This window comes from Campylobacter sp. 2014D-0258 (genome assembly GCF_008000495.1).
GTDB classification, from domain to species: domain Bacteria; phylum Campylobacterota; class Campylobacteria; order Campylobacterales; family Campylobacteraceae; genus Campylobacter_D; species Campylobacter_D jejuni.
Genome location: NZ_VOAR01000011.1, coordinates 1 through 57,671, shown reverse-complemented (window position 1 = coordinate 57,671; position 57,671 = coordinate 1). Strand labels below are relative to the sequence as shown.

Sequence of the window (57,671 nt, the reverse complement as noted above, 5' to 3'; positions counted from 1 at the left end):
ACGACGAGTTTTCGCACCTTTGGTTGGTTTACCCCATGGAGTTACTGGATGACGGCCTGAATTTTTCTTACCTTCACCCCCACCGTGCGGGTGATCTACTGGGTTCATTGCAGAACCACGAGTTTGCGGGCGGATACCTCTATGGCGATTTCTACCTGCTTTACCGATAGTTACATTAGCCCATTCTTCATTTCCAACTTCACCGATACTTGCCATACATTCAGCTAAAACTTGTCTCATTTCGCCACTTGCAAGTCTTAAAATAACATATTTTTCTTCTTTACCCATAAGTTGTGCGTAAGCACCTGCAGAACGGATCATTTGACCGCCTTTACCTGGTTTTAACTCAACATTATGAACAATAGTACCCACAGGAATGTTTTTAAGTTTCATTGCATTACCTGGTTTAATATCAAGTCCGCTTTCAGCAGCTGCAACGATATCGCCAACACTTAATCCACGTGGTTGAAGAATATATCTTTTTTCCCCATCTTTATAAGCAATCAAAGCAATTCTACAATTTCTGTATGGATCATACTCGATCGCTTCTACTTTACCTTCTATACCGAATTTACGACGTTTAAAATCAATAATTCTGTAAAGTTTTTTAGCACCCGCTTCTTTATGACGACTTGTAATTCTTCCATAGCTGTTACGACCCGCGTGTGCTGGAAGTTTAACAAGTAGTGAGCGTACACTTGGTTTAGCTGTAATATCTTCAGAACTTAAACCTGTGATATATCTTCTACTTGGAGTATATGGTTTATAAGTTTTAATTGCCATCTTAAGCCTCCGTATTTTCTAAGCTAACACCTTCAGGTAGCTTAACATAGAATTTTTTGTAATCGTTTCTTTGACCTAAACGACCTCTAAAACGCTTAACTTTTCCATCCATTCTTAAAGAATTGATGCTTTTTGGAGTTACACCAAAATACTCTTTTAAAACCGCTTTTAAGCCTGTTTTAGTCATCTTTGGTGAAGTTTGAATAACTACGACACCTTGCTCTTGCAAATTCAAACTTTTTTCTGTGTAAAGTATAGTCTTTATATCAGTAATATCTGCCATAATTATCCCTCTTTTGTAATAGATTCTAACGCTGATTTTTCTATGATAACAGCATTAAATACAGATACTAAATAAGCATTTACTTCAGTTACATCAACTACATAGCAATTTGCTAAATTTCTGTAAGCTAAAAGTGTTTTTTCATCTAGTAAATCTTTAACGATTAAAGCATCTTTGACGCCAAGTTTTTTAATCACAGCGTTTGCATCTTTTGTTTTGCCACTTTCAATAGCCAAAGAATCAGCAGTAAATAACGCACCTTTAGCTGCTTTATCTGCTAAAGCTCTTTCAAGCGCCAATCTTTTTTGTTTTTTATTTACTTTTTGGAAGTAGTTTCTTTCATTTGTTGGACCAAAAGCAACCGCACCGCCTACCCAAACGTTAGTTCTTGTTGAACCCGCTCTAGCACCGCCACGACCTTTTTGTCTCCAAGGTTTTTTACCACCACCACTTACATCACTTCTACCTTTAGTATGAGCTGTATTTGCTCTTAAACTTGCAAGGTAAGATTTTACATATAAGTAAAGATTGTGTGGATTTACTTCCGCATATTTTGAAGGTAAATCAAGTTCACCTGCTTTTTCTAATTTATCATTTAAAACAACTACTTTACTCATTTTGCAATCCTTATTTTACCCATAGCACCATTATAACCTGGTACTGCACCTTTAACTACTAAAATTTTGTTTTCAGCATCATAAGATACAACTTCGTTTTTAACGGTCACTTTAGTATTTCCATAATGTCCTGCCATTTTCATACCTGGTTGAACACGACCTGGCCATTCTCTATTACCAATAGATCCGTGGCGTCTGTGAAATCTAGAACCGTGACTTGCTGGACCCCCTGCAAAGTTATGTCTTTTCATAACACCGCTATAACCTCTACCTTTAGTGTTAAAGCTTACTTTTAAAATTTTTGCTTCATTTAATGGAGTTTCATCTAAATCTCCTGCTTCAGTGTTTGCTACTTCTAAAGTCGCAAATCTATTGTATTCTGCAGAAAGATTATACTTTTTTTGTTGTCCTGCGACACATTTATTACTTGCTTTACCTTTTGGATATGCTACTAAAGCCTTTCCGCCTTCAACTTCACATACTTTTGCATTCACAACTCTTAGTAAAGTTACAGCGATACTTGGATTAGTAATTGTTCTGCTCATTCCGATTTTTTCTACAATATATTCCATATCTTATCCTTACTTACCCATAGCTCTTACTTCAACGCTTACTTCTGGCGCTAAATCAAGCTTAGTTAAAGAATCAACTGTATCTGGAGTCGCTGCTACTATATCTAGCATACGCGCGTGAATTCTTATTTCAAACTGCTCACGAGAATCTTTGTTAATGTGTGGAGATTTTAAAACTGTATAGCGTTTGATTTTAGTAGGCATTGGTATCGGACCTCTGATATCCGCACCTGTTCTTTTAACAGCTTCTACGATTGCTGCAACTGTTCTGTCTAGTACTCGATGGTCATAAGCTTTTAGCTTAAGCCTAATTCTTTCCATAATATTTCCTTTAAAAAGAACTCGTTAGTTAAAAACTAACCAATTTATAAAAATTGAAATGAGAGTATATAAAATCTTGTTTTCAAAGTCAAGGAATTTGATGAAATTTTTCTATTATTTTCCTTTTAAAAAGGATAAAAATAGAATTTTTAGAATTTAAAAATTATCATTATTTTTTAAATTTTTGTATATAATGGTCAATATCTTATTTCATTAAATTTTAAAAAATCTCTTAATTTTTCATATTCGCCATTTTCTAAATAACGATGTTTTCCCGCCTTCAACATACCAAGATCTAAAGCCCCAAAAGCAACACGCTTAAGATCCATGACTTCAAGATCAAAATGTCCAAAAAAGCGTCTAAGCTCTCTATTTTTACCTTCATTTATAACCACTCTAAGCTTAGTATAACCTCCACTTGATCCAAAAATTTCAAAGTCTATAAAAGGAGCAAAACTCATAGAGGTAATTTTAGTTTTTGCATGTGCGCCTTTTTTTTCATTTTTAATCTCAAGTCCATTTTGCATCGCTTCAATGACTTGTTTGCTCACCGTGCCTTTAACTTTAAGGTAGTATTCTCTTTCTAAATCGCTATGCATTAAAGCATCGGCAATCACAGGAGAATCTGTAAGCAAAAGCAAGCCCTCGCTTGCATAATCCAATCTACCTACGCTAAGCCAAGTACTAAATTGTCTTGGCAAGGTATCGTATATAGTTTTTCTTCCACGATCGTCTTTTTTACTGACAATTTCACCTTTTTGTTTATGGTAGATTATCACGCTAAATTGCGTTCTTTTTTGCACTCTTTTACCTTTAACAAAAACTTTATCATCAAATTTAACTTCATCGCTTAAAAGGGCAATTTTGTTGTTTATTTTTACTAAGCCTTGTTTGATAAGTTCATCAGCTTCACGGCGTGAATAACGGGTGTTATGGGATATAAATTTATTAATTCTCATTTGATCTTCCTTAAAAAGGGCGTTTTTGCCCTTTTTTACATTACAAAAATAGTTGGAACTATGGTTGGGTATTTTTTAATCTTTCTAAAGATATGCTTTCTTAAAACTTGGCGGATTTGATTTTCTAAAAATCTTGGATCATTGAGTACTTCATCTTTAACATTGATGAAAAATTGTCCTAAAACTTCAGCCATATCTTTGCTAAAAGCATGATCGTGTTTGTCAGCTACTAGCCCATAGCTAAATACTCTTGGTTTGTTGATCAGTGTTTTTGTAGCTTTGTCAATTTGTGCGATAATAACTACTATACCACTATCTGCAAGTTTTTGGCGATCTATAACTACATCATCGGCGATTTGTTTGTTGATTTGATTATCTACAAAAACTTTACCTGTTTTTACGGTTTTTATGCGTTTGACATATTTTTGGCAAAGTTCTACTTGATCGCCATCACTCATAAGATAAATATTTCTTTCAGGGATACCGCACTTCATTGCTGTTTCTTTGTGTTTGGTGATATGGTTGTATTCCCCATGAACCGGTAAGAAAAATTTAGGTTTAGTAAGAGTTAGCATAAGCTTTTGCTCTTCTATACTAGCGTGTCCGCTTACATGAATTTCACTAAATTCTTGATACGCTACTTTAGCTCCTGCTTTTAAAAGATAGTCAAGTACTGCAGAAACGCTTGCTTCATTTCCTGGTATAGCTTTAGCTGAAATGATTACTTGATCTGTAGGCTTAATCTTTATAAATTTATGCTCATCAGTTGCCATTCTATAAAGCGCACTCATGGTTTCGCCTTGACTTCCTGTAGTTACAATAAGCACTTCATTGTCTTTGTATTTGCTTACTTCATCAGCATCGATGAAAATTTTTCTATCAAGTTTAATATAGCCTAATTCCATAGTGGTATAAAGATTTCTTTCCATAGAACGACCGATAACACAAACTTTTCTGCCGTATTTTAAACCATAAGTGATAGCTTGATAAACACGGTGGATATTAGAGCTAAAAGTACTCATGATCACCCTACCCTTAGTACGTGCAAAGATTTGATCAAAAGTTGGCCCTACGGAGCTTTCACTTTTTGTATAACCTTCTTTGTACGAATTTGTACTATCACTTAAAAGACATAAAACTCCTTCTTCTCCATAATGCGCCAAACGTCCTAAGTCTGTTGGATAGCCATCGATTGGGGTTTGATCGATTTTAAAATCACCTGTGTGGATAATCGTTCCTGCTTTTGTTTTGATCGCAAGTGCTGAAGCATCAATGATAGAATGCGTGATGTGGATCCACTCTATATCAAATTCACCTATTTCATAAACTTTGCGTTTTTCTACAGGACGAAACCATTTGCGTTCTGCTTTTAAGCCATGTTCTTCAAATTTGTTTGAAATCATTCCTAAAGCTAAAGGTGTAGCGTAGATAGGAAATTGGAATTCTTTAAAGAAATAAGGCACTGCACCGATATGATCTTCGTGTGCATGAGTGATCACTATACCACGAATTTTATCTTTAATTTTTCTTACATAGTCAAAATCAGGGATGATAATATCTACCCCATGCATAGTTCCATCAGGAAAACTCATACCTATATCTACTATAATTGCATCTTTATTGGTTTCAAAAACACTGATATTTCCACCAATTTCTCCTAAACCTCCTAAAGGAGTGATGCGGATTTTATGCTCGCTAGAATTATTATATTTTAAAGGGTGTAAGCGGTTTTCATGTGAAATACGGTTAGCTTCTATGCATTCTGCAAGAGCGATTTGCCAATCTTCATTACCTGTGAGTTTTGAAGGAAGATTGCGATTTTTCTTCTTTTTTTTCTCAGTTTTATTTTCTGAGTTTTCAGAATTTTCCTTGTTGGAATTTTGATCAATTTTTGGAGTATCATTTTCATTTTGCAAAGAATCAGCTAATTTTTTTCTACGATTTTTATATTTATAGCGTTTATTGTTTTTTGAATTTGAGTTCGGATTTTGTTCGTTTTTATTTATCTCTTTGTTTTCGTCCATATTCATCCTTTAATTTGTCATAAATTTTAAGGTATAAATCAACGCAAATTTCATGTGGTCTGATGTTTTCTTTTAAGCCAAGAGTGCTTAAAACTTCTAAAACTTTTGCTTTATATGTTTTTAAATTTCCTAAGAGTTGTTTTCTAGGAGCTTTAAAACAATCTTTTAGAAAATTTTTGAAATTTTCTATTTCGCAAAGTTCATCAAAATCTTTAGTTTTAATCAAACTCATCACCGCTGACATAACTTTTGGTGGAGGATTAAAACATTGTGGATCAACATCAAAAAGTATTTTTCTTTCGCAAATCATTGCACTTAAAACACCTAAGGAAGAAAACTCACTATTTCCTTCTTTAGCGCAGAATTTTTCAGCCATTTCCCTTTGTACCATTACAATAAGCCCTAGACAATTTTTATCTTCTAAAGCTTTTAATATAATGTGACTTGCAACATAATAAGGCAAATTTGCAACCAAAAAATATGGTTTTTCATCAAGACTAGGATTAAAAGCTTCGCTTGCGTCTTGATGGATCAAGTTAAATTTTCCACATTCAAGTTCTTTTTGAAATTTCTTTTTTAAAATAGGTATGAGATCATTATCGATTTCATAAGCTTTTACTTGAGAAATTTTTAAAAGTTCTTGCGTTAAATCACCTAAGCCAGGCCCAATCTCAATGATATTGTTCATCTCTTTGGGTATGGCTTGGATGATTTTTGCTAATACGCTTTTATCGATTAAAAAATTTTGTCCGTATTGTTTTTTTGCTTTAACCATAAGAAATAATTTTATCTAAAAATTCTTAATTAAGTCTTTTTAGGTAGAATTATTTTTTGTAAAATTTCTAAGGATCAAAATGATTGTTTGTGCGGGTGGAAATGAAAATTTTTCTTTTGCAAAAGCTATAGGCATAGGTTTGGTTGAATCAGCTTTTCATTTGAGTCAACTTTGCTTCAAAGAAAAACCATCAAAACTTATATTTATAGGAACTTGTGGGCTTTATGATAAGGGAGAGATTTTAGAAATTTATAGAAGTTCGCACGCTTTTAATGTAGAATTTTCTAAAATTTCACATGCATTTTATACTCCTGCAAAATATGAAATTTGCTTAGAAAAAGAAAATGTTTCTCGTGAAACAATCAAGATCAATTCTTCAAATTATATTTGTCAAAATTCAAAAGCAGCAAAAGAATTTTCAAAATTAGGTTTTTTTGCAGAAAATATGGAAGCCTTTTCTGTTTTGAGCGTAGCTAAAAATTTAAATATTGATGCAGAGTGTATTTTGTGTGCAACAAATTTTTGCAATGAAAACGCTCACGAAGATTTTATAAAAAATCATCAAAAGGCAAAAGAAAAATTAGAAGAATACTTAAAAAAATATCATTATATTTAAAAATTCAAAAAAGGAAAATAATTTTGAAAGAGCTTGTTAATATTTTAGATTTTTTACCTGAAGAATTAGGAGAAAAAATCAAACCGATGTTTCGCGTGAAACAAATTTATCAATGGATTTATCAAAAATACGCCAATAATTTTTCCGATATGTCAAGTTTACCAAAAGATCTACGTTTAGAACTTGCGCAAAATTTTCATTTCTCTCCTGTAAAATGTGTTAAAAATGAGCAAAGTAAAGATGGAAGTATAAAATATCTTTTTGAACTCGTTGATGGTTTAAGGGTAGAAAGTGTGCTTTTGCCTATGAAAGAAGAAAAAATAGACGCAGAAGGCAAAAGAATTTCTCATGCAAGATACACTATCTGTGTTTCTTCTCAAGTAGGTTGTAAAAGTGGATGTAGTTTTTGTCTTACTGCCAAGGGTGGTTTGAAAAGAAATTTAAGTGCAGGGGAGATAGTCGGACAAATTTTATGGATCAAAAAACAAAACAATATCCCTTATGAACGCCGTGTAAATATAGTATATATGGGTATGGGCGAGCCTTTGGATAATCTTAAAAATGTTTCTAAAGCGGTAAAAATTTTAGCGCAAAATGAGGGACTTGCTATAAGTCCTCGCCGTCAAACCATCAGTACTAGCGGTTTGGCAAAACAAATCAAAGAATTAGGTCAAATGAATTTAGGTGTTTTACTTGCTATATCATTGCATGCGGTTAATGATGAGCTTCGAACCGAACTTATGCCTATCAATAAAGCTTATAATATCGCTGCGATTATGGATGCGGTGCGTGAATTTCCTATAGATCAAAGAAAAAGAGTGATGTTTGAATATCTTTTAATTGATGGTATCAATGATAAGCTTGAACACGCTAAAGAATTAGTCAAGCTTTTAAATGGCATTAAAGCTAAAGTGAATTTAATACTCTTTAATCCACATGAAGGAAGTTTATATAAACGCCCTAGTTTAGAAAATGCGATTAAATTCCAAGATTTACTAAGTAATAAAGGTGTAACTTGCACTATAAGAGAAAGTAAAGGACTTGATATCTCAGCTGCTTGTGGACAGCTTAAAGAAAGGGCAAAAGAACAATGACGATGTTAGATATTTTCGAAATCATTTTTATAACAACTGTTGTAATTATAGGTTTTGGTGGAATTGTTTTTGTAGTAACAAAAGAAAAAAAATAATTATTACACTTAATGGTGTCAAGGGGGAGACTTGAACTCCCGACCTCCGGCTTATGAGACCAGCGCTCTAACCAGCTGAGCTACCCTGACTAAAAATAAAAATATAATTATACTACTTTTTACTAAAAATTTTCTGATTTTTAAAAAAAAATAATTTTATTTTCAATATTTAAAAAATTTCTTTATTTTTAAAGCTTTTATAGATATAATAAACGCTTTATTTCATAGACAGGTGTCCGAGCGGTTGAAGGAGCACGCCTGGAACGCGTGTAAAGTGCAAGCTTTCGAGGGTTCAAATCCCTTCCTGTCTGCCATTCTTATTTTTAATATTTAAAATACTATTGTTTTGTCAAAAGTTATTTTATTGTTTATAAATTCTTAAATTTTTGATAAAATATTAAAAATTTTATTTATTAGGTTTTTTATAATGCTACAATCAAGACTTTTGATGAATTTAAGAGGAATAGGAATATCTTTTATACCAAGATATTTTTTCAAATAAATTTGATAAAATTTTTAATGATATTTTAAAATACAATATTAAAGACTTAGAAGAAATACAAACTCGAGTTAAATATTATAATCAAATAAATGAATTTTTTACACCTACAGCAAAGGAAAAAATAGGAAAATTTCCTTTTAAAAGCACCTCTTATGCTTTTGATGCTTATGAAGTCAGTAAATACTTCAAAGATGAATTTTTATGGAATAAAGAATTTGGCGATGTAAGACATACTTTTAAAGAAGCAACTATTTGCAAATCGAGATCTTTGGAAAATAATATAAATAATATTTTATTAAAACTTGATAAAAATAGGCACTTTTGCTTTTTAAAAGATAACATAAACTATGAAAATAAAAAGGATATAGCAATATTTAGAGGAGCAGTATATCAAAATCATCGAAAAGAATTTTTTGATTCTTATTTTGGTAGAACTTTTTGCGATATAGGAGATACTTCAAAACAACCTAGCCAATGGAAAAAAAACTTTTTAAACAAAAAAGAACAAATGAAATATAAATTTATAATTTCTTTAGAGGGTAACGATGTAGCAAGCAACTTAAAATGGGCTATGAATTCTAATTCTTTAGTTTTAGCTCCAAAAATAACTTGCGAAACTTGGTTTATGGAAGGAACTTTAAAACCAAATTATCACTTTGCTTTGATTGATAATGAGAATTTGCCAGCAGTAATTGAATATTTTAAAAGTCGCCCAAAAGATGCATTGGAAATTATTAATAATGCTCATCAATATATTAAGAAATTTTTAGATAAGAAAAAAGAATTCCATATAGGAATTTTGGTTTTGACCAAATATTTTTATTATTCTAGACAACTTGAGCTTAACAAAAAAAAGAGATATTTTAGAATTAATCAAATAGTAAAATTACTCTCATTAATTCTCTAATTTTTCATAAAAAATAAATCTTTTTATACATATATTACATCATAAATTAAAAATTTGATTTTAGTTTTCAGCCAAAAACAAGTAATATTGCGATAAAATCTCAGACTTATAAAGGGGCATTAGCTCAGCTGGGAGAGCACAACGCTGGCAGCGTTGGGGTCAGCGGTTCGAACCCGCTATGCTCCACCATATGGTTCCGTAGCTCAGCTGGTAGAGCACTACCTTGACATGGTAGTGGCCGTTGGTTCAAGTCCAATCGGAGCCACCATCACCCTTCCTTATACAAAGGATTATCATGCAAAACACTATCATACAAAAAGCCGTCAATAAAGATTTAAATTCTATACTTGAAATCACAAAAGATGCTTTAAATGCTATGAAAACTATGAATTTTCACCAATGGGATGAGAATTATCCCAATGAAATAGTTTTTCAAGAAGATATACAAGCGCAAGAACTTTATGTGTTTAAAGAAAATGATGAAATTTTAGGCTTTATCTGTATCAATGAAAAATTTGAACCTGAATTTTACAAACAAGTTATTTTTAACAAAAATTATGATGATAAAGCCTTTTATCTACACCGTTTAGCTGTCAAACAAAATGCAAAAGGCAAAGGCGTGGCACAAAAACTTTTAAATTTTTGCGAAAATTTTGCCTTGGAAAATCACAAGGCAAGTTTAAGAGCAGATACTCATAGTAAAAATTTTCCTATGAATTCGCTTTTTAAAAAGCTTGATTTTAATTTTTGTGGAAACTTCGACATACCTAATTACCAAGATCCTTTTTTAGCTTATGAAAAAATTCTAAACCAAAAAGCTTTTTGAGTTTTTTTCATAGGCTTTGATTTGTGCTTCATGTTTTAAAGTTAAAGCTATATTATCAAGTCCTTCCAAAAGACAAATTCTGTGAAAATCATCTAAATCAAAAGAAAAAATCCTATCTTTAAAAAATACTCTTTTTTCCAACAAAGAAATTTCTATATTTTTATCTTGGGATTTTTTTAACTCATCAACTATTTCCAAAACCTCATCTTTAGCAAGTTCTATAGTGAGCAAACCGTTTCCTAAGGCATTGTTTTTAAAAATATCCGCAAAAGAAGGTGCAATAATAGCTCTAATACCATAATCAACCAAAGCCCAAGGCGCATGCTCTCTTGAAGAGCCACTACCAAAATTTTCAAAACTCACCAAAATAGAGCTATTTTGATATTCTTTTTTATTGAGATTAAAATCCATATTTAAAACACTTTCTTTATCATCTAAATAACGCAAATCATGAAACAAATGCTTGCCAAAACCTTGCTTAGACACTGCAAGTAAAAATTGCTTAGGTATAATTTGATCTGTGTCTATATTGGCATATTCTAAAGGACAAGCTATACCTTTGTGTATAATAAATTTTTGCATATTAAACTCCTAAATACTTTCTATTATCACAAATAACACCTTCTATGGCACAAGCTGCTGCACTTGCAGGACTCATCAAATGAGTGATAGAACCTTTGCCTTGTCTGCCTACAAAGTTACGATTTGAAGTTGAAGCAACTCTTTGACCTGAATTTGCTTTGTCATCATTCATACCAAGACACATAGAACACCCTGCATATCTCCACTCACACCCTGCCTCGATAAAAATCTTATCAAGTCCTAAATTTTCAGCTTCTTTTCTTACTTGCATTGAACCAGGCACAATTAAAGCTTTAACATTTTTATGAATTTTGCGCCCTTTTAAGATATCAGCGGCTATTTTAAGATCTTCTAAACGCCCATTTGTGCAAGATCCTATAAATACAATGTCGATTTTTACCCCTTCTATAACTTGATCTTGCTCTAAATTTACATAAGATAAAGCATCAAGCAAAGATTTTTGCTCACTTTGATTTTTAAAATCACTTATTTTTGGAATTTTTTCATCTATGCCAATCACTTGCGAAGGATTTGTTCCATAGCTAATTTGTGGTTTTATCTTGCTTACATCTAGAGTAATACTCTCATCATATTTTGCTCCTTCATCACTTCTTAAACTCTTCCAATACTCACAATACTTTTGAAATTCTTCTCCTTTAGGTGCAAATTCCTTTCCCTTAATATACTCAAAAGTGATCTCATCAGGAGCTATCATACCTACTTTCGCTCCAAATTCTATAGCCATATTACAAAGAGTCATTCTAGCTTCCATGCTTAAATTTCTTATAAGTTCTCCGCAAAATTCTATAGCATAGCCTGTGCCTTTTGCTGTGCCATATTGTGCAATCAAATACAAAATCAAATCCTTAGCATAAACGCCTTTTTGAAACTGCCCTTTACATTCGATTTTCATGGTTTTAAGTTTGGCTTGTTTTAAAGTTTGCGTTGCCATAACATGCTCTACTTCACTCGTGCCTATACCAAAGGCTAAAGCTCCAAAAGCCCCATGTGTTGCCGTATGAGAATCCCCACAAACTAAAGTAACCCCAGGTAAAGTAAAGCCAAGCTCAGGACCTACTATATGAACTATGCCTTGATTTTTATCTCCAAGTCCTAAAAGCCTTACTCCAAATTCCTTAGTATTTTGCATCAAAGTTGTAATTTGCTCTTTTGCCATATCAGAACAAGCATTTAAATCCACACTTTTAGTTGAAACATCATGATCTATGGTAGCCAAAGTTAAATCCGCTCTTGCCATTCTACGCTTAGCCATTTTAAGCCCTGAAAATGCTTGAGGGCTTGTTACTTCATGGATTAAATGTCTATCGATATAAAGTATAGGAAGTTCGTTTTTGCCTTCATAAACCACATGAGCATCAAAGACTTTCTCATATAAAGTTTTAGCCATTATTATTCTCCTTTAAAATTTCTAAAATACAATCCCCCATTTCATCGGTATTTAAATACGACTTAGTATTTAAATCCTTGGTCATTTTTCCTTGCGCCAATGCCAAAGATATAGCATTTTCTATATCCTGTGCGGCTTGTTCTTCTTTGAAACTATACTTTAACATCAAAGCCGCACTTAAAATTTGAGCTATGGGATTGGCTATATTTAAATGAGCTATATCAGGCGCACTTCCACCTGCTGGCTCATAAAGTCCAAAACCTTTATCGTTTAAACTTGCTGAACTTAACAAACCCAAAGATCCATTAATGGCAGCTAACTCATCACTCAAAATATCACCAAAAAGATTTGAACAAAGCATAACATCAAAAATGCTAGGATTTTTTACAATCTGCATCGCAGTATTATCCACATACATGTACTCTAAGTTTATATCTTGATAATCTTTTGCAACATTTGCCACCACTTCTCGCCACAAAATAGAACTTGCTAAAACATTCGCCTTGTCGATTAAATGCACTTTTTTCTTTCTTATTCTTGCACTTTCAAAAGCGATATGAGCTATCCTTTCTATCTCTTTTTTAGTGTAAATTTCAGTATCATACGCACTTTCTTTACCTAAATCTTGCTTACCAAAATAAATCCCACCTGTAAGCTCTCTAACACATAAAATATCCACTCCTTTTTGGATAATCTCATTTTTTAAAGGTGAAGTATGAGTTAAACTTTCATAAATTTTACAAGGACGCAAATTTGCAAACAAATTAAAATGCTTTCTTAAAGGCAAAAGCGAGGCTCTTTCAGGTCTTTGATCTATGGGCAAATTATCCCACTTAGGCCCTCCAACAGAGCCAAATAAAATCGCATCACTTTGCTCACAAAGCTTTAAAGTTTCATCACTTAAAGCCACTCCATAAGCATCTATACTTGCACCGCCTATTTTAGCTTCATTAAATTCAAAACTAAAATTGTATTTTTGCGCGATAAAAGTTAAAATTTTTAAAGCCTCTTTCATTACCAAAGGCCCTATACCATCTCCTGCTAAGACAGCTACTTTATAAGTTTTCATGCCATTTTCCTTTCTTCTACTTTTAAAGAGCGATAAATCGCATTGTAAGCACTCACAAAAGCTTGTGCTGAAGCTTCTATAACATCTGTTGAAATTCCTTTTCCATGGAATTTTCTCCCTTTAAATTCCAAATCCACATCCACTTGTCCTTGAGCATCTACCCCTGAACTTTTTGCATTGATACTATAAGCTTTTAGCGCAGGCTTTAAATTCGTTATCCTAGCAATGCAGTTAAAAACTGCTTCAACAGGACCATTTCCTGTGCAAGCTTCAGTTTTTAACTCTTCTTTAATACGCATACAAACACAAGCAGTTGGGATATTGCCACTAATCACGCTTAATTTTTCAAGTATAAATTTATTTTCTTCTTCATTTTCATAGCTTAAAAACATCAAAGCTTCCAAATCATAATCATACACTTGACCCTTTTTATCCGCAAGGCGTAAAAAACGCTCATAAACATCATCTAAATTATAAGTATTTTCATCATAGCCTAAATTTTCAAGGCAAGTTTTTATCATAGCCCTTCCACTTCTTGCCGTCATTAACATACGATTTTCATGAATTCCTATGGCACTAGGGCTTATGATCTCGTAAGTTTGCCTATTTTTAAGCACTCCATCTTGATGAATGCCTGAACTATGAGAAAACGCATTGCTACCCACTATAGCTTTATGCGAAGGTATGCTTTCATTAGTGATAGCTGAAACTAATTTTGAAGTTTTAAAGATATTTTCACATTTAATATCAGTATAAAAACCTTTTAAATAATCTTTCCTAGTTTTTATCGCCATAACCACTTCTTCTAAAGCACAATTACCCGCCCTTTCGCCAAGTCCATTTATAGTGCATTCTATCTGTCTTGCACCTTGTAAAATAGCACTTAAACTATTGCCCGTTGCCATACCTAAGTCATTGTGACAATGCACAGAAATGATAGCTTTGTCTATATTTGGCACTTTGTTAAATAAAATTTTGATGATATTAGCAAATTCACTTGGCAAGGTATAGCCTACGGTATCTGGGATATTTATAGTTTTAGCGCCTGCTTTTATCGCATTTTCCACCATAAAACAAAGATTATCTATCGGAGTTCTTCCTGCATCTTCGCATGAGAATTCTACATCATCAGTATAAGATCTTGCTCTTATAATCGCTCTTTTTGCCATAGACAAAATTTCATCAAAATCTTTTTTTAATTTATCTTGCATATGCAAAGTCGAAGTGGCTATAAAAGTATGAATTCTAAAATGCTTTGCCACTTTTAAAGCTTCATAAGCCATATCTATATCTTTATCCAATGCCCTAGAAAGTGCACAAATGGTTGAGTTTTTAACCTTAGAAGCGATCTTTTGCACCGCTTTAAAATCCCCTTGTGAAGATACCGGAAAACCTGCTTCTATAACATCTACGCCTAAATTTTCAAGCGCTAAAGCGATTTGTAATTTTTGATTGATACTCAAAGAACTGCCTAAAGCTTGTTCTCCATCACGCAAAGTGGTATCAAAGATTATGATTTTATTATCTTTCATGATTTAATCCTTTAAAACCAAACAGACTAAATGAATTAAAAAATTCAAAAACTTAACAACAATGATAAAAAATTAAAAATGTAAAAAATGATTAAAAATAAAATTGAGTTTTAGAGTGAGAGTTGCAGTAGCAAATTAAAAGTATTGTCTTTATTTTTTTGTTGGACTGAATTTGAAATTTCAAAAATTTGTTTCATCTTTTCCTCCTTTGTTCAAATTAATACTTAATGTATCATATTTTTAGTAAATGTGTTTGTAAAATTCTTAAATTAAGAAAATTATTGATATAATTGTAATTTTAAGTAACAAAAAGGAAGTTGATGTTAAAAGAACTCTTAGAGATTAAAAAAGAAATGGAACCTGTTATCCACGAAGCCAATGTGAAATTAAATGTCCTAGCTCGTGAAGTCATAGTCCGAAAAAAAGAATACGAAATTTATGGGCCTATGGTAGATCGTGTTTATCTTGATAATGCCATTTATGTTAAAGTTATGTCAAGTGGACGCGATGTAAAAACAGACAATGTAGCTATAAAAAATGGTTTTTACATGGTTTTTGTCGCCCCTGAAAAAGAAAGTACAAAAGATATCAAAAACAAACTCAAAGTAGCTTATGAAGGACTTGATAACAAATTTATCGCTACACTTATACGCTCTTGCCAACGCTTTAAAGAGATCATAAACAAAACCCAAGCTACACTTGCTAAAGCTTCTAAAATGAATGTGGTAGTAAAAACGAATTTAGGTGAAGCAAGTGCTGCTCTAAAATTTAACATCACTATAGAATATACTAAAGAGAATCAAAAACTCACTCGTGAAAATTCAAAATCAGCAGGAAGTTTCAGAGATACTAAAACTTATATCAATCTTGTAGTAGAAAAAAATACAGAATCTCAAATTTGTGAAAAACTACTTGATGATGTTGAAAAATACTTTATCGGTGGAGGTTGATTTCATTAATGCAAGTTATAAAAACTTGCATTAGATTAAAATTTATAATTATATCCTAAATATACACCATAATTTGTTTGTTTAGGATCGTAAAAGTTTGAACCCACTTTATTTTGATAAAAATTTCTAGAATTATAATGAATTTGCTCTGCTTTAAAGCCTAATTCTATTTCATTATGTGGTGTTAAATCATATAAAGCACCTATTTTCGCTCCATAAAAATAACCGTCAAAATTTTGCGACAAAGATAAAAAGCTTGTTTTTAAGGTAAGATCTGTTCTTGCATATCCTCCATACACACCTAAAACAGCTCTGGTTTTTTCAAAAAGCTTAGGAGTAAAATCATAACCTGTGAAAAATTTATGTGTAGTAAAATCACCTTCGATTTGAATTTTAGGAGTTTTGATAAAATCACTAAATTCATCAGAATAATTATAACCAGCATAAATTCTATGATTTTCATTTAAACGATATCCAAGTTTTAGACCAAACGATGGTATATTACCTGAAATATCTCCATTAAAATTTCGCTTTGTATTCTTATGTTTTAACTCACTTTTTACTTGAGCATGCATCCAAGCTGCATCAGTACCTATAAAAAAACCAGAATTCTCATCTGCTAAAGCCAAATTTGAAAACAAAGTAGTACTTGCGATAATGCTTAATAATTTTTTATTCATAACCTAACTCCTTATAATAAAATTCGATCTAAAAAATTTAGATCTTTTTATATTATATATTCTTCAAAGATTAAATAAGAATTTTTTATAAAATACTTAATCTTTGCATAAAAATATGTTAATATTTTACTCAAATATTATTTTGGCACTACCATATCGCTACGACATTCTATCACCGTATGTACATTTCCACGCGGGTTAAAATCCCCCACAACTTTAATCCATTTTGGTTTTAATTTATCTTTTAAAGTATTATAAATTTCATTGATACTTGCTTCATGTGAAACATTTCTATACATAAAAGTATTGATATAAAGTTTTATCGCCTTAAGCTCAACCACAAATTTATCAGGCATATACTCAAGATAAATCGTCGCAAAGTCAGGATAACCCGAACGCGGACAACAACACATAAATTCAGGTAAAGTGATTTTAATGATATAGTCATTTTTAGCATCATTTGGCCAAATTTCCATATTTTCTACATCAAATTCTTTGATTTCCTTTTCACCATAACGCATAAATTTCCTTAAATTTAAATTCGAGCAAAAATTATAACAAAATAAGTTTTTAAAACGATTATGATACAGATAAGAAAATGCAATTTTATTGCAACTCACCCCTAGCAAGAGTGAGTTAGCAATAAATTGAAGGCAGTTCAAGCCTAAGCCTAGTATTACAAGACTACCAAGATAGGCTTGTAAAGCAAGGCTTGCTCCCTTAAGGGAGCAAAAAACAATATTTTATAGAATACTAAGCTTAAATTATTGTTTAAGCTGGATTAGAGTTTGAAGCATTTGATCACTCGTTGAAATGGTTTTTGAATTTGCTTGATAACCTCTTTGAATGATAATAAGCTCTGTTAAAGAACGACTTAAATCCACATTTGACATTTCAAGAGCTGAGGTTTTCATCTCACCACGACCTCCTGTTCCTGCTTCACCTACCACGATATTACCACTATTTGCAGTAACTTTAAAAAGATTTCCACCAATTTCCTCAAGACCTGAGTTATTTGCCACTGAAGCCATTGCTATTTTTGCTACAGCAAAGGTTTTGCCATTAGTAAATTCACCTAAGATATTACCTTTATCATCCACACGGATAGCATCAGGTTTTAAGTTACCTGAAGTATAACCATCAGTTGCCTGTCCTGTTAGAGTTGAAGCAGAATTTGAACTTACAAGGCCATCATTGCTTCCACTTGTTCCAAAGGAAAGTTTGATTTGTTGATTTGGTGCGGCACCATTGTTTGGTGAGAAATTTATAGTTTTTGGTGTATAGTTTGATAAAGAACCATCGTTGTTAAATCTTGCTGTTCCTACGATGATATTGTTTGGTCCTTCGCCTGTAGTGTTAATCTCTGCAGGTTCTGGTACACGGATGATCATTTGCCATTCATTACCCCCATCTTGAGTGGTACTTTGCTTAACAAACTGTACTTCTAAAGTATGTTTTGAACCTAAGGAATCATAAATTTCAAGTCCAGCTGAAAAAGCACTTAAGAAAAGTTGTTCGCTTTGGCGATTAGAATTTCCCACGGTTAAAACTCCATCAAAACCTTTAAAAATAGTTGTAAAAGCATCATTTTTACTAATTTTACCTTGAGTATCAGTATAAGCTGTTACATTAAAACTTATATTATGAGGTTTTCTATTATCTTGTCCACCTGGAGGTGTTACACCTGGCCTAGCTGGAATTTCATTTGGATTTGATATTATAAATTCGCCTGTTGCACCCACTGTAACTTTTACTCCTTCATTAACATCTCTACCATCAGCTTCAAATCCGCCACTTCCATCATAATCCACCCCATATCTAGCATCTCTTTGTAAAAGTTCTCTTAAATCCTCTGTGGTTCTAAAAGTTCTTGGAGTTGTATTTAACAAAGAACCTTGAATGGCATTCATATAATTATTTTCAGCAGTACCAGCAGTATTTTGATTTGCAGGATTAAAAACAGGTCCACCATCTGGATTATACATAGGATCTAATTCAACTGGAGTTGAACTATAAATATATTTATGTGCTGTTACTATTTGTATTCTATTTTGATTTTGAGCAGCATTTCCTGCTATCCAAGCACTACCAGCACCATTCACTATAGGATTACCAGCAGGTCTAAGTTGAGTATTTTGCCAATCAAAATCAGGAGGATTGGTGTTAGTAACTCTTACTCTTACTAATTCTCCAGCTGAATTTTGAGGATTTACTTGTAAATCTATATTTTTCATGTTATCTGTAGTGCCATCAGCATTATCATTGATAAAATCAATCCCACTACCATCTGCTTTTTTTACCGCTTTTACTCCTGTTCCATCCCTTGTATCCGTTGGTGCAGTAAAGGTATTGATATAAGCTATAGCTTCATCTAAACTTTTTATAGAATTATTCTGTATATGAACTCCATTTAAAGTAATATCCAAAGTTGTAGGTTTTTGCTCATGTCCCCAAAATATAACTCTATCTTGCAGAACTTTTTGATTAGGATCAAAAACACCATTATTACCTTGATTTGCTTGAACTCCTTCTCCAGCTGTACTAAACTTAGCATCTGCATAAGATACCCAAATCCCTTGTCCATCTCTAAGATTTAATCCTGTGCCATTAGCATTAAAAAGTGATCCCGCATCCACACCCTTTTCCGTCACTTCTATAGAATTTTTGGAAGTCGTGTAAAACTGAGTGATTCCTGTATCATTTTCATTTTTTGCTGTTCCATCTTTTTTGTTATATCCATGAACAGAATCAAGTCCATATATAGGAGTTTTAGCTGTTCCTATATTTAAACCACTATTTAAATTCGCTTTGATGGCTACTTCTGTGGATTGCGCTGCAGGGATATGCATACCTGGATCGATAAAAATATTTTGCGGAGTTCTTGAGCTATCTATACTTTGAGTATCCCAGTTGATATTCCACCCTTGGACAACAAAACCTGCATTATTAACAAAATTTCCATAAGCATCAAGTTTAAAATCCCCGCTCCTTGTAAGATAGTTTGTAAGACCACCATCATCACTCACCATAAAAAAACCATCACCATTTATAGCAACATCAGTGTTTTTATCTGTGGTTTGAACTGAACCTTGAGAATGAATTCTAGTTGTAGAACTTACTGAAACGCCAAGACCGATTTGAAGTGGATTAGATCCGCCTCTTCCATCAGTTGGAGCTGTAGCGATTTTCACAGTTTGGCTAAACATAGTCCCAAAATCTGCACGGGAGTATTTAAAACCAGTGGTATTAACATTTGAAATGTTATTACCTTCAACATCCATCGCAACTTGATGTGCTTGTAGTCCGCTTACGCCAGACCAAAGTGATCTCATCATCTTAAATCCTTTATAAAATATTGCTTTAAAAAATTTAACGCTTTGGCTTTAAAAAACTTTTGCGTTTATGTGAAGTTTACAAGCAAGTTCTGTTCCAACTTTTGAAATTTTTTATGAATTTTTTAAAAATTTATAGAAAAAATTTAAAGGTATTTTGGGAGTTTATGAAGCTTTGGGCTTTTGTGTAATAAAAATTACCAAAATCACACCCTAACTCTTAAATTTGCCGCATGAGTTAAAGCCACTGCGATAGCATCTGTGATGTCTAAAGGCTTGATATCTTTACTAAGTCCTAAAAGCCTTTTTACCATAAAAGCAACTTGTTCTTTAGTTGCTTTGGCTTTTCCTGTAACGGCTTTTTTTACTTGTAAGGGAGTGTATTCTGCAAAATCTCCATGAATTTGAAGAATTTTTAAAGATAGGGCTCCGCGAAATTGTGCGAGTTTTAAAACGGTTTTTGGATTGTAAGCAAAAAAGATATCTTCTATAGCCACCTCATCAAAAGAATGATTTTTAAAAATCAAGTCCAAACCCTCACAAAGCTCTGTGATTTGATACTGTAAGGTGCTTGGCTTTATCTTTATAAGTCCTGCTTCTATGAGAATGTTTTTTCCTTTGTTGGCTTCTATGATAGCATAACCACAATTTCTCGAACCTGGATCTATACCTAAAATTTTCAAATTCATACCTTTTGAAAAATAAAATACGAAAGCGGATTTTAACCTTTTTTTATAAAATTTAAGATAAAATTTATACATTATGCAAAATTTAAAGAGAGATTATGAATCCAAGCCAAATACTTGAAAATTTAAAAAAAGAATTAAACGAAAACGAATACGAAAACTATTTATCAAATTTAAAATTCAACGAAAAACAAAGCAAAGCAGATCTTTTAGTTTTTAACGCTCCAAATGAACTCATGGCTAAATTCATACAAACAAAATACGGTAAAAAAATCGCACATTTTTATGAAGTGCAAAGTGGAAATAAAGCCATCATAAATATACAAGCACAAAGTGCTAAACAAAGTAACAAAAGCACAAAAATCGACATAGCTCATATAAAAGCACAAAGCACAATTTTAAATCCTTCTTTTACTTTTGAAAGTTTTGTTGTAGGGGATTCTAACAAATACGCTTATGGAGCATGTAAAGCCATAGCACATAAAGACAAGCTTGGAAAACTTTATAATCCTATCTTTGTTTATGGGCCTACAGGACTTGGAAAAACACATTTACTTCAAGCAGTTGGAAATGCAAGCTTAGAAATGGGAAAAAAAGTTATTTACGCTACCAGTGAAAATTTTATCAATGATTTTACTTCAAATTTAAAAAATGGCTCTTTAGATAAATTTCATGAAAAATATAGAAACTGCGATGTTTTACTTATAGATGATGTGCAGTTTTTAGGAAAAACCGATAAAATTCAAGAAGAATTTTTCTTTATATTTAATGAAATCAAAAATAACGATGGACAAATCATCATGACTTCAGACAATCCACCCAACATGCTAAAAGGTATAACCGAACGCTTAAAAAGTCGTTTTGCACATGGGATCATAGCTGATATAACTCCACCTCAACTAGATACAAAAATAGCCATCATAAGAAAAAAATGTGAATTTAACGATATCAATCTTTCTAATGATATTATAAACTATATCGCTACTTCTTTAGGGGATAATATAAGAGAAATCGAAGGTATCATCATAAGTTTAAATGCTTATGCAACCATACTAGGACAAGAAATCACACTCGAACTTGCCAAAAGTGTGATGAAAGATCATATCAAAGAAAAGAAAGAAAATATCACTATAGATGACATTTTATCTTTGGTATGTAAAGAATTTAACATCAAACCAAGCGATGTGAAATCCAATAAAAAAACTCAAAATATAGTCACAGCAAGACGCATTGTGATTTACCTAGCTAGGGCACTTACGGCTTTGACTATGCCACAACTTGCGAATTATTTTGAAATGAAAGATCATACAGCTATTTCACATAATGTTAAAAAAATCACAGAAATGATAGAAAATGATGGTTCTTTAAAAGCAAAAATCGAAGAACTTAAAAACAAAATTCTTGTTAAAAGTCAAAGTTAAGTGAAAGGATGTGAAAAATAAATTCTAGAGTGTGAAAAAAAGAAATTAAGCAAAGTATGATAAAATACAAATTTGATTATTTTGCTTTGAAGAATTTCACAATTTCAACAAGCTTATTATTACAACGAATTTAAAATTAAAATAAACCAAGGAGAAAAAATGAAGTTAAGTATCAATAAAAATACTTTAGAATCTGCAGTGATTTTATGTAATGCTTATGTAGAAAAAAAAGACTCAAGCACCATTACTTCTCATCTTTTTTTTCATGCTGATGAAGATAAACTTCTTATTAGAGCTAGTGATTATGAAATAGGTATCAACTATAAAATAAAAAAAATCCGCGTAGAATCAAGTGGTTTTGCTACTGCAAACGCAAAAAGTATTGCAGATGTTATTAAAAGCTTAAACAATGAAGAAGTTGTTTTAGAAACCATTGATAATTTTTTATTTATAAGACAAAAAAGCACAAAATACAAACTTCCTATGTTTAATCATGAAGATTTTCCAAATTTTCCAAATACAGAAGGAAAAAACCAATTTGACATTGATTCAAGTGACTTAAGTCGTTCTCTTAAAAAGATATTACCAAGTATTGATACAAACAACCCAAAATACTCCTTAAATGGTGCATTTTTAGATATAAAAACAGATAAAATTAACTTCGTAGGAACTGATACAAAACGCCTTGCAATCTATACTTTAGAAAAAGCAAATAATCAAGAATTTAGTTTTAGTATCCCTAAAAAAGCTATTATGGAAATGCAAAAACTTTTCTATGAAAAAATAGAAATTTTTTATGATCAAAATATGCTTATCGCTAAAAATGAAAATTTTGAATTCTTTACAAAACTTATCAATGATAAATTTCCAGATTATGAAAAAGTTATACCAAAAACTTTCAAACAAGAACTCAGTTTTTCAACTGAAGATTTTATAGATAGTCTTAAAAAAATCAGCGTTGTAACTGAAAAAATGAAACTTCATTTTAACAAAGATAAAATCATCTTTGAAGGTATAAGTTTAGACAATATGGAAGCAAAAACAGAACTTGAAATTCAAACAGGAGTAAGTGAAGAATTTAATCTTACTATAAAAATCAAATATTTACTTGATTTCTTAACTTCTATAGAAGAAGAAAAATTCACTTTAAGTGTAAATGAACCTAATTCAGCATTTATAGTCAAATCCCAAGGACTATCAATGATTATCATGCCTATGATTTTGTAATAAAACAAGTAAAAGATAAAGGAAAAATATGCAAGAAAATTACGGTGCGAGTAATATTAAAGTCCTAAAAGGCCTAGAAGCTGTTAGAAAACGCCCAGGTATGTATATAGGAGATACAAACATAGGCGGACTTCATCATATGATTTATGAAGTTGTGGATAATTCTATCGATGAAGCTATGGCAGGACATTGTGATATTATAGATGTAGAAATCACTACTGAAGGAAGCTGTATAGTTAGTGATAATGGTCGTGGTATTCCTGTTGATATGCACCCAACTGAAAATATGCCAACTTTAACTGTTGTTTTAACTGTCCTACATGCAGGGGGAAAATTCGATAAAGATACTTATAAAGTTTCAGGCGGTTTGCACGGTGTTGGGGTTTCGGTTGTAAATGCACTCTCTAAAAAACTTGTAGCTACAGTTGAAAGAAATGGAGAAATTTATCGTCAAGAATTTTCAGAAGGTAAAGTTATCAGTGAATTTGGTGTGATAGGAAAAAGTAAAAAAACAGGAACAACTATAGAATTTTGGCCTGATGATCAAATTTTTGAAGTGACTGAATTTGATTATGAAATTTTGGCTAAAAGATTTCGTGAACTTGCATACTTAAATCCAAAAATCACTATAAATTTTAAAGATAACCGCGTAGGCAAACATGAAAGTTTTCACTTTGAAGGTGGAATTTCTCAGTTTGTTACAGACTTAAATAAAAAAGAAGCTTTAACTAAAGCAATTTTCTTTAGTGTAGATGAAGAAGATGTGAATGTTGAAGTAGCTTTGCTTTACAATGATACTTATAGTGAAAATTTACTCTCTTTTGTAAATAATATCAAAACTCCAGATGGTGGAACACACGAAGCTGGTTTTAGAATGGGTTTAACTCGTGTGATAAGTAACTATATAGAAGCAAATGCAAGTGCTAGAGAAAAGGATAATAAAATCACGGGTGATGATGTGCGTGAAGGTTTGATCGCTATTGTGAGTGTAAAGGTGCCTGAACCACAATTTGAAGGACAAACCAAAGGAAAACTTGGTTCAACTTATGTGCGTCCTATAGTTTCAAAAGCAAGTTTTGAGTATTTGACTAAATATTTTGAAGAAAATCCTATCGAAGCTAAAGCTATAATGAATAAAGCTTTAATGGCAGCTAGAGGAAGAGAAGCAGCGAAAAAAGCTAGAGAATTAACGCGCAAAAAAGAAAGTTTAAGCGTAGGAACTTTACCAGGGAAATTGGCTGATTGTCAAAGTAAAGATCCAAGTGAAAGTGAAATTTATCTTGTGGAAGGGGATTCTGCAGGAGGTTCTGCAAAACAAGGTAGAGAAAGATCTTTCCAAGCTATACTGCCTTTGCGTGGTAAAATTTTAAATGTTGAAAAAGCAAGACTAGATAAAATTTTAAAATCTGAGCAAATTCAAAATATGATTACCGCTTTTGGCTGTGGTATAGGTGAAGATTTTGATCTTTCAAAACTTAGATATCATAAAATCATTATCATGACAGATGCGGATGTTGATGGATCACATATACAAACCTTGCTTTTAACTTTCTTCTTCCGTTTTATGAATGAACTTGTAGCAAATGGACATATTTATCTAGCACAACCACCTTTATATCTTTATAAAAAAGCTAAAAAGCAAATTTATTTAAAAGATGAAAAAGCTTTGAGCGAATACCTGATAGAAACAGGAATAGAAGGTTTAAACTATGAAGGTATAGGAATGAATGATTTAAAAGATTATTTAAAAATCGTTGCAGCTTATCGTGCGATTTTAAAAGATCTTGAAAAGCGTTTTAATGTGATTTCTGTGATACGCTATATGATAGAAAATTCAAATTTAGTTAAAGGAAATAATGAAGAATTATTTAGTGTAATCAAACAATTTTTAGAAACACAAGGACACAATATCTTAAATCATTATATCAACGAAAATGAAATTCGAGCTTTCGTTCAAACTCAAAATGGCTTAGAAGAACTTGTGATCAATGAAGAACTTTTCACTCATCCACTATATGAAGAAGCAAGTTATATTTTTGATAAGATTAAAGATAGAGGCTTGGAATTTGATAAAGATATTTTAGAAGTTCTTGAAGATGTTGAAACCAATGCTAAAAAAGGTGCTACTATACAACGCTATAAAGGTTTAGGGGAAATGAATCCTGAGCAACTTTGGGAAACCACAATGGATCCAAGCGTAAGAAGACTTTTAAAAATCACTATTGAAGATGCACAAAGTGCAAATGATACCTTTAATCTCTTTATGGGTGATGAGGTTGAACCAAGACGCGATTATATCCAAGCACACGCTAAAGATGTAAAGCATTTGGATGTGTAAATTTATCATTGAAGAAATCATTTCTTCAATGAGTTTTGTTTTGTAAGAGTATAGCTAGAGGAATTCTTCTTCTTGTATCGTATTTTTCTCCATAATATTTTTCAAGATAATTTAAAATTTTTTCTTCATCTTCAGGTTCTATTTCCCAAAGTCCTTCACTATCTTGCATCCATCTTATAGCTGCTAACCAAGCTTTTCTACTTGCATGCATGTTGGTAATGAGATTGGATCCATGACAAGCTAAACAATTTGCTTCCACTAAAGGTGAATCAGGATCGATAATCAATCCTGTATCAGGGTTAATTTCAAGATTTTGAGCCCAACTTGCACTTAAAAACAATGCTAAGATCAATATAATTTTTTTCATACTTAAACTCCATAAACATTAACTCTATGGCATGCATTATTGATATATCCTCCTGGATTCCACTGTGCTAAAACCATAGGTTGACTGTTACCTTGACTATCGATAGCTCTTGCCCAAATTTCATAATATCCTTTTGTTGGTATTGATATTTGAGCACTCCATTTTTGCCATGCTAATCTATTTAATGGTTTTTCTACCTTTGCTTTAGTCCATGTTACGCCATAATCATTGCTTATATAAACTTCACTAACTTCAAGTTCTCCAGCCCAAGCTTTACCTCTAACTTCAAATTTTTTATTTGCTTTTATTTCAGAACCATTTTTGATATTAGTAATTACAGATCTTATAGGCATTGATTCTATGATTTTCATCTCGCCTTTATAGTTAAAATCTCCTGGTTTTACCGGATTTACAGGAACTTTATAAGAACCTTCCATTTTTTCACCATCATGAATTTTATTTCTTACTGAAATTTTATAAAGCCATTTACCGCTTGTACTTGCAGGGTAACCACCACAAACAAGTCTAAGTGGATAGCCATTGACTAAAGGAATATCTTTGCCTTCATAAGCCCAAGCTATTAGAGTTTCATCTTGTAAAGCTTTAGAAATAGGAACTCCTCTACTAATAGGTGAAGTTTCTTCACCATTTAATTTTGTATCTATGCCATAATATCCGATATAAACCGCATCATTTTTGATGCCACAATCTTTTAAAATATCTTTTAAACGCACTCCTGTCCATCTACCGCAAGCTACTGCACCATAACCCCATTGAGTTCCTTTTGTGCTAGGTATAACTTCGGATCTACCATTTCCACCGCATTCAACTGTTAAGGCATAAGTATAGGTTTTAAATTTCTTTTTTAAATCTTCTATGGTGTAAGATTTTTTATTGATAATGCTTTCTCCATCGATCTCTAAAGTCCAACCTTTGTGAAGTCTTTCTTTTATCGTTTCTAGGCTTGGTGGTAAGCCATTATTTCTAACAAAGAAATTTTCAGGTTTGGTAAAATCAGAATCAAGAGCATAAATTTCAGTTTCTGCTGTTAATGGTTTTTCGCCATGGTAGATAAGATCTTTTTTACCTTCTATTTTAAAATCAGGCAATTCTTTTGCCAAAGCCTTACTTCCTAAAAAATTCTCAAAAGAAAAATTTGACAATACACTGATGCCAAGCAAACCAAATCCTATATTTTTTAAGAAATTTCTGCGATCTTCTTTTTGATTATTTTGTTTCATTGAAATATCCTTATATTTTTATGATTTTTTTATTTTATTATAAATTTTAGGAATTTAAATAATTGATTATATTAATCTTTTTGATTAAAAAAATTAATTATTTTTATAATTTTGCATATTAAAATAAAATCATTATATGTTCGAGTTTTATTACATTTTAACTAAGTTTTTTCTACAATTAAATTTTTAAAATTATTTAAGGAATAATTTTGACTTTACTTACTAATCCTATCATTATCAGTGTTGTTTTGATGACTTTACTTTGTTTGTTTCGTTTTAATGTACTTTTGAGTCTTTTGATCTCAGCTCTTGTTGCAGGTGTATTTTCTCATCTTGAACTCGTAGATACTATGAATATACTTATAAGCGGAATGAAAGAAAATTTAAAAACAGCTCTTAGCTATATACTTTTAGGGGCCATTGCCGCAGCGATTTCAAAGACAAATTTAACTGCATATTTGATTAAGATAGTAAGTCATTTTATATCTCATAAAAAATATTTATTGCTTTTGTCTATAGCTTTGATTTCTTGTTTTTCTCAAAATTTAATTCCTATTCATGTGGCTTTTATACCTTTGTTGATTCCACCTCTTTTAAGTCTTTTTAATAAACTTAAAATCGATCGTAGAGCGGTTGCTTGTGCTTTAACTTTTGGACTTACTACGCCTTATATGGTTTTGCCAGTAGGCTTTGGACTTACTTTTCAAGATCTTTTAAAAGATAATTTAAATGCAAATAATGTAAGTGTATTTTTAAATGATGTTACAAATACTATGTATTTCGCTGCTATTTGTATGATAGCAGGACTTTTTCTAGCGCTTTTTGTGTTTTATCGTAAGTCAAGAGAGTATCAAGAAGTAGAAATTGCTAAAGTGGATTTAGAAAATCTTGAAATGACGCGTAAAGAATGGGGTGTTTTAGCTGGGCTTGTTTTAACTTTAATTTTGCAAATTTTGACTATGAATTTACCTTTATCAGGGCTTTTGGGTTTTGTTTTAATGGTTATTTTGGGTGGAGTTGAATTTTCAAAAGTCAATGAAGTTTTTGATGATGGGCTTAAAATGATGGGTTTTATAGCTTTTGTTATCCTTGTTGCTGCAGGATATGGAGAAGTTTTAAAAGAAAGTGGATCAGTAGTAGATCTTGTAAATTCAGTCGTTCCTTGGATGGAGCAAAGTAAATTTTTAGCAGTATTTTTCATGCTTTTAATAGGACTTATCATCACTATGGGTATAGGTACTTCTTTTGGAACTATACCTATCATAGCTACGCTTTTTTGTCCTATTTGTTTGGAACTTGGTTTTAGTACAGCACTTATTATATTTATCTTAGGAGTAGCAGGAGCTTTAGGAGATGCAGGAAGTCCAGCCAGTGAAACAACCATGGGAACTACTGTAGGATTAAATGCTGATAAACAACACGATCACATTAAAGATACTTGCATACCAACTTTTATTTTTTATAATGGTCCATTATTGATTTTGGGTAGTATTATCGCCATGTTTTTATAATTTTTGCAAATCTATCAAAATATTTTTTAATTTATTTATTTTTAAGATAAAAATTATATCGATTTTAAAAAAATGTATGCTATAATCCTTATAAAGCTAACAAAATTTAAATCAGTCTTATAAGGAGAGCAAAATGGATTTAGAAAATATCCTAGAAAATAATCAAAGCATAGGTTTATATCACCCAAAGAACGAACACGATGCCTGTGGTATCGCTGCAGTTGCTAATATACGCGGTATTGCTTCTTATAAGGTTATTTGTGATGCTTTAGAAATTTTGATGAATCTTGAACACCGAGGTGGTGCAGGAGCTGAAGAAAATTCAGGTGATGGGGCAGGGATTTTAATCCAAATTCCACATGATTTTTTTAAAACTCAAGAATTGGGTTTTGAACTTCCTAAAAAGGGTGATTATGCTGTAGCACAGATGTTTTTATCACCCAATACTGATGCAAAAGAAGAAGCAAAAGAAATATTTTTACAAGGTTTAAAGGATAAAAAACTTGAATTTTTAGGTTTTAGAGAAGTGCCTTTTAATCCTAGTGATATAGGTGCAAGTGCTTTAAAAGCTATGCCTTATTTTTTACAAGCCTTTGTGAAAAAACCAAGTAAAATAAGTGCAGGACTTGAGTTTGAAAGAGTGCTTTATAGTACGCGTCGACTTATAGAAAAAAGAGCTATTAATGTGCCAAAATTTTATTTTTCAAGTTTTTCTTCACGCACCATAGTTTATAAAGGAATGCTTCTTTCAACTCAATTGAGCGATTTTTATCTTGATTTTAAAGATGTCAATATGAAATCAGCCATCGCTTTGGTGCATTCTCGCTTTTCGACTAATACCTTCCCAAGTTGGGAAAGAGCCCATCCAAACCGTTATATGGTGCATAATGGAGAGATTAATACCATACGCGGAAATGTTGATAGCATAAGAGCTAGAGAAGGCTTGATGCAAAGTGAGTATTTTGAAAATTTAGATGAAATTTTTCCTATCATAGCTAAGCCTAGCAGTGATTCTGCAATGTTTGATAATACTTTAGAATTTTTAGCTCTAAATGGTCGTACTTTAGAAGAAGCTTTTATGATGATGGTGCCAGAACCTTGGCACAAAAATGAAAATATGGAAAGCAAAAAGCGTGCTTTTTATGAATATCATTCTTTATTGATGGAGCCTTGGGATGGGCCTGCTGCTATAGTTTTTACTGATGGAGTGATTATGGGGGCGAGTTTGGATAGAAATGGTTTTCGTCCTTCAAGGTATTATCTTACAAAAGATGATATGCTCATACTTTCAAGTGAAACAGGGGCATTAAAACTTGATGAAAAAAATATCAAAGCCAAAAAACGCTTAGAACCTGGAAAACTTTTACTCGTTGATACAGCAAGAGGTAGGGTTATAGCTGATAATGAAATCAAAGAGCATTATGCTAATGCTAAGCCTTATAAAAAATGGCTTAAAAATTTAGTTGAACTTGAAAAACAAAAAAGCGGAGTTTATAAACATCAGTTTTTAAAAGAAGATGAGGTTTTAAAACTCCAAAAAGCTTTTGGTTGGAGTTATGATGAGCTTAAAATGAGTGTGGCTGCTATGGCTCAAAATGGTAAAGAAGCTATAGCAGCTATGGGTGTAGATACTCCTTTGGCTATACTTTCTAAAACTTATCAACCTTTGTATAATTATTTTAAACAACTTTTTGCACAAGTAACTAATCCTCCTCTTGATGCCATAAGAGAAGAGATCGTTACTTCTACAAGGATTTATCTAGGAAGCGAAGGCAATTTATTAAAACCCGATGAAAACAATGCAAAACGCGTAAAAATAGCCTTGCCTGTGATAAGCAATGAAGAACTTTTTGAAGTTAAGGCTTTAAATAAATTTCAAGTTAAAGAATTTTCTATACTTTATGATTATTCTAAAAAAACTTTAGAAAAGGCTTTAGATGAACTTTGCGTTAAGATAGAAGATGAGGTTAAAAAAGGTGTTTCTATTATCATTTTAAGCGATAAAGGAGTGGATGAAAAAAACGCTTATATCCCTGCTTTGCTTGCTGTTTCTGGAGTGCATAATCATCTAGTAAGAAAAAATTTAAGAACACATACAAGTCTTATCATCGAAAGTGGTGAACCTAGAGAAATTCATCATTTTGCATGTCTTTTAGGTTATGGTGCGACTGTTATTAATCCTTATTTGGTTTATGAGAGTATACAAAAACTCATTGCCAATAAAGATTTAAATTTAAGTTATGAAAAGGCGGTAGAAAATTTCATCAAGGCAAGTTCAAGTGGTATAGTCAAAATTGCTTCTAAAATGGGGGTTTCTACCTTGCAAAGTTATAATGGCTCTGCACTTTTTGAATGTCTGGGCTTAAGCTCTAAGGTGATTGATAAATACTTCACTTCTACAACTTCACGCATTGAAGGTATGGATTTAGAAGATTTTGAAAAAGAACTCATTGCTTTACACAAACATGCTTTTAACGATACACATAAGGCTTTAGATTCTAAAGGAATTCATGGTTTTAGAAGTGCTAAAGAAGAACATTTAATCGATCCGCTTGTGATTTTTAATCTTCAGCAAGCCTGTCGCAACAAAGACTATAAAAGCTTTAAAAAATACTCGGCTTTAGTAGATGAAAAACAAGTTAATTTGCGTTCTTTGATGGAATTTGATTTTAGTGAAGCTATCAGTATAGATAAGGTTGAAAGTGTAGAAAGTATAGTTAAACGCTTTAGAACAGGGGCGATGAGTTATGGTTCTATTTCTAAAGAAGCACACGAGTGTTTAGCACAGGCTATGAATAAAATAGGTGCTAAATCAAATTCAGGTGAAGGTGGTGAGGATGAAGAACGCTATGAAATCAAAGAGGGTGTGGATAAAAACTCAGCCATTAAGCAAGTAGCAAGTGGGCGTTTTGGCGTGGATTTAAACTACTTAAGTCATGCAAAAGAAATTCAAATCAAAGTCGCTCAAGGTGCAAAACCAGGTGAGGGCGGACAATTAATGGGCTTTAAAGTCTATCCTTGGATAGCTAAGGCTAGACATTCTACTGCAGGTGTGACGCTTATTTCCCCACCTCCTCATCATGATATTTATTCTATTGAGGATTTGGCCCAACTCATTTATGATTTAAAACATGCGAACAAAGACGCTAAAATTTCAGTAAAACTTGTAAGCGAAAATGGCATAGGAACGGTTGCTGCAGGTGTGGCTAAGGCAGGCGCGAATTTAATCCTTGTTTCAGGTTATGATGGAGGTACGGGTGCAAGTCCTAGAACTTCTATACCGCATGCTGGAATTCCTTGGGAGTTAGGCTTAGCTGAAACGCATCAAACTTTGATCTTAAATAAGCTTAGAGATAGGGTAAGATTAGAAACTGATGGAAAGCTTATGAATGGGCGTGATTTAGCCATAGCAGCACTTTTAGGAGCTGAAGAATTTGGTTTTGCAACCGCGCCTTTGATTGTTTTAGGTTGTACAATGATGAGAGTTTGTCATCTAAATACCTGTCCTTTTGGTATAGCCACTCAAGATACAGAACTTAGAGATCGTTTCAAAGGCAAAGTAGATGATGTGATTAATTTCATGTATTTTATAGCTGAGGAGCTTAGAGAATACATGGCAAGGCTTGGTTTTGAACGCCTAGATGATATGATAGGTCGCGTGGATAAACTCCGCCAAAAAAGTGTGCAAGGTAAAGCAGGAAAGCTAAATTTAGATAAAATTTTAAAATCCTTGCCTACTTATAATAGAACCGCTGTGCATTTTAAAGATTATAAAGACAATAAACTTGAAAAAACGATTGATTATAGAATTTTACTACCACTTTGTAAAAATGCTGTGGAGAAAAAAGAGCCTATCAAACTTTCTTTAGAAGTAGGAAATCAAAGTCGTACTTTTGCAACTATGCTTTCAAGTGAAATTTTAAAAACTTATGGAAAAGATGCTTTAGATGAAGATAGTATCCATATCAAAGCTATAGGCAATGCAGGCAATAGCTTTGGAGCGTTTTTGTTAAAGGGCATTAAACTTGAGATTATAGGCGATAGCAATGATTATTTAGGCAAGGGTTTAAGTGGTGGTAAAATCATAGCAAAAATTTCAAATGAAGCCACTTTTTCACCTGAAGAAAATATCATCGCAGGAAATGCTTGTTTATACGGAGCTACAAAAGGTGAAGTGTATTTAGATGGTATAGCAGGGGAAAGATTTTGTGTAAGAAATTCAGGAGCTTTGGCTGTGGTTTTAGGAACAGGTGTGCATGGTTGTGAATATATGACAGGTGGAAAAGTTGTAGTTCTTGGAGATGTGGGTGCGAATTTCGCTGCTGGTATGAGTGGGGGCGTTGTTTATATCTTTGGAAGACACAATGAAGCTCATGTAAATACCGAGCTTGTGGATATTAAAGATCTTAATGCCAAGGATGAAAAAGAATTAAAAGCCGTGATAGAAAAACATATCGCTTATACAGATTCTAAAAAGGCTAAAGATATCTTAGAAAAATTCGATAAAAAAGACTTTTTTAAAGTCATGCCAAGAGATTATGAAAAGATGTTAAAAATGCTTGATCTTTGTAAAAATGAAAAAGATCCAAATTTAGCAGCATTTTTGAAAATCACACAAAAATAAGGAGTAAAAATGGGAAATGCAAGAGGTTTTTTAGACTTTAAAAGAATGGATTTTAAAAAAATTGCTCCTAAGGAAAGGGTTTTAAATTTCAAAGAATTTACTATACCTTTGGATAAAAAAGAACAAGAAATTCAAGGTGGACGATGTATGGATTGTGGGGTAGCTTTTTGTCATACGGGTGTGATGAGCGAAGGAAAAGATGTGGGCTGTCCTTTAAACAATCTCATTCCTGAATGGAACGATCTTGTTTATCGTTCTTTATGGAAAGAAGCTTATGAAAGACTTGATCTTACCAATCCTTTTCCTGAATTTACCGGTCGTGTTTGCCCTGCTCCTTGTGAGGATTCTTGTGTGTGTGCGATAAATGGTGTTAGTGTGAGCATAAAAAATAATGAATTATCCATTATAGAAAATGCTTTTAAGGAAAATTTAGTAAGAGTAAATAAACCTAAGCAATACAATGGCAAAAAAATCGCTGTCATAGGAAGTGGGCCTGCTGGGCTTGCTTGTGCCAATACTTTAAATTCACTAAGTTATAAAGTAAGTGTTTTTGAAAGAAGCGATAAAATAGGCGGACTTTTGATGTATGGCATCCCTGATATGAAGCTTGATAAAAGTATAGTTCAAAGACGGGTGGATTTGCTTAAAAAAAGTGGGATTGAATTTAAAGTGAATGAAAATATAGACAGCAAAGATAAGGTTTCAAAACTTCTAAAAGAATTTGATGCTTTGGTGCTTTGTACAGGAGCAAGTAAGCCTATAGATCTTGATATAGAAGGTAGAAAGCTAAAAGGGGTTGAATTTGCTCTTGATTTTTTAACGCAAAATACCAAAACCTTGTTAAAAACAGGCAAGGGTGCAGATACGGCCAAAGGTAAAAATGTCTTGGTTATAGGAAGCGGGGATACAAGTGTGGATTGTATTGCTGTGGCGACAAGACAAGGGGCTAAATCTATAGTGCGTTTTGAAAGAAGTCCAAAAAGACCTTTGCAAAGAAGCCAAAACAATCCTTGGCCTTTAAAAGCTGACATTTTTACTACTGATTATGGTTTAGAAGAAGCCATTGCTGTATATGGCAAAGATCCTAGGGAATATCAAAAAATGACAAAGAAATTTTTAGGAAAAACTCGTGTAGAAGGTGTTGAAGCAAATGATTTAAAACGCGAGTTTAAAGAAGGCAAAGCTATAAATGTCGAAATTTCAAATTCTAAAAAAACTTATAAAGCAGATTTAGTGCTTTTAGCTATGGGTTTTAGCGGGTGCGAAGAAGCTATCTCTAAAAATTTTGGAGTGAAATTAGATGAGAAAAACAACATAAGCACAGAAAATTTCCAAACCACTCATAAAAAAATCTTTGCTTGTGGAGATGCTAGAAAAGGACAATCTTTAGTTGTTTGGGCTATAAAAGATGGTATAGAATGTGCTTTGAGTTTGCATCAAAATTTAGCAAAATAATCATAAAAGTTTAAAACTTTTTCGGTGGAGTTTGCAAATTCCAAATTTAGCTATAAATTCTTTATGAGCTTTTGTGCCATAGGCTTTGTTTTTTTCAAATTCATAACAAGGAAAGTCTTTAGCTAAGAAATTCATCACCCTATCTTTACTAACTTTTGCGAGTATGCTAGCTGCACTTACTTGCAAAATGCTAGTGTCGGCTTTGATTTGTGTTTTTATCCCGTTTATACCTAGGTTGGTGTTTCCATCATATAAGAAGTTATTTTCTGTTTTAAAATGCTTTTTTATAAGTTTTAAGCCTTTTTTTAAACAAGTGCTTAAGCCTAGTGCGTCGATTTGTTCTGAAGAAAAAGCAAGTATGAGATAGTTTGAATTTTTGATGATGATTTCATAAAGTTCTTCGCGTTTTTTTTCGCTTAGTTTTTTAGAATCACACAACCCATCAAGTTGTTTGTTCAGTTTGCAAGCTGCCATCATCATAGGACCTGCTAAAGCACCGCGTCCTGCTTCATCAATACCGATTAAATTTATATCAAATTCGTTTAAAAGTTCTTTTGTGTCAAATAAAGTTTTCAAATTTTTCTAAAAAGAAGGGCAAAAATGCCCTTTTATTCTACTGTGATATCATTTTTGATTTTTTCAAAAAGCTTATCACCTATGCCTTTAACTTTTTTAAGATCATCAATACTTGTAAAATTTGCTTCTTTGCGGTATTCTAAAATCGCTTTAGCCTTAGCTTCGCCAATACCATTTAAACTTTTTAATTCTTTTAGTGTTGCAGTGTTGATATTTACAGCACCAAAGAGAAAAGCCGTTAAAGCAAAAAATAAAAATAGTAATTTTTTCATTTTCTTATCCTTTTATTAAAAAATAATTATAATATTATCTTAAAAAGGATAAGAATTTCTTAACTTAACCCAAAAATTCGCGTTTAAAATACTCTTTTGGTGCTTTACATAAAGGACAGGCTGCTGGAGCTTTTTTGCCACGATGTATATGTCCGCATACTTCACAAACCCATAATTCTTCTACTTCACTATTAAAAAATTCTTCTTCTTCGAGCATTTTTTTAAGCGCTAGATATTCTCTTTCGTGTTCGATTTCTACTTTACCAATAGCTGTAAATAATCTTGCTATAGCCTTTTTACCTTCATCTTCAGCAATTTTTGCAAAATTTGGATACATAGTTGTGTGCTCATAGTTTTCACCTTCTGCAGCAGTTACTAGGTTTTTTGTAGTTACTTCTAAAGGTTTGCCATCAACGATTTCATGATAAGCTTTAAATTCTGCTCTTGCATGCCATTTTTCATTTTCAGCCGCTTCTCTAAAATGTCTAGCAACCGCATGCCAACCTTCTTCTTCAGCTACATCAGCAAATAAATCGTATTTGTTTCTCGCCATAGATTCGCCCGCAAAAGCTTTCATCAAATTTACTGCAGTTAAATCTGTAGTGATACATTTCATTTCTTCACCGCAACAACTAAGCTTACCTCCACCTACATTTTGAACTTCTACTTCATTACCACATTTTTGGCATTTATAGGTTTCATATTGTCTCATTTTGACTCCTTTTTTGATTATCAAAAAGCATTGTATTATAAAAAAATATTTTTGTCAATTAATAATTTTTATCATTTATGAAAATGTATATCAAAATAAATTTCACAAAAATTAAGCTTTGCTAAATATAATTTTAAAAAATTATTATCAGGAGTTACAATGAGAAGCGATGCGATAAAAAAAGGACATTTAAAAGCACCTAATCGTTCTTTACTTCGTGCTTGTGGTTTGAAAGATGAAGATTTTGACAAACCTTTTATAGGTGTAGCAAATAGCTATATAGATATAATCCCAGGACATTATTTTTTAAATAATTATGCTAAAATCATTAAAGATGAGATACGCAAAAATGGTTGTGTGCCTTTTGAGTTTAATACCATAGGTGTAGATGATGGTATAGCTATGGGACATGAAGGTATGCTTTATTCTTTACCAAGTCGTGAAATCATCGCAAATTCCATTGAAACAGTGATGAATGCTCATCAACTTGATGCTTTAATCTGTGTTCCAAACTGCGATAAAATCACTCCTGGTATGTTAATGGGAGCTTTAAGAGTAAATGTTCCAACCATTTTTGTAAGTGGTGGGCCTATGGCTTCAGGGGTAACTAAAAAAGGAGAAAAGATTAGTCTTAGCTCTGTTTTTGAAGCTGTAGGGGCTTATGAAGCCAAAAAAATTAGCGAAGAAGAATTTAAAGATATAGAATGTTCAGCCTGTCCAAGTGGTGGATCTTGCTCGGGAATGTTTACAGCAAATTCTATGAATACCTTATGCGAAGCTATGGGTATAGCACTAGAAGGTAATGGAACCATCTTAGCTTTAAGCAAAGAAAGAGAAGAGCTTTTAAGAAAAGCAGCGCGTCGTATTTGTGAAATCGCCTTAGATGAGCGTTTTAAAATTCGCAATATCATCACTCAAAAAGCCGTGCGTAATGCTATGGTAGTAGATATGGCAATGGGTGGAAGTAGCAATACTGTTTTACACATGCTTGCCATTTCGCGTGAAGCAGGGGTGGCACTAGATATTAAAGATTTAAATTTCATCTCAAGCAAAGTTGCACACATAGCAAAAATAGCCCCGTCGCTAAATAGTGTTTATATGGATGATATCCACAAAGCAGGCGGTGTGAGTGCAGTTATGGCTGAAATTTCAAGCAGACAAGGACATATTTTAGAACTTGATGCACTGACCATTACAGGAGAAAGTCTCAAAGAACGCTTAAAAAATGCCAAAATCAAAGATGAAAATATCATTCGTAAAGTAGATAATGCTTACTCAAAAGTAGGTGGGCTTGCCATTTTGTTTGGAAATTTAGCCGAGCAAGGTTGCGTTATAAAAACCGCAGGAATAATCGGAGAAAGAAAATTTAAAGGCAAAGCTGTTTGTTTTAACTCTCAAGATGAAGCTATAAAAGGCATTATCAAAGGCAAGGTGCAAAAAGGAAATGTTTGTGTAATACGCTATGAAGGTCCAAAAGGGGGTCCTGGTATGCAAGAAATGTTAAGTCCTACTTCACTTTTAATGGGTATGGGTTTAGGTGCTGATGTAGCTTTAATCACCGATGGTCGTTTTAGCGGGGCTACAAGGGGTTTAAGCGTTGGTCATATTTCCCCTGAAGCAGCTGAAGGTGGTCTTATAGGACTTTTAAAAGATGGAGATGAAATAGAAATTGATGTAGATGCTTATACTATCCATGCAAATGTAAGTGAAGAAGAAATTGCTAAACGTAAAAAAGAATTTGCATTGCCTCAAAAAGAGGTGTCTTCAAGATGGCTTAGAATGTATCAAAAACTTGTTAGCAATGCTAGTAAAGGTGCGGTTTTAGATATGGAATGAAAGGTTTCCTTTCATTCTTCTATGTCTTTGGTTATACGATTTCTTATATCTCTACGAACTATTTCCATGCCCCACAGCCAAACAATATGGCCAAAAATTTCAGACAGGTGTTCATCAAAAGGAATTTCAGAAAGTGGTGGAACTTCTGCAATTAAAGGCATTACAATAACATGGGCAAAAAGATAAACAAAAAATCCAAAAACTGCACCTTTCAGTAGGTAAGCCTAGTTGTTCTAGAAAAATTTTAGGTGGAGTAACACGTTCTAAAGCATCTGCTGGTCAAAAAACATTGGGATTTCTTGGAGGAAAAGGTACTTCCCAACCCCATTTAACAATAGCTCCGAAAATACCCGCTAATATACCTATAAAAAAGGCTAAAGTATAGCGCTTTTGAAAGTATTTTTTCATAATAACTCCTTTATATTTTATACAAAATAAAATTTGAAATTATAATATTTTTATTTAAAACATATTGAAAATAGTAGTATAAAAATCTTATTTAAATTTTAAAATACTCTCTTAAACTTTCACAAATTTCAAAAAAATTCACCCCATCTATGGTAGGATTTTCTTTAAAAAACTCATACATTCCTAAAAAACCACTTTCAAGTTCTTTAGACTTTACACCATAACTTATACTAAGTCCTGCTTCTATATAAGCAGCAATTTTATCGCAGTATTTAAGCGCCTTACCATCTATAGCACCAAATTCATTTTCATTAAAAGAGCTTAAACTTCCGCTGCAAAGCTCGATTTTAGCATTTTTATAAGTGCGATTTTCAAACTCATTTTTTACAAAATTTGACTCACCGTTTCTACCTTCTCTAATGCCTAAAATATAAGAAAACTCAGCCCTTAAACCCTCAGGTACAAAGGGTAAAATTCTTTCATTAATAAGTTTCATTTCATAATCATTTATGATATCATGAAGTCCATCAATGCCGTATTTTACAGGGCTGATAATATCACGTGTTAAAGACTCTGGCAAATCATGAAACAAAGCACAATAAAAATTATTCTCAAGTCTTTTATCGCAAGCCTTGATTTTTAGTGAGTAAAAATATCCTAAAATCGCCACCACAAGCATATGTCCTAAAACCGCGGTTTCTGGTATGCGTGGAGTTTGAGCCCAACGTTTTTGAAAGCGAAGTCTTCCGCTAAGATCAATAATTTTGGCTATTTTTTGATTTAAAGCAATTTTTCTAGCTCCTATAAGCTCATAGTAATCTTCTAATTCTTCTTCAACTTTGTTTTTAATCTCATCAATATCATTTAAAAAAGCTGAGGTTTGATAAACTATGTTAAATTCCCATCTTGTAGCAAAATATGAAGCTGCTTTTAAGATAAGTCTTTCTTTAGCATAAGCATTACCGTTTAAATACGCTTCAAAACGCTTTAGAAATTCCCCATCTTCTATATCTTCTATCATAGGTTCGATTTTGCTTAAAACCCAAGCATTAACTTCAGCTTTTTTTTGACGCACGATTTCATGATACACATCAGGGCGTATATCAGTTACCACAACACGACTTAAAAACTCAAAAATTCCCCCTTCTATAATCACTCTCATATCCACATCTTTTTCCATTTTAGCGATAAAATATGCGATGATGAATTTATGAGCTTGTTTGTCAAGTTCAACCAAATTTGCCATTCTTGGATAATCATTCCAACGACTGATAGAAGCGGCTTTAAAAATGTGTTCTATGAGTTTTATGTTTATCATGCTTTTGCCTTTTTTTGCAATTTAAATTTAAAAATTTTCGTTAAAATTGTGAAATTATAGCAAATTTAAGGATAAAAATGAGTAAAAAAGCACTTTGTATCATAAGTGGCGGTATGGATAGTACTTTGTGTGCTTATCTGGCCAAAAAAGAAGGTTATGAAATCATCGCTTTGCATTTTGACTATGAACAACGCACTCAAGAAAAAGAAAAAGAATGTTTTAAGCAAATTTGCAAGGCTTTAAAAGTAGAAAAATCTTATATTTTAGATGTGAGTTTTATCAAAGATATAGGGGGCAATGCCTTAACCGATAAAAGTATAGACATCCCTAAAAATGAGCTTTGTACAAGCGATACTCCACCTATCACTTATGTGCCTTTTCGCAATGGAATTTTCTTAAGTATAGCAGGATCTTTGGCTGAAAAGGAAAATTGTGAGAGTATTTTTATAGGGGTGGTAGAAGAAGATGGCAGTGGTTATCCTGACTGTACTGATGAGTTTATACAAAAGGCACAAGAATTTATCAATGAAGGTACGAGTAAGAATTTCAAAGTTTGTATAAAAACTCCGCTTGTTAGACTAAACAAAGCTAAAATTGTAGAACTAGCCTTAAAAGAAAATGTACCTTTAGAACTTACTTGGTCTTGTTATGAGAGTGAAGATGAAGCTTGTGGGGAGTGCGATAGTTGTTTGCTTCGTTTAAGAGGTTTTGAAAAAGCAGGATTTAAAGATAAGATTAAATATAAGTCCTAGTTTTCACTAGGACTTAAAGCTTAGTTTAAAGTATAAAGCTTGTTTGCTCCATCTTGATAAGAAAGAATATTGATTTTTCCATCTTTAAAGAAAATGCTTCTAGCATTAGTGATAGAGCTTGGGAAAGCGATAGTTTTCACTACTTCTTCTTTGACTGGATCAATTACAGCAATGACATTGTGATTTTTGCTAAGTGCATAAATTTCCCCATCTTTAAAAGTCATAGAAGTTACATAAAGATCGCCTAAAGTTTTACCTTCTTTAAGATTTGCTTTTGGAGTAAATTCTCCTGAAAGAACACGATCTTTTAAAGAAACTTTAGAGATTACAAAAGTTTTAGCGTCTTTGTTGTTTGGAACAGTTGCAAGATAAAGATAATTTCCATCTGTAGTCATACTTGCTACATGGTTAAATTTTGCTCTTACGGTATCAAGTCTTCCGCGACCTAAACTTTCGCCTTGACCTTTAAATTTATCATTGCCTTTTACAAAGTCAGCGTATTGTTTAGCGATATCTTCTTCACTTGCATTAGGATTTTTTGCAAATCTTAAGAAAGATTTGTTTGAGCCCATAAGAATGAATTTATCGTTCATATAAGGTATGATACCGATGATTGGATCAATAGTAGCTGAAAAATAAGGATCAAGTTCAAAACCTTCTTTAACGCTAAAATTATTATCTAAGAAAGCTACATCCCATTTAGAACTTGCTACAAATTCGTTATTGATATAATCAAGAGTATTGATGGCTTTGTCAAAATTTATGGTTTGTTCATTTGTGATTTTAAGCTCATCATTGATTTTTGCAAATGGAGCATTGTTGATATCATTATCAAATTTTATGCCAAGTTTTTCACTTGCAGGTGCAAAAGCATAATCAGGAGCTTTAACATCGCGTTTTCCTAAGAAAGAAATATTTTGCCATAAACCATTCCAACCTTCTTTACTCCAAATGATGTATTTTGGATTTAAACTAAATCTTACAGGATCGCCTTGTCCTACATAAGGAGGAATACCTGTGCTAACAAAGGCTTGGAAAACATTTGATGCTACGATGATAGCACTGATTAAAACTGCTGCAAAGCTAAATTTAGTATATTTTCTAAACTTTTCTCCATTTAGTTCAGCTTCAAAAGCATTAAATTTAGGAGCAAAAGCAAAAATCACACCTAAGAGCAATACAACAGCCCAAAATACTACTTCAGCCCAAAAATAAGTATGGATACCAAAAACTGCTAAACCAAAACCTTGATCTAAATCTCTATGAGCGTGATTACCATAGTGAGCAAAAGATTGATAAAGCCCTACTGCTGTCATGATTAAAAGAGCAGCAAGGTATTTACCTTTCATACCATAACGAACAATGAAAAGCGCCATTACACCGATAAAGATCATTGCTTCTCTTTGTCCCCAGCAAAGCGTGCAAGGACTATCGCCCAACATATAACCAAATATCAAATTTGCAATACCTACAGGCAAGAGTATAATCAAAAAGCCTGCTAAACACATTAGTGTGTAGAAATTTTTTGTTTTATTGATTTCGTTCATTTAGCCCTTCCTTACAGATTCATTATTGTTAATAGTGCGCCTGTTTTGTGGCCAACATAGAAAAAAACCATTAAAAGCCAAGCTACCATTACCAAACCAAAAGCCAAATTTTCTTTTTCTGGTTTTTTGATAATCAGTATCAAGGCGATTAAAACTAATAAAAGTTCAAGAAACTCCATAGTATCTCCTTTGAAATAAAAACTGCTAATTTTACTTGAAAAACATAAATTAAAAATAAAATTTTTATTGAAATTTCACGTTAAGTTAAATTAACGTGAAAAAAGTTACTGAAAGCTACTTAATTTTTCGGAGAGTTTAGAGGCACCATTTAGAACATTTTGAGAGATATTATTGATTTCACATGATAAATCTTTAACAGAATTTGCAAGTTCGTTAACTTTATCTATATTTGTTCCTAAGATAAGCATTTTATCTTTTACTTCCATGCTTTTATCTTTCATGGTTTGGGTTGATTCTATAGAGCTTTCCAATTTATGCATAGAATTTACAAGTTCTTGTTGTAAATCATTGGTTTTTGAAGAGGTTTCTTTCATAGAATCATGGATAAGATCCATTAAGGCTTTGTTGTCATTGATTTGTTGGACTATAGTATTAACAGTAGCATTGATGTTTAAAAGAGATTTACTTGTTTTATCAGCAAGCTGTCCAACTTCATCGGCTACAACAGCAAATCCACGCCCATGTTCGCCTGCTCTTGCAGCTTCGATAGCTGCATTTAGGGCAAGTAAATTAGTTTGATCAGCTATGTCTTTAATGGAGTTTGTGATTTCTATAATATTATCCGCACTTTGGGTTAGATTGTCCATATTGGCTACTATATTTTGTTCTTTTTCATTGTTTTCATTTATTAAATTTACAAGTTCAGATAGAGTAAGTTCTACTTTATCCATTAGTATGTGCATATCTTGCATATTTTCTATACTTTCTTGTGCTAAATTTCCCGCAAGATTGATATGATCATCTAAAACATGAGTGATTTCTTTAACTCCTTGAATTTGTTCATGTTGCGAATTAGAGCTGTTTTCAAGCATCATAGAGTTGTTTTTGAGTTTTTGTGAATTTTGATGACTTGATTTAGCATTTTCTATGGCTTCTATGATTGAGTTTTGAACGGTGGAAATAAATGAATTAATATATTGAGCACTTTGTCCAAGCTCACTTTTTGGATCTATATTTAAACGAGAGTGTAGATTGGCTTCTTTGCTAGCTAAATTAGCGCTTAGTTTTTCTAAAGTATGAATTGGCATGATGACTTTTTTTAGTGTTAATAAAATAAAAAATACAAATAATACAAGAGTGATTCCAAATACTGCTAAAGCGATATAAAATTTAAATAAATTAGATTGTTCTATAGTATTTTGGGTAAAAGTGTTAAGTTGTTTTAACTCTTTCATGAGAGAATTATTCTCATAAATAGAAGAATTATCTTGCATAATAGAAATTTGCTTTACAATCATTTTATAGTGTTTTAAAAAAAGTTGTAAATTTTCACTTTTTGTATCATTTTTGATTTCTTTCATAAGATTGTTGAGTTGATTTAGTGTTGTTTTTTGTAAAATATTTTCAGTTGAAAGAACGCTTAACATAGAACTCATTGTTTTATAGTTGTTTTTATTTGTTTCATGGTTTTGTTCCAATTCTTCAAAATAATTTTTAGCTAGTTCAAATAAATAAAGTTTTGAATTTACTGCTATGGAATTTGCGGATTTAAAATAATTAAGCTGGATTAGTTTGGCATTAAAAATTTCTTCTGCTTTGTTTATGTCAATCCCAAAAGTTTTAAGTTTTGTAAAGTTTTCTTGCATTTTTTTTATCGCTTGCACACTTGGATCGTAGTTGATAAAATTAAAACTATTTTGAAAAATAGAATTGATTTTTTCATCTGAAATTTCTAGTTGCTGAACTATGTTTATCAAGTCTTTGTTATTTTTAGATGAAGAATAGTTATTAAAAATAATAGCCAATAAAACAAGAATGAAAGTCAAAACTAGTATAGATAAGATAATAAATTTTATCAAAAATGAACTTTTTTTATTTGTCATGATATTCTCCTGTTAAGCTTTCTAAGAATGCAACTATATTGTCAACTGTTTCTTGATCTAAAAATTTTCCTAGTTGATAGTAAGCCATAAACTGAACACAAGCATCTAAAGTAGGTATAGAACCATCATGAAAATAAGGCGCGGTTTTGGCTATATTTCTAAGACTAGGAACTTTAAATACCATTTTATCAGCTTCTCTTTTTGTGATTTCATAGCGCCCTAAATCTTCTTGGTTTGGGTATTCTTCAAAAATACCGATTTTTTGAAACATATTCCCACCTATATTTTGACCTTGATGACAAGAGATGCAGCCATTAGCTTTAAAATCTTCGTAACCTTTTTTAGCTTGAGTTGAAATAGCATTTTGATCCCCGCTAAGATAGCGATCAAAAGGAGAATTTGGAGTGATCAAGGTTTTTTCAAATTCGGCGATTGCAAGAGCTATGTTTTCTACCGTAACTTCTCCATAAAGTTTTTTAAAAGTTTTTACATAATTTTCATTTGAATTAACTTTTTGTAAAAGAAGTTCAGGACTTAGCCCCATTTCTTTTGGATTGAAAAAAGGTCCCATAGCTTGTTCTGTTAAATCTTTAGCTCTGCCATTCCAAAATTGCACAAAATTAAACACAGAATTAAAGGTTGTAGGAGTGTTAAAGGGTTTATCGAGTTGATTATCAACTCCTATTGAAAATTCAAGCCCATCAACACCGTGTTGATCAAGCCTATGGCAAGTATTGCACGAAACTTTTCCATCTTTGGATAAACTTTTATCCATATAAAGACTTTTTCCAAGTTTAGCTTTTTCTTTATCATAAGAGATGGAATTTGGAATAGGGGTTATCATATCTACTGCAAAGACTATATTTGCATAAGATAAACATAAAATCATTATTATTTTTTTCATGATAAATTTCTGCCTTAATTTAAGTTTTTAAAATGCCATTATAGTATAATTTTAGTAAATTATTTAATAATTGATATTTTTTATTTTATTACAAAGTTCTCCTAAATTTTCTATAACGCAACGTACTTTATCTCCTGATTTTAAAAAAGTAGGTGGATTTAACCCCATACCTACTCCACTAGGAGTTCCCATAGATATAATACTTCCAGCTTTTAAAAGCATGCCTGCACTAAGTTCTTCTAAGACATAAGCAATATCAAAAATAAACAATTGAGTGTTAGAGTTTTGGCGTAGTTCATCATTGACATAGCTTTGAAGTTGGAGTTTAGGAGGATAAGAAATTTCATCTACGCTTGTGATATAAGGTCCCATTATAGTGCTACCTTCAAGACTTTTTGCTCGGTAGAATTGTTTGTGGCGTTTTTGAAGTTCGCGAGCTGAAATTTCATTGATAATAGTATAGCCAAAGATATAATCTTTTGCATCTTTAGCTTTGATTTTATAAGCATCTTTACTTAAAATAAATGCAAGCTCACATTCATAATCAAGCTGAGAAGTTACATCTGCATGTAAAGGTATATCGCCAAAAGGTGGCGTAGCTTGATTGCAACGTTTTCCAAAATATACAGGATATTCTCTTTCTTCAAATTTTTCACCCTTAAATTTGGCAGATTCTTTGGCATGATCTAAAAAATTAATCCCAAGACATATAATATCTTGACGAGGTTCTATAATAGGGGCTAGATAATTTTCTTGAGGAATTTCATAGGCTATTTTAGAATCCAAGTCTGTAAGTTTGTGTTTAAATTTATCAAAATGGATAATAAATTCATTCATATCGTTAGTTTCAATGCCAAGATCATCAAAACTTACAATTTTTCCACTAGAATTTAGTACTCCTAGATTGGGTTTTTGACCCTGTATAAAATTAACAAATTTCATTTGGAAAATCTCGCTTTTTTATTTAATTATACTTAAAGTTTTAGCAAGAATTATTTTTTTGTTTTAAAATTTGGTAAAAAAGTGATTGATTGTAGCGTAGTGAAACATCATTTTATTTTATAGAATTGTTGAAAATTTCTTTTATGTTTATTTTTGAGTTGATATTAAAATTTTGATTTTTATATTGAAATTTCAAACGATAAGAATGCAAACACAAACGCAAGGCACCTGTAAGTTTTAAGCGTTCTTTGGGGGTTAATTTTTCATCTAAAATACTTTCGATTTGTTCTTTGCTAAGCCCATAAAGTGGATCGCCTAAAATGGTATGATTTTTATAGTGTAAATGCACTCTTATTTGGTGTTGTCTGCCTGTTAAGGGTTTGCAGAGTAAAAGAGTAGCGTTGATTTTAGGAAAGTATTCTAAAATTTCAAACTCAGTGATAGCTTGTTTTCCTTCCTTACAAATTTGCATCCTTGTTTTTACATCATCGTAGTTTTTGGCTAAATTTATGGCTTTATCAATTATAAAATTTTCTTCTATTTTTCCGTTAGCTAGAGCAAGGTATTCTTTTTGAACCAGTTTTTTTTCAAACAAAGCTTTAAGATCAATTTGAGCTTTTTTATTTTTGGCTACAAGTATAAGTCCGCTCGTTTCTTTATCAAGTCTGTGTGCTACGCAAGCTTCTTTTCCCCAAAGATGCCAAATTTCATCACTAAGACTGTATTTACAATGTCTACCATTTGGATGACTTAAGATCCCACTTTCTTTTTCAAGTATGGCAAAGTCTTCATTTTCAAAGACAATTTCTACTCCTTTGGGATTGTTTTCATAGACTATAAGCTCTACTAAACCATTTAAAATTTCATTCTTTTCTTCTACTAAAATTCCATCGCAAAAAAGTCTTTTTTTGTCTATGAGTTTTTGTGCTTCATTTATGCTAATTTTTAAATTTTCCATAAGGACTTGAAATGCCTTTTTTCCATTATTTGAGAGTTTTATTTTTATGTAAGCCATTTAATAACTTTCTTAGGATAATTTGATATAATTTCTGTTTTTTAAAATATAAAATTATAGCTAAAAAGGTTTCAAAGATGGTTGAAAGATATAGCAGAGAAATCATGGCTAAAAAATGGGACATGCAAGCAAAATACGATGCGTGGTTAAAAGTAGAATTAGCCGCTGTAAAAGCTTGGAATAAACTCGGTCTCATTAATGACACAGACTGCGAAAAAATTCTTAAAAATGCAAAATTTGATATTGCAAGAATAGACGAAATAGAAAAAACCACAAAACACGATGTTATCGCTTTTCTTACAAGTGTAAGTGAAAGTTTGGGAGAAGAGAGTCGTTTTGTGCATTATGCAATGACAAGTTCTGATTGTATAGATACGGCTGTTGCTTTACAGATAAAAGAGAGTTTGGAGCTTATTTTAGAAGATGTTTCTTTGCTTTTAGAAGTGATCAAAAAGCGTGCTTTGGAGCATAAAAATACCTTAATGGTAGGAAGAAGTCATGGAATTCATGGAGAGCCTATCACTTTTGGTTTAGTGTTAGCTATTTGGTATGATGAAATTTTGCATGCAAAAGAGCTTTTAGAACATGCAAAAGAAGTGATAAGCTATGGAAAAATCAGTGGTGCAATGGGAAATTTTGCTCATGCTCCTTTAGAATTTGAAGAAGAAGTTTGTAAAAATTTAGGTCTTAAAGCTGCCCCTGTTTCAAATCAAGTGATCCAAAGAGATCGTTATGCTCAAGTTATTTCTGCTATTGCAATTTTAGCTTCAAGTTGTGAGCAAATCGCTGTAGCGATAAGACATTTTCAAAGAACTGAAGTTTATGAGGCTGAAGAGTATTTTAGTGTAGGACAAAAAGGAAGTTCAGCTATGCCACATAAAAGAAATCCTGTTTTAAGTGAAAATATCACAGGGCTTTGTCGTGTGCTTAGATCTTTTGTAACTCCAGCTTTAGAAAATGTTGCACTTTGGCATGAAAGAGATATATCTCATTCTAGTGTTGAAAGATTTATTTTGCCTGATGCTTTTATCACGGCTGATTTTATGCTTATGCGTCTTACAAATTTGATTGATAAGCTTTTAGTTTATCCTGAAAATATGATGAAAAATTTAAATCTTACAGGCGGGCTTGTATTTTCAGGGAGGGTGCTTTTAGAGCTTCCATTTAAAGGCATTAGTCGTGAAGAAGCTTATAAAATAGTTCAAAGAAACGCTATGAAAGTTTGGGCAGATTTGCAAAATGGTAAGGCTGCTATCAATGAAAAAAATGAAAGTTTGTTTTTGTTAGCGCTTTTAAGCGATGAAGATTTAAGAAAAAGTTTGAGCGAAGAGGATGTAAGAAAATGTTTCGATTATAACTACTATACAAAAAATGTTGATGTAATTTTTAAAAGAACATTTAAATAAAAAGCAAGGAAGGCAATGAAAGTTATTAAAAGAAATGGTCGTACAGAAGAATTGGATGTTTCTAAGATCAAAAAATGCACCTCTGATGCTGTAAAAGATTTAGAAGGTGTGAATTTAAGCGAACTTGAACTCGATGCAAAGATTCAATTTCGTGATGGAATTTCAACTGAAGAAATTCAAAAAACTTTAATTAAAACTGCAGTAGATAAGATAGATATTGATTGTCCAAATTGGACCTTTGTTGCAGCTAGACTTTTTTTATTTGATTTATATAAAAAAGTTAATGGTATGAATCGCTATAATCATTTGCGTGAGTATTTTGAAAAGGGCGAAAAAGAAGGAAGAATCTTACTTGGTCTTAAAGAAAAATACGATTTAGATGATTTAAATGCTTATATTAAACCTGAACGCGATATGCAATTTACTTATCTTGGTATTAAAACTTTATATGATAGATACTTGATTAAAGATAGTAAAGGTATGCCTATAGAACTTCCTCAACAAATGTTTATGGCCATTGCGATGTTTTTAGCGCAGAATGAATTTAATCCTCAAGAATGGGCGAAGAAATTTTATGATTTAATTTCTAAATTTGAACTCATGCTTGCAACTCCGACTTTATCTAATGCAAGAACAACGCGCCATCAGCTTAGTTCTTGTTATATAGGATCAACCCCTGATAATATTGAAGGTATTTTTGATTCTTACCAAGAAATGGCTTTGCTTTCTAAATTTGGTGGCGGTATAGGTTGGGATTGGTCTAAAGTGCGTGCTATGGGTGGAAGCATAGATGGGCATAAAAATGCCGCAGGAGGGATTATACCTTTCTTGAAAATTACTAATGATATTGCCGTGGCAGTAGATCAGCTAGGAACCAGAAAAGGAGCTATAGCTGTTTATATAGAACCTTGGCACATGGATATAAGTGATTTTATTGATTTGCGTAAAAATTCAGGTGAAGAAAGACGCCGTGCTCATGAACTTTTCCCTGCTTTATGGATCAATGATCTTTTTATGAAGAGAGTAAGAGCTAATGATAAATGGACTCTTTTTGATCCTGCGGATACGGCGGATTTGTGTGATTTATATGGTGAAGCTTTTGAAAAACGCTATGAAGAATATGAAAAAGATGAAAGCATTACCAAAGAAATCGTAGAAGCTAAAGAGCTTTGGAAGAAAATTTTGCTAAATTATTTTGAAACAGGCTTGCCATTTTTATGTTTTAAGGATAGTGCTAACAGAGCAAATCCAAATGCTCATGTAGGAATTATTAGAAGTTCAAATTTATGTACTGAAATTTTTCAAAATACCGAGCCAAATTATTATCAAATCAAAGTAGTTTTTGAAAATGGAGATGAGCTTCATTTTGATGAAGAACAAAAAGTTGTGATCGATGGGGGATATGAAAAACCAGCCAAAAAAATCTCAACTTTAGATAGTATTGATGGTAATAAAGTTTATATAGTGGAAAAATATAAAAATGATGGAAAAACAGCCGTTTGTAATTTAGCAAGTATAAATCTTAGCAAAGTGTATACTAAAGAAGATATAGAGCGTGTTGTGCCAACGGCTATTCGTATGCTTGATAATGTGATAGATTTAAATTTTTATCCTCATAGAAAAGTAAAAGATACAAATTTAAAATCTCGTGCCATAGGTCTTGGAGTCATGGGTGAGGCACAAATGCTTGCTGAGGCTAAGATTTATTGGGGAAGCGATGAGCATTTAAATAAAATCGATGAGATTATGGAACAAATTAGCTTTGAGGCTATTAATGCGAGTTCAAATTTAGCTCTTGAAAAAGGTTCTTATGAAGATTTTGAAGGATCAAATTGGAGCAAGGGGATTTTTCCTATTGATGTAGCAAGTCCTAAGGCTAAAGCTTTAACTTTAAGAGAGGGCTTATTTGATCAAAGTGAATGCGACTGGGTTAAACTTAGAGAAAAAGTTAAAAAAGATGGTATGAGAAATGGTTATTTGATGGCCATTGCACCTACTTCTTCTATTTCTATTTTGGTGGGTACTACGCAGACTATAGAACCTGTTTACAAAAGAAAGTGGTTTGAACAAAATTTAAGTGGCATGATACCTGTTGTTGTGCCAAATTTAAGCCTTGATACTTGGCAATACTATACTCCAGCCTACGAACTTGATCAAAAAATTCTTGTAAAGGCTGCTGCTGTGCGTGGTAAATGGATCGATCAAGGGCAGAGTTTAAATATCTTTTTATCGCTTGATAAAGCAAGTGGGGGATATTTAAATGAAATTTATCAACTCGCTTGGGAGCTCGGAGTAAAATCTACTTATTATCTAAGAAGCGAAAGCCCTGATAGTGAAAAAGTCAATGTTGCAGATCGTAGCATAGAATGTGAAGGTTGCCAATAAATACTAAAACCCAATGAAAAACATTGGGTTTTAAAAGATTAAGAATTGTAAATTTCTTTATCTAGGGCTTTTAGATTTTTTGCAGTACAAAGTGCCGAAGTCATAGCTCCTGAGACATTGCTTGCTGTTCTTGCCATATCTATAATAGGATCTATAGCTAAAATCAAACTTAGCATGACAAAATTATTACCAAATCCAATCCCTGTTAGCATAATAGAAGCTGCCATAGTTGCACTTCCAGGTACTCCAGTTATACCCAAGGATCCAATAACAGCTACCAAAACTATCATTAAAGCAAATGTAAAATCAATATGTGTATGTGTAGCAAAAGCTACAAAAACTGCCGCTAAAGCTGGAAAATATCCCGCACAACCATTAAGTCCTGTTGTTGTACCTATAGATGCTACAAAATTAGCTATAGCTGAATTAACTCCAAATTTATTTTGCAAAGTTGAAGTAGTCATAGGCAAAGTGCCCAAAGAAGATCTTGAGCTAAATGCAAATAACCATACAGGAAATGCTTTTTTTGCATATTTTATAGGGTTTAGCCCTTGTGAAGCAAGAAGTAAAAAATGCACCCCGAACATTATTAACATAGCTATATAAATAAGCATTATAAAAAGTCCAGCTGTTTTGATAGCTTCAAAACCATTGCTTAAAAGCACATTAGCCATCATACAAACTACAGCATAAGGCATAAATCTAATGACTGTAGCAGTCATGTTCATCATAATATTATAAAAGGTTAGGATAAAATTATGAAAACTTTTAAAGGCTTGTTCATACTCTTCTTTTTTAGAAATTTTTTTAGCACTAATTCCTATAAAAAAAGAAAAAATGACAATAGCTATAATATTTTCTTTATTAATAGCTGCAATGATGTTGCTAGGTATTAGCCCTAGTATAATATTTGAAAAAGTTTGAATTTCGCGAATTTGTTTATCTCCTTCATGTATGGCAAAATTACTTCCTAAATCAAAACTATAACCTAAAAATATACCCAAGGTTGCAGCTATGGCTGTGCTAAAGAGTATCCAAAAAAGACTTATTCCAAGCAAGGAGAATATTTTGATATTTTTATCAATTTCTATAATTACTCTTATAATGCAAATGCTTACAAGAGGAACAACTAGCATTTTTATAAAAGCTACAAAAACAGAACTTACAAATGCAAACCAATGTTTTGTTTCACTATACCAAAGAATATTGCTTGCTTCTTCAGCATCTGGAAAATTTGCCAAATATTGCAAAGCAAAACCAAACCCCAAACCCATTAAAAGCGCAAATAGCATGCGAAGAGAAAAATTGATTTTTATATCCCGCATTTTTTTTAATGCGTAAAAAACAACACAAAGTATAGCAAGAGTAGCTATAGTATGAGCTTGTGAAAGCATTAGAAAATCTTGAAAAAATTGTTTATCCATAAAAAGTCCTTATAAGAAACTATAATCAAGCACAAGGTATATGAAAATATACTTGCGTAAAGCTTGATTTTATAAATGGTAGCATAACAATATTTTAAATAAGATAAAGTTAGTATGATTTATTCTATATCTTTATGTAAGCAATGTTCAAATATAAATTTGTGTTCTTGTGGCAAGGCTTCAAATAAAGCATTTGCTAAATTTCTAATCTCCCAAAGAGCTGATTTTGAACTACGCAAAGAAATGAAATTCTGCAAACTTCTTGCATTAATCGTTAGTGTAAGTTCAGTTTTATAGCTTTCTGGTAAGCAGTATTTGGCTATATCTAGACTAATGCTTTTTTGTAAAATAGTGCGTAAATTTTCTAAGGCTTTAATGCTTGCGTTATCAACCTCTTCATTGCCACAAAGCACAAGATAACGGCTTGCATTTTCAAAATCTCCTATTTTAAATTCAGCTTCATTGCGAAGTTCTTTTAAGGTATAACGCGTGCTTTTTACACTAGGACTAGTGTGACGGTGTCTTGCAACTTCTTGTAAGCAAGCTCTTGAAATTCCTTGTATATAAAAAGTATAGTTTAGATGTTCTAAGGTTGAAGCGTGTTTGAATTTGTTGCCCACGCGATCGATAAGTTCTTTATCTTTTTCGCCACCGCAATCGCCTTTTTCAAAGCTTTGCCAACAAGTTCTTGTTGCATGAGAACAAACAGATAATGGAGTGTGAAAAAGTAAAGTGATTTGCATGCTTATTCCTTTTTTGATAAAAATATTTTTTGTAATTCTTGCATTTTTTACTTAAAATTCTAATGAAATAAAAAGTTTTATCAAGCTATAATTAGATAAAAAAATAAGGCTTATTATCAATGAAACAAACAAAATATATTTTTGTAACAGGTGGAGTTTTAAGTTCTTTGGGTAAAGGGATAGCCGCTGCTTCTATCGCAACACTTTTAAAAAATTCAGGGCTTAAAGTGAGTATTTTAAAAGCTGATCCTTATATCAATGTCGATCCAGGCACTATGAGTCCTTTTGAGCATGGAGAGGTTTTTGTAACTGATGATGGAGCAGAAACGGATCTTGATTTGGGGCATTATGAGCGTTTTTTGGATGAGAGTTTATCTCAAGATAATAACTTTACTACAGGACGGGTTTATCAAAGTGTGATTGAAAAAGAAAGGCGTGGAGAATATCTTGGCAAAACCATTCAAGTTATCCCTCATATAGTAGGAGAAATCAAAGATCGCATTAAAAAAGCAGGAGAAGGCAAAGATATACTTATCGTTGAAATAGGCGGAACTGTTGGGGATATAGAAGGCTTGCCTTTTTTAGAAGCTATTCGTGCTTTGCGTTTGGAAGTGGGTAAAAATAATGCTATGAATATTCATCTTACTCTAGTACCTTTTATTAAGGCTGCAGGGGAATTAAAAACAAAGCCAACTCAACATAGTGTAGGCGAGTTAAGGCGCATAGGCATTAGTCCTGATATGATTATTTGTCGTAGTGAAAAAGCTCTTGATAGAGATTTAAAAGATAAAATTGCTATTTCTTGCGGGGTGGAAAAAAATTGCGTGATAGAAAGTGTTGATGCGGCTAGTATTTATCAAATTCCACTTAATTTTTTAAAGCAAGATATTTTAAGCCCTATTGCTGAAATTTTGGATTTGAAAAATTTAAAACCTAATATGGAAAATTGGGACTCTTTGGTAAAAAGAGTTATAGCTCCAAGCAATGAAGTTAAAATCGCTTTTGTAGGCAAATATGTGGATTTAAAAGAAAGTTATAAAAGCCTTACTGAAGCTATTATACACGCAGGTGCAGCCCTAGATACTAAAGTGGAGTTAAAATGGGTAGATAGTGAAAAACTTGAAAATATGGAAAGTTCTGAAGTATTTAAAGATGTGAGTGGAATTTTGGTTGCTGGGGGATTTGGATATCGTGGTGTAGAAGGTAAGATAAAAGCCATTCAATACGCAAGAGAAAATAAAATTCCTTTTTTAGGAATTTGTTTAGGTATGCAGCTTGCTTTGGTGGAATTTGCTAGAAATGTATTAAAACTTAAAGATGCAAATTCAAGTGAATTTAATGAAAAATGCCAAAATCCTGTGGTTTATTTGATTGATGAATTTATGGATACAAATGGAGAAAAACAAATTCGTACTGCAAAAACTCCTTTAGGTGGAACTATGCGTTTAGGGGCTTATAAATGTGATATCAAGGAAAAATCCCTTTTGGCTAAGGTTTATAATGAAGTAAAGAGTGTAAAAGAACGCCATCGTCATCGCTATGAAGCAAATCCAAAATATAGAGCAGATTTTGAAAAACACGGTTTGATTGTAAGTGGTGAAAGCAAAGGATTGATTGAAGCAGTTGAGCTTAACTGTCATCCTTTTTTCTTGGCTGTGCAGTTTCATCCAGAATTTACATCAAGACTTGAGCATGTTAATCCTGTGATTTGCAGTTTTATCAAGGCAGCTATAAACTATGAAGATAATTAATAAAAATGAAATTAAAAAAATTTTGGCTTCACGCTTTGAAAAAGATTTGCATACCAAACTTTGTGATCTGCCTTTGCCATGCTGTTTAAAGGATGCATATAAAGCAGCTAATCGCATCAAAGAAGCTGTAGAAAAAAATGAGAAAGTCGCCATAGTAGGAGATTATGATGTTGATGGAATCATTTCTTGTGTTATTATGGCAGAATTTTTCGATGATATAGGTTTTGATTATATTATAAGAATTCCAAATCGTTTTAAAGATGGATATGGATTAAATGCTGAGATCATCAACGAACTTGATGTAAATTTAATAATAACAGTAGATAATGGAATAGCTGCTCTTGAAGCAGCCAAACTCTGTAAAGAAAAAAATATAGATTTGATTATCACTGATCATCATATGCCTCAAGATGTTTTACCTGATGCTTTTGCCATTATCAATCCAAAGCAAAAAGATTGTGATTTTCCAGAAATTGAAATTTGTGGAGCTCAAGTCGCATGGTATTTGATAGCGGCTTTAAAAGAGGTGTGCAAGCTTAAATATGACATGTGTAAATTTTTAGAACTTTTGGCGATTGCAATTGTTGCAGATATGATGGAACTTAGAGATTTAAATCGTGCTTTAGTAAGGCGTGGCATAGATCATATTAACAAATCTAAAAGGGCTGCTTTTAGAGCTATTAAGCATTATTATCAAAAGGATAAATTTGCTCTTGATAATATAGGATTTTTAATTGCTCCGCTTATAAATAGTGCTGGAAGAATGGATGATGCAAGTATTTCTTATGAATTTTTACACACTAAAGATTTTAATAAAGCTTTAGAATATCTAGAGCAAATTGTTAGTTTTAATGAAAGTCGTAAAGATGAAGAAAAACAGCTTTTTGAAGATAGTTTAAATCAAATCGATGAAAACGATTCTTGTATTGTGGTATCGGGTTTAAATTGGCATGAAGGTGTTTTAGGGATTGTGGCAAGTCGTTTAGCTAAACATTTTAATAAACCTGCTTTTGTATTTTCTCAAAATGAAGAACACTTAAAAGGCAGTGCAAGAAGTGTTGGCAAGATTGATATTTTAGCTTTAATTTCTAAGACAAATTCTATATTAAGCAATTATGGTGGTCATAAAGGTGCTGCTGGAATCAGTTTAAACTCTGAAAATTTTGAACAATTTAAAAATAAAATCAAAAAAGAATGTTCGCAAATTTCTGAAAGTGAATTTTTGGATACAGATGAAATTTTAGGAATCTTAGAACCTAGCGAAATTGATTTTGAAATGCTTGAAATTTTAGAATCTTTTGAACCTTTTGGACATAAAAATCCACGACCTTTTTTTGTTTTAGAAAATCTTTGTGTAAAAAATAAAAAACTTCTAGGTAAAGATGAAAAACACTTAAAGCTTGTTTTAACTAAGGAAAATAAAACCATAGAAGCTTTATTTTTTAATTTTGATAAAGAGCCAGAATTGAATCAAAATATTTCTTTGCTTGGAAGTATTTCTAAGAATGAATTTAGGGGAATGGTAACTCCACAGTTTGTTGTTAAAGAGATTTTATAAAAATTTTTACTTATAATTTGCATTAATAACATTAAAAAATTAATATACAAGAGATTAAAAAATTATTTATATGTTGTCTTTTTATAGGAGTATGTATGAAAAAAGCTAAATCAAGGATTGCTATTTTAGGAACAGGCGGAACGATAGCAGGCTTCATTGATAGCACTATTGCTACAACAGGATATACGGCCGGAGCCATTGATATAGATGTATTAATTAAAGCAGTTCCGCAAATTAGAGATTTAGCAGATATTAGTTGGGAGCAAATAGCAAATATTGATAGTTCAAATATGTGTGATGAAATTTGGTTAAGGCTTGCTAAAAAAATTGCTAAGCTTTTTGCTGAGGGGATAGACGGTGTGGTGATAACTCATGGTACTGATACTATGGAAGAAACTGCTTATTTTTTAAATTTAACCATTAAAAGTGATAAGCCCGTAGTTCTAGTTGGCGCTATGCGTCCATCAACTGCTATAAGTGCGGATGGTCCGAAAAATCTTTATAATGCAGTGGCATTAGTTGCCAATAAAGAAGCTAAGAATAAGGGTGTTATGGTAGCTATAAATGATAAAATTTTAAGCGCTAGAGGCGTAGTAAAAACTCATAGTTTAAATGTTGATGCTTTCTCTTCTCCTGATTTTGGGGATTTGGGTTATATAGTAGATGGTAAAGTCTTTTTCTATAATAATGTTACTAAAGCTCACACAAAAAACGCTCCTTTTGATGTAAGCAAACTCACAAGTTTGCCAAAAGTAGATATTCTTTATAGCTATTCAAATGATGGTAGTGGTGTCGCTGCAAAAGCTTTATTTGAACATGGAACTAAGGGCATAGTTGTTGCAGGAAGTGGAGCAGGAAGTATACACAAAAATCAAAAAGATGTTTTAAAAGAGCTTTTAAAAAAAGGGCTTAAGGTTGTTGTAAGTTCAAGGGTTGTAGCAGGTTGTGTTGCTGTGAGTGATTCAGATGAAAAATTAGGTTTTATTAGTGCTGAAGATTTAAATCCTCAAAAAGCAAGAGTTTTGCTTATATTAGCACTTACAAAAACAAGTGATCCTAAAAAAATTCAAGAGTATTTTTTAAAATATTAAAATTTTTTAAATATTTCTAAACTTAGGGAACTTATCTTCCCTAAGTCAAGCCTTTCAATCCTATTAATAGTATATTATATCTTGTATTTTTTATTATCATTTAACCCCCCTCCCCCCCCCATTTTTCAACCCACCAAATACTTATATAAATACTTACACAAATATTTATAC

General features: G+C 32.2%; 49 protein-coding genes, 4 tRNA genes and 1 pseudogene (1 of these 54 running past the window's edge). 22 read left to right on the top strand and 32 right to left on the bottom strand.

Going from position 1 to position 57,671, the window contains the following annotated elements; genetic code table 11:
• From rplB to rsmA, 8 genes are all read right to left on the bottom strand, one after another.
• A protein-coding gene (gene rplB, locus SR62_RS01220; RefSeq protein WP_002825501.1) for a 50S ribosomal protein L2 crosses the window boundary here: on the bottom strand, positions 1–783 show its 5' portion. 48 nt of this gene lie to the left of the window's left edge; only the first 783 of its 831 coding nucleotides appear in the window; it begins with the start codon at positions 781–783; its stop codon lies beyond the left edge, outside the window.
• 1 nt (position 784) lies between these two features.
• The gene (locus tag SR62_RS01215) at positions 785–1,066 is read right to left on the bottom strand and encodes a 50S ribosomal protein L23 (RefSeq protein WP_002856384.1); all 282 of its coding nucleotides are present in this window, start codon (positions 1,064–1,066) and stop codon (positions 785–787) included.
• A 2-nt stretch (positions 1,067–1,068) separates the two neighbouring features.
• Complete coding sequence (rplD, locus tag SR62_RS01210) at positions 1,069–1,683, bottom strand: 50S ribosomal protein L4 (RefSeq protein ID WP_002791636.1); 615 nt, start codon at positions 1,681–1,683, stop codon at positions 1,069–1,071.
• Positions 1,680–2,255: a 50S ribosomal protein L3 gene (gene rplC / locus SR62_RS01205; protein ID WP_002779987.1), complete on the bottom strand. Its 576-nt coding sequence runs from the start codon at positions 2,253–2,255 to the stop codon at positions 1,680–1,682. Before rplC ends, rplD begins: the two co-directional genes overlap by 4 nt.
• A 9-nt stretch (positions 2,256–2,264) precedes the next feature.
• A complete protein-coding gene (gene rpsJ / locus SR62_RS01200) occupies positions 2,265–2,576 on the bottom strand; it encodes a 30S ribosomal protein S10 (RefSeq protein ID WP_002779353.1) in 312 nt (103 codons plus the stop codon).
• Positions 2,577–2,773: 197 nt separating this feature from the next.
• On the bottom strand, positions 2,774–3,535 hold the full coding sequence (locus SR62_RS01195; protein WP_002853086.1) for a pseudouridine synthase: 762 nt from the start codon (positions 3,533–3,535) through the stop codon (positions 2,774–2,776).
• A 35-nt stretch (positions 3,536–3,570) separates the two neighbouring features.
• Complete coding sequence (locus tag SR62_RS01190) at positions 3,571–5,565, bottom strand: ribonuclease J (protein WP_074484132.1); 1,995 nt, start codon at positions 5,563–5,565, stop codon at positions 3,571–3,573.
• On the bottom strand, positions 5,534–6,334 hold the full coding sequence (rsmA, locus tag SR62_RS01185) for a 16S rRNA (adenine(1518)-N(6)/adenine(1519)-N(6))-dimethyltransferase RsmA (RefSeq protein ID WP_002860133.1): 801 nt from the start codon (positions 6,332–6,334) through the stop codon (positions 5,534–5,536). The genes SR62_RS01190 and rsmA overlap by 32 nt, the downstream gene beginning before the upstream one ends.
• A 79-nt stretch (positions 6,335–6,413) precedes the next feature.
• Between rsmA and SR62_RS01180 the strand changes: the two genes are divergently transcribed.
• From SR62_RS01180 to SR62_RS01170, 3 genes are read left to right on the top strand one after another with little or no spacing between them, the layout of a single operon-like run.
• Entirely contained in the window at positions 6,414–6,950 is a 537-nt protein-coding gene (locus SR62_RS01180; protein ID WP_002859707.1) for a purine-nucleoside phosphorylase, read from the top strand.
• Between the two features lie 23 nt (positions 6,951–6,973).
• Positions 6,974–8,044, top strand: coding sequence for a 23S rRNA (adenine(2503)-C(2))-methyltransferase RlmN (rlmN, locus tag SR62_RS01175; RefSeq protein WP_070308664.1), 1,071 nt, complete (start codon positions 6,974–6,976; stop codon positions 8,042–8,044).
• Entirely contained in the window at positions 8,041–8,139 is a 99-nt protein-coding gene (locus tag SR62_RS01170) for a hypothetical protein (RefSeq protein WP_002860136.1), read from the top strand. Before rlmN ends, SR62_RS01170 begins: the two co-directional genes overlap by 4 nt.
• Before the next feature lie 13 nt (positions 8,140–8,152).
• Here the strand turns inward: SR62_RS01170 and SR62_RS01165 are convergent.
• Positions 8,153–8,229 (bottom strand) — tRNA-Met (locus tag SR62_RS01165).
• Between the two features lie 136 nt (positions 8,230–8,365).
• Between SR62_RS01165 and SR62_RS01160 the strand changes: the two genes are divergently transcribed.
• The 5 genes from SR62_RS01160 to SR62_RS01140 all read left to right on the top strand — a co-directional run bounded on the left by SR62_RS01160 (position 8,366) and on the right by SR62_RS01140 (position 10,374).
• Positions 8,366–8,453 (top strand) — tRNA-Ser (locus tag SR62_RS01160).
• A gap of 456 nt (positions 8,454–8,909) precedes the next feature.
• On the top strand, positions 8,910–9,548 hold the full coding sequence (locus SR62_RS09275; protein ID WP_251817522.1) for a glycosyl transferase family 90: 639 nt from the start codon (positions 8,910–8,912) through the stop codon (positions 9,546–9,548).
• 113 nt (positions 9,549–9,661) lie between these two features.
• A tRNA-Ala gene (locus SR62_RS01150) sits at positions 9,662–9,737 on the top strand.
• A 3-nt stretch (positions 9,738–9,740) separates the two neighbouring features.
• Positions 9,741–9,816, top strand: a tRNA-Val gene (locus tag SR62_RS01145).
• 27 nt (positions 9,817–9,843) lie between these two features.
• The gene (locus SR62_RS01140; protein ID WP_002783539.1) at positions 9,844–10,374 is read left to right on the top strand and encodes a GNAT family N-acetyltransferase; all 531 of its coding nucleotides are present in this window, start codon (positions 9,844–9,846) and stop codon (positions 10,372–10,374) included.
• Here SR62_RS01140 and leuD read toward each other — a convergent pair.
• From leuD to leuA, 4 genes are read right to left on the bottom strand one after another with little or no spacing between them, the layout of a single operon-like run.
• The gene (gene leuD / locus SR62_RS01135) at positions 10,354–10,956 is read right to left on the bottom strand and encodes a 3-isopropylmalate dehydratase small subunit (protein ID WP_002901774.1); all 603 of its coding nucleotides are present in this window, start codon (positions 10,954–10,956) and stop codon (positions 10,354–10,356) included. The two genes, SR62_RS01140 and leuD, sit on opposite strands and share 21 nt — an antisense overlap.
• Before the next feature lies 1 nt (position 10,957).
• Positions 10,958–12,370 carry a 3-isopropylmalate dehydratase large subunit gene (gene leuC, locus SR62_RS01130; RefSeq protein WP_074484131.1) on the bottom strand — a complete coding sequence of 471 codons (1,413 nt, stop codon included), beginning with the start codon at positions 12,368–12,370 and terminating at the stop codon, positions 10,958–10,960.
• On the bottom strand, positions 12,357–13,433 hold the full coding sequence (leuB, locus tag SR62_RS01125) for a 3-isopropylmalate dehydrogenase (RefSeq protein ID WP_052794992.1): 1,077 nt from the start codon (positions 13,431–13,433) through the stop codon (positions 12,357–12,359). The genes leuC and leuB overlap by 14 nt, the downstream gene beginning before the upstream one ends.
• Positions 13,430–14,965 (bottom strand): 2-isopropylmalate synthase, encoded by a 1,536-nt coding sequence (gene leuA / locus SR62_RS01120; protein ID WP_002922281.1) that lies wholly within the window; start codon positions 14,963–14,965, stop codon positions 13,430–13,432. The genes leuB and leuA overlap by 4 nt, the downstream gene beginning before the upstream one ends.
• A 320-nt stretch (positions 14,966–15,285) precedes the next feature.
• On the opposite strand from leuA, the gene SR62_RS01115 reads away from it, so the two are divergent.
• Entirely contained in the window at positions 15,286–15,915 is a 630-nt protein-coding gene (locus SR62_RS01115) for a hypothetical protein (RefSeq protein WP_052794994.1), read from the top strand.
• Positions 15,916–15,950: 35 nt separating this feature from the next.
• Here SR62_RS01115 and SR62_RS01110 read toward each other — a convergent pair whose 3' ends face one another.
• The 4 genes from SR62_RS01110 to ruvC form a co-directional block, all read right to left on the bottom strand.
• Entirely contained in the window at positions 15,951–16,595 is a 645-nt protein-coding gene (locus tag SR62_RS01110) for an outer membrane beta-barrel protein (RefSeq protein WP_002872302.1), read from the bottom strand.
• A 137-nt stretch (positions 16,596–16,732) separates the two neighbouring features.
• Complete coding sequence (gene queF, locus SR62_RS01105; protein WP_002834281.1) at positions 16,733–17,116, bottom strand: preQ(1) synthase; 384 nt, start codon at positions 17,114–17,116, stop codon at positions 16,733–16,735.
• A 243-nt stretch (positions 17,117–17,359) separates the two neighbouring features.
• Positions 17,360–19,930, bottom strand: coding sequence for a flagellar hook protein FlgE (flgE, locus tag SR62_RS01100; RefSeq protein ID WP_147502231.1), 2,571 nt, complete (start codon positions 19,928–19,930; stop codon positions 17,360–17,362).
• A gap of 203 nt (positions 19,931–20,133) precedes the next feature.
• Positions 20,134–20,616 (bottom strand): crossover junction endodeoxyribonuclease RuvC, encoded by a 483-nt coding sequence (gene ruvC, locus SR62_RS01095; RefSeq protein WP_011050020.1) that lies wholly within the window; start codon positions 20,614–20,616, stop codon positions 20,134–20,136.
• Between the two features lie 95 nt (positions 20,617–20,711).
• Here ruvC and dnaA point away from each other — a divergent pair, with 95 nt between their 5' ends.
• The 3 genes from dnaA (at position 20,712) to gyrB (ending at position 25,599) form a co-directional block, all read left to right on the top strand.
• The gene (gene dnaA, locus SR62_RS01090) at positions 20,712–22,034 is read left to right on the top strand and encodes a chromosomal replication initiator protein DnaA (protein ID WP_002869878.1); all 1,323 of its coding nucleotides are present in this window, start codon (positions 20,712–20,714) and stop codon (positions 22,032–22,034) included.
• A gap of 159 nt (positions 22,035–22,193) precedes the next feature.
• Positions 22,194–23,261 carry a DNA polymerase III subunit beta gene (gene dnaN, locus SR62_RS01085; RefSeq protein WP_002855594.1) on the top strand — a complete coding sequence of 356 codons (1,068 nt, stop codon included), beginning with the start codon at positions 22,194–22,196 and terminating at the stop codon, positions 23,259–23,261.
• A 28-nt stretch (positions 23,262–23,289) separates the two neighbouring features.
• Positions 23,290–25,599 (top strand): DNA topoisomerase (ATP-hydrolyzing) subunit B, encoded by a 2,310-nt coding sequence (gene gyrB / locus SR62_RS01080; protein WP_147502230.1) that lies wholly within the window; start codon positions 23,290–23,292, stop codon positions 25,597–25,599.
• Between the two features lie 25 nt (positions 25,600–25,624).
• Here gyrB and SR62_RS01075 read toward each other — a convergent pair whose 3' ends face one another.
• Together SR62_RS01075 and SR62_RS01070 are read right to left on the bottom strand one after the other, a co-directional pair.
• The gene (locus tag SR62_RS01075) at positions 25,625–25,966 is read right to left on the bottom strand and encodes a monoheme cytochrome C (RefSeq protein ID WP_002853099.1); all 342 of its coding nucleotides are present in this window, start codon (positions 25,964–25,966) and stop codon (positions 25,625–25,627) included.
• Positions 25,967–25,968: 2 nt separating this feature from the next.
• Entirely contained in the window at positions 25,969–27,207 is a 1,239-nt protein-coding gene (locus tag SR62_RS01070; protein ID WP_002859724.1) for a sulfite oxidase, read from the bottom strand.
• A gap of 203 nt (positions 27,208–27,410) precedes the next feature.
• Here SR62_RS01070 and SR62_RS01065 point away from each other — a divergent pair, with 203 nt between their 5' ends.
• The 3 genes from SR62_RS01065 (at position 27,411) to SR62_RS01055 (ending at position 34,797) form a co-directional block, all read left to right on the top strand.
• Positions 27,411–28,718, top strand: coding sequence for a Na+/H+ antiporter family protein (locus SR62_RS01065; RefSeq protein WP_147502229.1), 1,308 nt, complete (start codon positions 27,411–27,413; stop codon positions 28,716–28,718).
• Between the two features lie 133 nt (positions 28,719–28,851).
• Positions 28,852–33,342, top strand: a complete 4,491-nt coding sequence (gene gltB / locus SR62_RS01060) for a glutamate synthase large subunit (protein ID WP_011049568.1) — start codon at positions 28,852–28,854, stop codon at positions 33,340–33,342.
• A gap of 9 nt (positions 33,343–33,351) precedes the next feature.
• Entirely contained in the window at positions 33,352–34,797 is a 1,446-nt protein-coding gene (locus tag SR62_RS01055) for a glutamate synthase subunit beta (RefSeq protein WP_147502228.1), read from the top strand.
• Here the strand turns inward: SR62_RS01055 and SR62_RS01050 are convergent, their stop codons facing one another.
• The 3 genes from SR62_RS01050 to SR62_RS01040 form a co-directional block, all read right to left on the bottom strand.
• Positions 34,798–35,373, bottom strand: coding sequence for a ribonuclease HII (locus tag SR62_RS01050; protein ID WP_002853153.1), 576 nt, complete (start codon positions 35,371–35,373; stop codon positions 34,798–34,800).
• Positions 35,374–35,405: 32 nt separating this feature from the next.
• Entirely contained in the window at positions 35,406–35,645 is a 240-nt protein-coding gene (locus SR62_RS01045; RefSeq protein WP_002855574.1) for a ComEA family DNA-binding protein, read from the bottom strand.
• A 64-nt stretch (positions 35,646–35,709) separates the two neighbouring features.
• Entirely contained in the window at positions 35,710–36,357 is a 648-nt protein-coding gene (locus SR62_RS01040) for a ferritin family protein (RefSeq protein ID WP_002853081.1), read from the bottom strand.
• A 159-nt stretch (positions 36,358–36,516) separates the two neighbouring features.
• Between SR62_RS01040 and ilvD the strand changes: the two genes are divergently transcribed.
• On the top strand, positions 36,517–38,193 hold the full coding sequence (ilvD, locus tag SR62_RS01035; RefSeq protein ID WP_002912903.1) for a dihydroxy-acid dehydratase: 1,677 nt from the start codon (positions 36,517–36,519) through the stop codon (positions 38,191–38,193).
• Positions 38,194–38,204: 11 nt separating this feature from the next.
• Here the strand turns inward: ilvD and SR62_RS01030 are convergent.
• Positions 38,205–38,601 (bottom strand): annotated as a pseudogene (locus SR62_RS01030) (DUF1440 domain-containing protein).
• A gap of 91 nt (positions 38,602–38,692) precedes the next feature.
• Positions 38,693–39,919, bottom strand: a complete 1,227-nt coding sequence (locus SR62_RS01025) for an HD domain-containing protein (RefSeq protein WP_002855588.1) — start codon at positions 39,917–39,919, stop codon at positions 38,693–38,695.
• Between the two features lie 77 nt (positions 39,920–39,996).
• Between SR62_RS01025 and queC the strand changes: the two genes are divergently transcribed.
• Positions 39,997–40,671: a 7-cyano-7-deazaguanine synthase QueC gene (gene queC, locus SR62_RS01020; protein WP_002779268.1), complete on the top strand. Its 675-nt coding sequence runs from the start codon at positions 39,997–39,999 to the stop codon at positions 40,669–40,671.
• Positions 40,672–40,691: 20 nt separating this feature from the next.
• On the opposite strand, the gene dsbI is transcribed toward queC, so the two are convergent.
• The 6 genes from dsbI to SR62_RS00990 form a co-directional block, all read right to left on the bottom strand.
• On the bottom strand, positions 40,692–42,218 hold the full coding sequence (gene dsbI / locus SR62_RS01015; protein ID WP_002859731.1) for a disulfide bond formation protein DsbI: 1,527 nt from the start codon (positions 42,216–42,218) through the stop codon (positions 40,692–40,694).
• An 11-nt stretch (positions 42,219–42,229) separates the two neighbouring features.
• Entirely contained in the window at positions 42,230–42,397 is a 168-nt protein-coding gene (gene dba, locus SR62_RS01010; protein ID WP_002779270.1) for a disulfide bond formation protein Dba, read from the bottom strand.
• A gap of 105 nt (positions 42,398–42,502) precedes the next feature.
• Positions 42,503–44,281 carry a methyl-accepting chemotaxis protein gene (locus tag SR62_RS01005; RefSeq protein ID WP_002853148.1) on the bottom strand — a complete coding sequence of 593 codons (1,779 nt, stop codon included), beginning with the start codon at positions 44,279–44,281 and terminating at the stop codon, positions 42,503–42,505.
• A complete protein-coding gene (locus SR62_RS01000) occupies positions 44,271–45,185 on the bottom strand; it encodes a cytochrome-c peroxidase (RefSeq protein WP_002886505.1) in 915 nt (304 codons plus the stop codon). Before SR62_RS01000 ends, SR62_RS01005 begins: the two co-directional genes overlap by 11 nt.
• A 63-nt stretch (positions 45,186–45,248) precedes the next feature.
• Positions 45,249–46,127: a fumarylacetoacetate hydrolase family protein gene (locus SR62_RS00995; RefSeq protein ID WP_002857697.1), complete on the bottom strand. Its 879-nt coding sequence runs from the start codon at positions 46,125–46,127 to the stop codon at positions 45,249–45,251.
• Between the two features lie 112 nt (positions 46,128–46,239).
• On the bottom strand, positions 46,240–47,142 hold the full coding sequence (locus tag SR62_RS00990) for an RluA family pseudouridine synthase (protein WP_002877921.1): 903 nt from the start codon (positions 47,140–47,142) through the stop codon (positions 46,240–46,242).
• 77 nt (positions 47,143–47,219) lie between these two features.
• Here SR62_RS00990 and purB point away from each other — a divergent pair, with 77 nt between their 5' ends.
• The gene (gene purB, locus SR62_RS00985; protein WP_002857713.1) at positions 47,220–48,548 is read left to right on the top strand and encodes an adenylosuccinate lyase; all 1,329 of its coding nucleotides are present in this window, start codon (positions 47,220–47,222) and stop codon (positions 48,546–48,548) included.
• Positions 48,549–48,563: 15 nt separating this feature from the next.
• On the top strand, positions 48,564–50,933 hold the full coding sequence (locus SR62_RS00980; protein WP_002877929.1) for a ribonucleoside-diphosphate reductase subunit alpha: 2,370 nt from the start codon (positions 48,564–48,566) through the stop codon (positions 50,931–50,933).
• Positions 50,934–50,971: 38 nt separating this feature from the next.
• On the opposite strand, the gene SR62_RS00975 is transcribed toward SR62_RS00980, so the two are convergent.
• Both SR62_RS00975 and thyX read right to left on the bottom strand, forming a co-directional pair.
• Positions 50,972–52,357: a cation:dicarboxylate symporter family transporter gene (locus SR62_RS00975; protein WP_147502227.1), complete on the bottom strand. Its 1,386-nt coding sequence runs from the start codon at positions 52,355–52,357 to the stop codon at positions 50,972–50,974.
• A gap of 119 nt (positions 52,358–52,476) precedes the next feature.
• On the bottom strand, positions 52,477–53,100 hold the full coding sequence (gene thyX / locus SR62_RS00970) for an FAD-dependent thymidylate synthase (RefSeq protein ID WP_002853111.1): 624 nt from the start codon (positions 53,098–53,100) through the stop codon (positions 52,477–52,479).
• 119 nt (positions 53,101–53,219) lie between these two features.
• Between thyX and SR62_RS00965 the strand changes: the two genes are divergently transcribed.
• The 3 genes from SR62_RS00965 to SR62_RS00955 all read left to right on the top strand — a co-directional run bounded on the left by SR62_RS00965 (position 53,220) and on the right by SR62_RS00955 (position 57,500).
• Positions 53,220–54,851 (top strand): CTP synthase, encoded by a 1,632-nt coding sequence (locus tag SR62_RS00965; RefSeq protein WP_002855601.1) that lies wholly within the window; start codon positions 53,220–53,222, stop codon positions 54,849–54,851.
• A complete protein-coding gene (recJ, locus tag SR62_RS00960) occupies positions 54,838–56,409 on the top strand; it encodes a single-stranded-DNA-specific exonuclease RecJ (protein WP_002855578.1) in 1,572 nt (523 codons plus the stop codon). Before SR62_RS00965 ends, recJ begins: the two co-directional genes overlap by 14 nt.
• An 83-nt stretch (positions 56,410–56,492) precedes the next feature.
• On the top strand, positions 56,493–57,500 hold the full coding sequence (locus tag SR62_RS00955; RefSeq protein WP_255005614.1) for a type II asparaginase: 1,008 nt from the start codon (positions 56,493–56,495) through the stop codon (positions 57,498–57,500).
• The last annotated feature ends 171 nt before the right edge of the window (positions 57,501–57,671 follow it).

Bases quoted from the DNA above. Each gene is read 5' to 3' on its own strand.
- SR62_RS01215 (WP_002856384.1), bottom strand. From the start codon at position 1,066: ATGGCAGATATTACTGATATAAAGACTATACTTTACACAGAAAAAAGT.
- rplD (WP_002791636.1), bottom strand. From the start codon at position 1,683: ATGAGTAAAGTAGTTGTTTTAAATGATAAATTAGAAAAAGCAGGTGAA.
- rplC (WP_002779987.1), bottom strand. From the start codon at position 2,255: ATGGAATATATTGTAGAAAAAATCGGAATGAGCAGAACAATTACTAAT.
- rpsJ (WP_002779353.1), bottom strand. From the start codon at position 2,576: ATGGAAAGAATTAGGCTTAAGCTAAAAGCTTATGACCATCGAGTACTA.
- SR62_RS01195 (WP_002853086.1), bottom strand. From the start codon at position 3,535: ATGAGAATTAATAAATTTATATCCCATAACACCCGTTATTCACGCCGT.
- SR62_RS01190 (WP_074484132.1), bottom strand. From the start codon at position 5,565: ATGAATATGGACGAAAACAAAGAGATAAATAAAAACGAACAAAATCCG.
- rsmA (WP_002860133.1), bottom strand. From the start codon at position 6,334: ATGGTTAAAGCAAAAAAACAATACGGACAAAATTTTTTAATCGATAAA.
- SR62_RS01180 (WP_002859707.1), top strand. From the start codon at position 6,414: ATGATTGTTTGTGCGGGTGGAAATGAAAATTTTTCTTTTGCAAAAGCT.
- SR62_RS01170 (WP_002860136.1), top strand. From the start codon at position 8,041: ATGACGATGTTAGATATTTTCGAAATCATTTTTATAACAACTGTTGTA.
- SR62_RS01140 (WP_002783539.1), top strand. From the start codon at position 9,844: ATGCAAAACACTATCATACAAAAAGCCGTCAATAAAGATTTAAATTCT.
- leuD (WP_002901774.1), bottom strand. From the start codon at position 10,956: ATGCAAAAATTTATTATACACAAAGGTATAGCTTGTCCTTTAGAATAT.
- leuB (WP_052794992.1), bottom strand. From the start codon at position 13,433: ATGAAAACTTATAAAGTAGCTGTCTTAGCAGGAGATGGTATAGGGCCT.
- leuA (WP_002922281.1), bottom strand. From the start codon at position 14,965: ATGAAAGATAATAAAATCATAATCTTTGATACCACTTTGCGTGATGGA.
- SR62_RS01115 (WP_052794994.1), top strand. From the start codon at position 15,286: ATGTTAAAAGAACTCTTAGAGATTAAAAAAGAAATGGAACCTGTTATC.
- SR62_RS01110 (WP_002872302.1), bottom strand. From the start codon at position 16,595: ATGAATAAAAAATTATTAAGCATTATCGCAAGTACTACTTTGTTTTCA.
- queF (WP_002834281.1), bottom strand. From the start codon at position 17,116: ATGCGTTATGGTGAAAAGGAAATCAAAGAATTTGATGTAGAAAATATG.
- flgE (WP_147502231.1), bottom strand. From the start codon at position 19,930: ATGATGAGATCACTTTGGTCTGGCGTAAGCGGACTACAAGCACATCAA.
- ruvC (WP_011050020.1), bottom strand. From the start codon at position 20,616: ATGAATTTGAAAATTTTAGGTATAGATCCAGGTTCGAGAAATTGTGGT.
- dnaA (WP_002869878.1), top strand. From the start codon at position 20,712: ATGAATCCAAGCCAAATACTTGAAAATTTAAAAAAAGAATTAAACGAA.
- dnaN (WP_002855594.1), top strand. From the start codon at position 22,194: ATGAAGTTAAGTATCAATAAAAATACTTTAGAATCTGCAGTGATTTTA.
- gyrB (WP_147502230.1), top strand. From the start codon at position 23,290: ATGCAAGAAAATTACGGTGCGAGTAATATTAAAGTCCTAAAAGGCCTA.
- SR62_RS01075 (WP_002853099.1), bottom strand. From the start codon at position 25,966: ATGAAAAAAATTATATTGATCTTAGCATTGTTTTTAAGTGCAAGTTGG.
- SR62_RS01070 (WP_002859724.1), bottom strand. From the start codon at position 27,207: ATGAAACAAAATAATCAAAAAGAAGATCGCAGAAATTTCTTAAAAAAT.
- gltB (WP_011049568.1), top strand. From the start codon at position 28,852: ATGGATTTAGAAAATATCCTAGAAAATAATCAAAGCATAGGTTTATAT.
- SR62_RS01055 (WP_147502228.1), top strand. From the start codon at position 33,352: ATGGGAAATGCAAGAGGTTTTTTAGACTTTAAAAGAATGGATTTTAAA.
- SR62_RS01045 (WP_002855574.1), bottom strand. From the start codon at position 35,645: ATGAAAAAATTACTATTTTTATTTTTTGCTTTAACGGCTTTTCTCTTT.
- SR62_RS01040 (WP_002853081.1), bottom strand. From the start codon at position 36,357: ATGAGACAATATGAAACCTATAAATGCCAAAAATGTGGTAATGAAGTA.
- ilvD (WP_002912903.1), top strand. From the start codon at position 36,517: ATGAGAAGCGATGCGATAAAAAAAGGACATTTAAAAGCACCTAATCGT.
- SR62_RS01025 (WP_002855588.1), bottom strand. From the start codon at position 39,919: ATGATAAACATAAAACTCATAGAACACATTTTTAAAGCCGCTTCTATC.
- queC (WP_002779268.1), top strand. From the start codon at position 39,997: ATGAGTAAAAAAGCACTTTGTATCATAAGTGGCGGTATGGATAGTACT.
- dsbI (WP_002859731.1), bottom strand. From the start codon at position 42,218: ATGAACGAAATCAATAAAACAAAAAATTTCTACACACTAATGTGTTTA.
- dba (WP_002779270.1), bottom strand. From the start codon at position 42,397: ATGGAGTTTCTTGAACTTTTATTAGTTTTAATCGCCTTGATACTGATT.
- SR62_RS01005 (WP_002853148.1), bottom strand. From the start codon at position 44,281: ATGACAAATAAAAAAAGTTCATTTTTGATAAAATTTATTATCTTATCT.
- SR62_RS01000 (WP_002886505.1), bottom strand. From the start codon at position 45,185: ATGAAAAAAATAATAATGATTTTATGTTTATCTTATGCAAATATAGTC.
- SR62_RS00995 (WP_002857697.1), bottom strand. From the start codon at position 46,127: ATGAAATTTGTTAATTTTATACAGGGTCAAAAACCCAATCTAGGAGTA.
- SR62_RS00990 (WP_002877921.1), bottom strand. From the start codon at position 47,142: ATGGCTTACATAAAAATAAAACTCTCAAATAATGGAAAAAAGGCATTT.
- purB (WP_002857713.1), top strand. From the start codon at position 47,220: ATGGTTGAAAGATATAGCAGAGAAATCATGGCTAAAAAATGGGACATG.
- SR62_RS00980 (WP_002877929.1), top strand. From the start codon at position 48,564: ATGAAAGTTATTAAAAGAAATGGTCGTACAGAAGAATTGGATGTTTCT.
- SR62_RS00975 (WP_147502227.1), bottom strand. From the start codon at position 52,357: ATGGATAAACAATTTTTTCAAGATTTTCTAATGCTTTCACAAGCTCAT.
- thyX (WP_002853111.1), bottom strand. From the start codon at position 53,100: ATGCAAATCACTTTACTTTTTCACACTCCATTATCTGTTTGTTCTCAT.
- SR62_RS00965 (WP_002855601.1), top strand. From the start codon at position 53,220: ATGAAACAAACAAAATATATTTTTGTAACAGGTGGAGTTTTAAGTTCT.
- recJ (WP_002855578.1), top strand. From the start codon at position 54,838: ATGAAGATAATTAATAAAAATGAAATTAAAAAAATTTTGGCTTCACGC.